General features: G+C 60.7%; 45 protein-coding genes and 2 tRNA genes (1 of these 47 running past the window's edge). 37 read left to right on the top strand and 10 right to left on the bottom strand.

Annotated elements, in window-relative coordinates:
* The 3 genes from truA to DWW51_RS02360 form a co-directional block, all read left to right on the top strand.
* A protein-coding gene (truA, locus tag DWW51_RS02370; protein ID WP_117773373.1) for a tRNA pseudouridine(38-40) synthase TruA crosses the window boundary here: on the top strand, window positions 1–745 show its 3' portion. The gene continues 80 nt to the left of window position 1, outside the view; only the last 745 of its 825 coding nucleotides appear in the window; its start codon lies off the left edge, out of view; the stop codon is at window positions 743–745.
* A gap of 203 nt (window positions 746–948) precedes the next feature.
* Window positions 949–1,947 carry a glycosyltransferase gene (locus DWW51_RS02365; protein ID WP_147344016.1) on the top strand — a complete coding sequence of 333 codons (999 nt, stop codon included), beginning with the start codon at window positions 949–951 and terminating at the stop codon, window positions 1,945–1,947.
* 132 nt (window positions 1,948–2,079) lie between these two features.
* A complete protein-coding gene (locus tag DWW51_RS02360; RefSeq protein WP_006235280.1) occupies window positions 2,080–2,517 on the top strand; it encodes an arginine repressor in 438 nt (145 codons plus the stop codon).
* A gap of 183 nt (window positions 2,518–2,700) precedes the next feature.
* On the opposite strand, the gene DWW51_RS02355 is transcribed toward DWW51_RS02360, so the two are convergent.
* A complete protein-coding gene (locus tag DWW51_RS02355) occupies window positions 2,701–4,899 on the bottom strand; it encodes a transglycosylase domain-containing protein (RefSeq protein WP_117773369.1) in 2,199 nt (732 codons plus the stop codon).
* Window positions 4,900–5,061: 162 nt separating this feature from the next.
* Between DWW51_RS02355 and DWW51_RS02350 the strand changes: the two genes are divergently transcribed.
* The 4 genes from DWW51_RS02350 to DWW51_RS02335 all read left to right on the top strand — a co-directional run bounded on the left by DWW51_RS02350 (window position 5,062) and on the right by DWW51_RS02335 (window position 11,394).
* Window positions 5,062–7,038, top strand: coding sequence for a U32 family peptidase (locus DWW51_RS02350; protein ID WP_158565399.1), 1,977 nt, complete (start codon window positions 5,062–5,064; stop codon window positions 7,036–7,038).
* 97 nt (window positions 7,039–7,135) lie between these two features.
* Window positions 7,136–8,347, top strand: coding sequence for a tyrosine--tRNA ligase (gene tyrS, locus DWW51_RS02345; RefSeq protein WP_035137437.1), 1,212 nt, complete (start codon window positions 7,136–7,138; stop codon window positions 8,345–8,347).
* Window positions 8,348–8,569: 222 nt separating this feature from the next.
* Window positions 8,570–10,390 carry an adenine deaminase gene (locus DWW51_RS02340; RefSeq protein ID WP_117773365.1) on the top strand — a complete coding sequence of 607 codons (1,821 nt, stop codon included), beginning with the start codon at window positions 8,570–8,572 and terminating at the stop codon, window positions 10,388–10,390.
* Between the two features lie 209 nt (window positions 10,391–10,599).
* On the top strand, window positions 10,600–11,394 hold the full coding sequence (locus tag DWW51_RS02335; protein WP_117773363.1) for a Cof-type HAD-IIB family hydrolase: 795 nt from the start codon (window positions 10,600–10,602) through the stop codon (window positions 11,392–11,394).
* 192 nt (window positions 11,395–11,586) lie between these two features.
* Here the strand turns inward: DWW51_RS02335 and DWW51_RS02330 are convergent, their stop codons facing one another.
* From DWW51_RS02330 to DWW51_RS02305, 6 genes are all read right to left on the bottom strand, one after another.
* Window positions 11,587–12,429 carry a Cof-type HAD-IIB family hydrolase gene (locus DWW51_RS02330; RefSeq protein ID WP_117773361.1) on the bottom strand — a complete coding sequence of 281 codons (843 nt, stop codon included), beginning with the start codon at window positions 12,427–12,429 and terminating at the stop codon, window positions 11,587–11,589.
* Window positions 12,430–12,516: 87 nt separating this feature from the next.
* Window positions 12,517–13,935 carry a citrate synthase gene (locus DWW51_RS02325; RefSeq protein WP_117773359.1) on the bottom strand — a complete coding sequence of 473 codons (1,419 nt, stop codon included), beginning with the start codon at window positions 13,933–13,935 and terminating at the stop codon, window positions 12,517–12,519.
* Between the two features lie 78 nt (window positions 13,936–14,013).
* The gene (locus tag DWW51_RS02320) at window positions 14,014–14,301 is read right to left on the bottom strand and encodes an ACT domain-containing protein (protein WP_117773357.1); all 288 of its coding nucleotides are present in this window, start codon (window positions 14,299–14,301) and stop codon (window positions 14,014–14,016) included.
* A 396-nt stretch (window positions 14,302–14,697) separates the two neighbouring features.
* Entirely contained in the window at window positions 14,698–15,405 is a 708-nt protein-coding gene (locus DWW51_RS02315) for a site-specific integrase (RefSeq protein ID WP_255360342.1), read from the bottom strand.
* 18 nt (window positions 15,406–15,423) lie between these two features.
* Window positions 15,424–15,675 carry a helix-turn-helix transcriptional regulator gene (locus DWW51_RS02310; protein WP_006235292.1) on the bottom strand — a complete coding sequence of 84 codons (252 nt, stop codon included), beginning with the start codon at window positions 15,673–15,675 and terminating at the stop codon, window positions 15,424–15,426.
* A 9-nt stretch (window positions 15,676–15,684) separates the two neighbouring features.
* Window positions 15,685–16,197 carry a DUF2975 domain-containing protein gene (locus tag DWW51_RS02305; RefSeq protein WP_006235293.1) on the bottom strand — a complete coding sequence of 171 codons (513 nt, stop codon included), beginning with the start codon at window positions 16,195–16,197 and terminating at the stop codon, window positions 15,685–15,687.
* A 552-nt stretch (window positions 16,198–16,749) separates the two neighbouring features.
* Here DWW51_RS02305 and DWW51_RS02295 point away from each other — a divergent pair.
* The 19 genes from DWW51_RS02295 (at window position 16,750) to DWW51_RS02205 (ending at window position 41,013) form a co-directional block, all read left to right on the top strand.
* Window positions 16,750–18,972, top strand: a complete 2,223-nt coding sequence (locus DWW51_RS02295; protein ID WP_117773355.1) for a hypothetical protein — start codon at window positions 16,750–16,752, stop codon at window positions 18,970–18,972.
* Window positions 18,973–18,977: 5 nt separating this feature from the next.
* Window positions 18,978–19,718: an ATP-binding cassette domain-containing protein gene (locus tag DWW51_RS02290; RefSeq protein WP_197032142.1), complete on the top strand. Its 741-nt coding sequence runs from the start codon at window positions 18,978–18,980 to the stop codon at window positions 19,716–19,718.
* A 153-nt stretch (window positions 19,719–19,871) separates the two neighbouring features.
* Complete coding sequence (locus tag DWW51_RS02285; RefSeq protein WP_117773351.1) at window positions 19,872–21,680, top strand: ABC transporter ATP-binding protein; 1,809 nt, start codon at window positions 19,872–19,874, stop codon at window positions 21,678–21,680.
* Window positions 21,681–21,867: 187 nt separating this feature from the next.
* Window positions 21,868–22,293: a 50S ribosomal protein L31 gene (gene rpmE / locus DWW51_RS02280; protein WP_006235303.1), complete on the top strand. Its 426-nt coding sequence runs from the start codon at window positions 21,868–21,870 to the stop codon at window positions 22,291–22,293.
* Window positions 22,294–22,600: 307 nt separating this feature from the next.
* Complete coding sequence (gene secA, locus DWW51_RS02275; RefSeq protein WP_117773349.1) at window positions 22,601–25,408, top strand: preprotein translocase subunit SecA; 2,808 nt, start codon at window positions 22,601–22,603, stop codon at window positions 25,406–25,408.
* Complete coding sequence (gene prfB, locus DWW51_RS02270) at window positions 25,408–26,556, top strand: peptide chain release factor 2 (RefSeq protein ID WP_117773347.1); 1,149 nt, start codon at window positions 25,408–25,410, stop codon at window positions 26,554–26,556. The genes secA and prfB overlap by 1 nt, the downstream gene beginning before the upstream one ends.
* A gap of 166 nt (window positions 26,557–26,722) precedes the next feature.
* Window positions 26,723–27,613: a YitT family protein gene (locus DWW51_RS02265; RefSeq protein WP_117746564.1), complete on the top strand. Its 891-nt coding sequence runs from the start codon at window positions 26,723–26,725 to the stop codon at window positions 27,611–27,613.
* Window positions 27,614–27,820: 207 nt separating this feature from the next.
* The gene (locus DWW51_RS02260) at window positions 27,821–28,651 is read left to right on the top strand and encodes a transketolase (RefSeq protein WP_117634793.1); all 831 of its coding nucleotides are present in this window, start codon (window positions 27,821–27,823) and stop codon (window positions 28,649–28,651) included.
* A 1-nt stretch (window position 28,652) separates the two neighbouring features.
* On the top strand, window positions 28,653–29,594 hold the full coding sequence (locus tag DWW51_RS02255; RefSeq protein ID WP_006235309.1) for a transketolase family protein: 942 nt from the start codon (window positions 28,653–28,655) through the stop codon (window positions 29,592–29,594).
* Between the two features lie 451 nt (window positions 29,595–30,045).
* Window positions 30,046–31,266 carry a cell division ATP-binding protein FtsE gene (gene ftsE, locus DWW51_RS02250; RefSeq protein WP_117773345.1) on the top strand — a complete coding sequence of 407 codons (1,221 nt, stop codon included), beginning with the start codon at window positions 30,046–30,048 and terminating at the stop codon, window positions 31,264–31,266.
* A complete protein-coding gene (gene ftsX / locus DWW51_RS02245) occupies window positions 31,253–32,173 on the top strand; it encodes a permease-like cell division protein FtsX (protein WP_099432018.1) in 921 nt (306 codons plus the stop codon). The genes ftsE and ftsX overlap by 14 nt, the downstream gene beginning before the upstream one ends.
* 135 nt (window positions 32,174–32,308) lie before the next feature.
* Window positions 32,309–34,444: a ribonuclease R family protein gene (locus tag DWW51_RS02240; RefSeq protein ID WP_117735979.1), complete on the top strand. Its 2,136-nt coding sequence runs from the start codon at window positions 32,309–32,311 to the stop codon at window positions 34,442–34,444.
* A 177-nt stretch (window positions 34,445–34,621) separates the two neighbouring features.
* Window positions 34,622–35,227 (top strand): recombinase family protein, encoded by a 606-nt coding sequence (locus tag DWW51_RS02235; RefSeq protein WP_117773343.1) that lies wholly within the window; start codon window positions 34,622–34,624, stop codon window positions 35,225–35,227.
* A 104-nt stretch (window positions 35,228–35,331) separates the two neighbouring features.
* Window positions 35,332–35,913, top strand: a complete 582-nt coding sequence (locus DWW51_RS02230) for a VanZ family protein (protein WP_164473284.1) — start codon at window positions 35,332–35,334, stop codon at window positions 35,911–35,913.
* 204 nt (window positions 35,914–36,117) lie between these two features.
* Window positions 36,118–36,969, top strand: a complete 852-nt coding sequence (locus DWW51_RS02225) for a MurR/RpiR family transcriptional regulator (protein WP_117773339.1) — start codon at window positions 36,118–36,120, stop codon at window positions 36,967–36,969.
* A gap of 10 nt (window positions 36,970–36,979) precedes the next feature.
* On the top strand, window positions 36,980–37,903 hold the full coding sequence (gene murQ / locus DWW51_RS02220) for an N-acetylmuramic acid 6-phosphate etherase (protein WP_117773494.1): 924 nt from the start codon (window positions 36,980–36,982) through the stop codon (window positions 37,901–37,903).
* Window positions 37,904–37,960: 57 nt separating this feature from the next.
* Window positions 37,961–39,391 (top strand): PTS transporter subunit EIIC, encoded by a 1,431-nt coding sequence (locus tag DWW51_RS02215; RefSeq protein ID WP_117773337.1) that lies wholly within the window; start codon window positions 37,961–37,963, stop codon window positions 39,389–39,391.
* Between the two features lie 117 nt (window positions 39,392–39,508).
* A complete protein-coding gene (locus DWW51_RS02210; RefSeq protein ID WP_117773335.1) occupies window positions 39,509–40,561 on the top strand; it encodes a MupG family TIM beta-alpha barrel fold protein in 1,053 nt (350 codons plus the stop codon).
* Window positions 40,562–40,653: 92 nt separating this feature from the next.
* On the top strand, window positions 40,654–41,013 hold the full coding sequence (locus DWW51_RS02205) for an arsenate reductase family protein (RefSeq protein WP_117773333.1): 360 nt from the start codon (window positions 40,654–40,656) through the stop codon (window positions 41,011–41,013).
* A gap of 72 nt (window positions 41,014–41,085) precedes the next feature.
* Here the strand turns inward: DWW51_RS02205 and DWW51_RS02200 are convergent, their stop codons facing one another.
* Entirely contained in the window at window positions 41,086–41,496 is a 411-nt protein-coding gene (locus tag DWW51_RS02200; protein WP_117773331.1) for a hypothetical protein, read from the bottom strand.
* Window positions 41,497–41,772: 276 nt separating this feature from the next.
* On the opposite strand from DWW51_RS02200, the gene DWW51_RS02195 reads away from it, so the two are divergent.
* The 6 genes from DWW51_RS02195 (at window position 41,773) to DWW51_RS02170 (ending at window position 44,358) form a co-directional block, all read left to right on the top strand.
* Window positions 41,773–41,846, top strand: a tRNA-Gln gene (locus tag DWW51_RS02195).
* A 17-nt stretch (window positions 41,847–41,863) separates the two neighbouring features.
* Window positions 41,864–41,940: transfer RNA gene (locus DWW51_RS02190), tRNA-Glu, on the top strand.
* Between the two features lie 97 nt (window positions 41,941–42,037).
* Window positions 42,038–42,955: a hypothetical protein gene (locus DWW51_RS02185; protein ID WP_117564212.1), complete on the top strand. Its 918-nt coding sequence runs from the start codon at window positions 42,038–42,040 to the stop codon at window positions 42,953–42,955.
* Window positions 42,945–43,415 (top strand): SsrA-binding protein SmpB, encoded by a 471-nt coding sequence (gene smpB / locus DWW51_RS02180; protein ID WP_006235325.1) that lies wholly within the window; start codon window positions 42,945–42,947, stop codon window positions 43,413–43,415. The genes DWW51_RS02185 and smpB overlap by 11 nt, the downstream gene beginning before the upstream one ends.
* A 206-nt stretch (window positions 43,416–43,621) precedes the next feature.
* Complete coding sequence (locus DWW51_RS02175; protein ID WP_055251877.1) at window positions 43,622–44,125, top strand: flavin reductase family protein; 504 nt, start codon at window positions 43,622–43,624, stop codon at window positions 44,123–44,125.
* An 89-nt stretch (window positions 44,126–44,214) separates the two neighbouring features.
* Window positions 44,215–44,358, top strand: a complete 144-nt coding sequence (locus tag DWW51_RS02170; protein WP_055251878.1) for a rubredoxin-like domain-containing protein — start codon at window positions 44,215–44,217, stop codon at window positions 44,356–44,358.
* Between the two features lie 227 nt (window positions 44,359–44,585).
* Here the strand turns inward: DWW51_RS02170 and DWW51_RS02165 are convergent, their stop codons facing one another.
* Together DWW51_RS02165 and gpmA are read right to left on the bottom strand one after the other, a co-directional pair.
* Complete coding sequence (locus DWW51_RS02165) at window positions 44,586–45,842, bottom strand: Nramp family divalent metal transporter (protein ID WP_117773329.1); 1,257 nt, start codon at window positions 45,840–45,842, stop codon at window positions 44,586–44,588.
* Between the two features lie 75 nt (window positions 45,843–45,917).
* Window positions 45,918–46,664 carry a 2,3-diphosphoglycerate-dependent phosphoglycerate mutase gene (gene gpmA, locus DWW51_RS02160; protein WP_197032148.1) on the bottom strand — a complete coding sequence of 249 codons (747 nt, stop codon included), beginning with the start codon at window positions 46,662–46,664 and terminating at the stop codon, window positions 45,918–45,920.
* Window positions 46,665–47,230: 566 nt separating this feature from the next.
* On the opposite strand from gpmA, the gene gltB reads away from it, so the two are divergent.
* The 5 genes from gltB to DWW51_RS02135 all read left to right on the top strand — a co-directional run bounded on the left by gltB (window position 47,231) and on the right by DWW51_RS02135 (window position 57,603).
* Window positions 47,231–51,964 (top strand): glutamate synthase large subunit, encoded by a 4,734-nt coding sequence (gene gltB / locus DWW51_RS02155; protein ID WP_117773325.1) that lies wholly within the window; start codon window positions 47,231–47,233, stop codon window positions 51,962–51,964.
* Between the two features lie 5 nt (window positions 51,965–51,969).
* Window positions 51,970–53,451 (top strand): glutamate synthase subunit beta, encoded by a 1,482-nt coding sequence (locus tag DWW51_RS02150; RefSeq protein ID WP_117773323.1) that lies wholly within the window; start codon window positions 51,970–51,972, stop codon window positions 53,449–53,451.
* Between the two features lie 424 nt (window positions 53,452–53,875).
* Window positions 53,876–54,583 (top strand): hypothetical protein, encoded by a 708-nt coding sequence (locus DWW51_RS02145; RefSeq protein WP_117773322.1) that lies wholly within the window; start codon window positions 53,876–53,878, stop codon window positions 54,581–54,583.
* 276 nt (window positions 54,584–54,859) lie between these two features.
* Window positions 54,860–55,936, top strand: coding sequence for a hypothetical protein (locus DWW51_RS02140; RefSeq protein ID WP_117773320.1), 1,077 nt, complete (start codon window positions 54,860–54,862; stop codon window positions 55,934–55,936).
* Window positions 55,937–56,232: 296 nt separating this feature from the next.
* A complete protein-coding gene (locus tag DWW51_RS02135; protein ID WP_231501548.1) occupies window positions 56,233–57,603 on the top strand; it encodes an amidohydrolase family protein in 1,371 nt (456 codons plus the stop codon).
* Window positions 57,604–57,671 lie beyond the last annotated feature (68 nt).

Here is a 57,671-nt window from a genome sequence, read left to right as displayed (position 1 = left end):
CTATAGCGGATTTGCCGAGCAGCCGGGCCAGACGACCGTTGCGGGCGAGTTACGCCGCGCTATCGAGACGCTGCTGCGCCGCCCGATCGATCTGACGTGTGCGGGTCGTACCGATGCCGGCGTGCATGCGGTGGCCCAGTACATTAGCGTGCCCGTAACGGACGCTGAGCTTGCTCTGACGCGCCGTAGGTGGCTGAGGGCTATGGATGCCCTCCTGCCCAAAGATATTGCCATAAACGAGGTCTACAAGGCCCGTAGGGGCTTTTCTGCCCGCTTTGACGCGCGGTCCCGTACGTATACGTACCGTATTGCCGATCGCGATGCGCGCCCCGTGCTCTCGCGCGGTGCGGTGTGGTGGCATCGCTATCCCCTCGACGTCGATGCGATGGCGGCCGCCTGCCCTGCGCTTTTGGGCGAGCAGGACTTTAAGAGCTTTTGCAAGGTTGCCTCGGCCGTTGGCAAGCCCACGCATCGCTGCGTGATGCGTGCCGAATTTGGCCATGAGGTTGCGTTTGGCGAGGACATCCTGACGTTCACCATCGAGGGCAATGCGTTTCTGCATTCGATGGTCCGTACGATCGTGGGCACGCTTGTCGAGATTGGCATGCATCGCCGTGAACCCGAGTGGATGCGCGAGGTTATCGATGCTTGCGACCGTACCGCTGCGGGCCCCACGGCTCCTGCCTGCGGCCTTACGTTTATGGGCGTGGATTACGATCCCGCCGAGCTTGTCGTGCTCGACTAGGGGAGGGCTCGACGTGTCGTGCGTCGACACCTGTCATCTGTGGGCTGCGCGTGTGCAACATCTGTTCTTGGCGTGCAATGCAACCGGTGTCTCATTGCTTTTATTGCCGGGGTGTACCATGAACCACGGTTTGATTCATTACTGTCGAGAGGACGGATAATTTGGTTCGACGTGGCTCGCATCCGCGACTTTCGGTGATCCTTGTGGTAGAAGGTTCGCCCAGCTATGCGATGCGTGCGCTCGAGAGTATCCAGAACCAAGACCTCTACGATTTGCAGATTGTCGTTGTCTGTCGCGATACTGCGCCCGGTGTGCGCCATTCGCTTCAAGTTGCTGCCGACAGGGACATCCATATTGATTTGATTGACGTCGAGGACGCGACGCGCGGCGCGTGTCTTCGTGCCGGTTTTGCTGCCTCGCGCGGCTCTCAAATCATCGCCATGAACGCCGATGAGTGGTTTGCTCCGCAATCCCTTTCCAAGATGGTCGATATCGCGTGCGATACTGCGGCAGACATAGTGTTCCCCACGGTGTCGCTCGACCGCTATGATGCACATCGAGAGCGCCATTCGCGTGTCTTGGATGCTGCCTCTATTGTCATTGAAGACAAGTCTTCGATGGTGGCCGGGCTGCCTCAGTTGATTTTAGGCGGCTTGGTTGCTCAAGTCTCTGGCGTGATGTATAGCCGTCCGCTGTTTGAGGCATGCCTTTTGTGCGACAAGGCGTTTCGCACAGTTGGGTTTATGGCATGCGCGCTCTCGCAGGCGCAGCGCGTCTCCGGATGCGGCGACGCTTGTTTCCACGCGGTGGCGCCTAAGCTTACAGATGCCTTTGATCCCACCATGTATGCCAGGGTATCCGATGACACCCGAGCACTCGACGAGCTTGCGGACTCACTCTCGGAAGCAGATAGCGGTGGCCGGCTCAAGCTGGCAAGCCAAAAGTTCTACTTTGCCGGACTGGTCGCCTGCATCGAGAATTTGTGTCTGAGCCCGCATGGGGTGTCGTCAATCGAGCGTTCCGCCCGCATGCGTGATATGCTCGAGGCGCCTCGAACCCGTCAGATGGTCGCCGCGCTCAAGGATAACCATCGGGGGCTCGGTCTGTTGTTTGGGCCGATCGCTAGCGCCAAGCCCGCGCGTTGCGTGATGTGTACGCATCTGGCAGCTTTTCTTAACCGGACGGGCGCAAAAACCGCCTAAACGGCTCATTACGAAACAAACTTGCATAGAATTGTTTCGAAATGCGTTCTTATACACAAAAGCCTTCAAATAGCGTTAAACTATTCAATCACTGATTGATTGTCTCCGCCATCTTTTGGAGTGAGGGTTTGTATGGCTAAAAAACGCAATGGGCGCCAGGATGCCATTAGAGATATTGTGCGCAATAAGGACGTCCGCACGCAGCGTGTGCTGGTCGATGAGCTCCGTGCTATGGGCTTTGATTGCACGCAGGCGACTGTCTCTCGCGATATTGCCGATATGGGGCTGCGTAAGCTCCCTGAGGGCATCTATGTTCTGGCAGAGGACCTGCACCTGCAGCGCATGGTTTCCGAGCTCGTAACGGGCGTTCTGCGTACCGATAATCTGGTTATGATCAAGGCTCAGCCTGGCACGGCTTCCGGCATCGCCGCCGCCGTTGATGCGGCAGAGTTGCCCGATGTGCTTGGCTCGCTTGCCGGCAACGATACGATTTTGGTTATTGCCCAGACGGCCGAGGACGGCGAGCGTCTCGAGGCGCTGATCAATAAGCTGAGCAATTCTCGCAAGTAGGCGTGCGGGTCGTGCGCTCGGCACTGCGTGCGCTTACATAGTGGCTTGTAAGGGGTGTCGACGTTGGTCGGTATCCCCTTTTTTTGTTTGCTGGTATAACGACCGCCCAGTCGCTTCAAACTAAAAGGCCCCGAGCAGTTCAATAAGCTGCTCGGGGCCTTGTTGGCTTTAGTCGCGTACTTCTTAGCCGACCGTATCGTCAGGCGTGGGCGAGGGGTCGGGAGTGGGAGTGGGCGTAGGCGTAGGCGTGCCGCCATCGCCGCCGGTCGAACCACCAGTGGAGCCGCCCGTCGAGCCACCGGTCGTACCGGTGCCGCCGGTGGTGTCGCCGCCCGTGGTCTCGGTGGTCGTGGTCGTCGTGGTAGTCGTTGTGGTGGTTTCCTCTTCCTCTTCGTCCTTGTCCTTGTCGTCGTTCTCCGACTTCTTGGTGTTATTGGTGCCGTAGAACTTCCAGACGCTGTTGTTCTTGTAGGTGGGCGCCGTTCCGGTCGCAAACTCCTCGCGCTCGGTACCGGTCAGAACGGTGTTCATAAACCGCTTAAAGACAGGCAGGTTGGTGCTGTCGCCCAGCAGGTCCGTGCCGTACTTTTGGATGGGGATCTCGCCCGCGGAATAGCCGGTCCACAGGGCGCACGCCAGCTGCGGGGTATAGCCGCAGAACCACAGGTTGGTGGTGTTGTCGGTGGTGCCCGTCTTGCCGGCATAGGGCTGGTTGACACTCAGGGCGCCGGCAGCACCCGTACCGCTGCCCTTCATGACGCCGGACAGAACATCGGTGACCGCGGCGGCCTCGCCCTCGGTAAGCACCTGTGAGGGATTGTCGGTGTGCTGGTACAGCACCGAACCGGTACGAGAATCAATCTCGGTGATGGCGATCGGCTGGCGATAGTAGCCGCCGTTGGCAAACGTCGCGTAGGCGGCGGCCATCTCGAGTGGCGAGATCGAGCCGGTGCCGAGCGTCATGACGGGAACGTCCTCGATGTTGTCCTTGGCGGGGTCGATGCCGAGCTTTTTGACGAGCGAGATGATCTTGCTGTTGCCGACGGCTTCCGCCACCTGGATGTAGCCGGTGTTGGAGGAGTATGCCGTCGCCTGCTTAAGCGTGATGCTGCCGTAGCTCTGGTTGGCGTAATTTTGGACCTCGGTCGTGGTGCCCTTGGCCTTGAGCGGCGAGTTGCAGTTGAGGGTGACGTTGGGGTTCATGCCGTTTTGGATGGCAGTTGCCAGCGTAAAGGCCTTAAAGGTGGAGCCGACGGGACGCTTGGCCGTGGCATGGTTTACGTGGTTCTCGTCGGCGTTGTAGTCGTAGCCGCCCACCATGCACTTGATGTAGCCGGTCTTGGGGTCGACGACGACCATGCCCATGTCCAGGCCGTCAAGCGAGAGCGTGTCGAGCTGCTCGCGGACGGCATTCTCTGCCACCTGCTGCATCGTGGGGTCGATGGTGGTCTTGACGGTCAGGCCGCCCTTAAAGAGCACGTCGGTCGAGAACTCCTGCTCCAGCAGCTGCTTGACGTAGGAGACAAAGTAGGGCTGCGAGTATACGTCGACGCCGCTGCCCGAGATTTCGGTCACATTGAGGGTGATGGGCTCGGCCTGTGCGGCATCGTGCTCCTCCTGGGTGATGTGGCCCAGGCGCAGCATGTTGTCGAGAACCTTGTTGCGGCGAGACAGTGCCAGATCGGGATTGACCGTGGGGTCGTACTGCGAAGGCGAGTTGGGAAGGCCGATGAGTAGCGCGGCCTCGCTCAGGGTGAGGTCGGCGGCGCTCTTGGACAGATAGGTCTCGGCTGCGGCCTCGATGCCGTAGGCGCCGTGGCCGTAATAGATGGTGTTGAGGTACATCATGAGGATCTCGTCTTTGGAGTACATGTCCTCCATCTTGATGGCGATGTAGGCCTCGCGCACCTTACGCTCAATGGTCGAGTCGAATTGCTCCTCCTGCAGGATGGTGTTGCGCACAAGCTGCTGGGTGATCGTCGAGGCGCCTTCGTGCCCACCGCCGAGGGTTGCCACCGCAGCACGCGCGATACCCCACAGGTCGATACCGCCGTGCTCGTAGAAGCGCTCGTCCTCGACGTCAACGGTGCCCTGCAGCACGTAGGGGGAGACCTCGTCCTTGGTGATAGACTTGCGGTTTTGCGTGTAGAAGCTCGCGATCTTGTTGCCGTTGCAGTCGACGATCTCGGTGGGCTCGCTCACCAGATACGCGTTGGCGTCGGTGTAGTCGGGCAGATCGGACAGCCAGCGGTTGACGTTGCCGACCATGCCGATGCCAAATGCCACGCCCGCAATCAGCAGAAAGCCCAAAAACGAGAGCAGGATTATGGGCAGAGCATGCGTCTTTGAACGGCTGCGTCCCTGTCGTTGGCGAGGACCCATATATTGACCTCCAGGTATGTCGTGCCGGACGGTGGATGTGCCGTCGGGGCAGGATGGACATAAGTTATTACACGATAAACCAAACGGGGCGCGCGAGGCCTCGTGTATGCTGGAAGACGGCATTTTTCAGAGTGAATGCATACCTTGGTAAGGAGTTTGCCGATGGCGATTCGGGCGATGGGGCCGAGCGGACAATACGAGACTGGATTGGATGCTGCCGGTGCGGCGCTGCCCGAGTTGCTGGCGCCGGCGGGCGGACTCGACCAGATGCTTGCGGCCATCGCCGCGGGCGCCGATGCCATCTATGCGGGGTTGGGCGGCTTTAACGCCCGTGTGGGCGCCCATGGCTTTACGGATGACGAGTTTGCGCGCGGCTGCGCCGTGGCGCATGCCCATGGCGTGCGTGTGTACGTGACGCTCAACGTGTTCGTGTTTGACGATGAGTTGTCCGACGCGGTGGCGTTGGGAGCTCATGCACTGGAGCTGGGCGCCGGTGCTCTGATTGTCGCCGATGCCGGGTTGGCCTGCGCGCTGCGCGCGGCGATTCCCGGGGTCGAGATTCACCTGTCCACGCAGGCGGGCGCTCATAGCGAGGGTGCCGTGCGGCTTGCCGCCGATGAGCTGGGGGTCGAGCGCGTGACGACGGCACGCGAGCTGACGGTCGACGAGATTGCGGCGCTATGTGCCACGGGCGTGCCCATCGAGGTATTCTGCCACGGTGCGATTTGCATCGGCTATTCGGGGGCGTGCGAGTTCTCGGCCTTGCGGCGTGGGCGCTCGGCGATGCGCGGCGACTGCACGCAGCCGTGCCGTCTGGCGTACGACCTAGTGGACGAGGCGGGGCAGAGTGTTGTTGCCGTCGAGGGAGACCGCCTGCTTTGTCCGCGTGACTATCTGGGTATCGCGCACCTGCCCGAGCTTGTTGCCGCCGGCGTGGCATCGCTCAAGATCGAGGGGCGCATGAAGAATCCCGATTACGTATTCAACGTGGTGAGGGTGTGGCGTCGGGCACTCGATATGCTGTGCGACGGCGCGTGGGACTCCGGTGCCGTGGAAGAGCTTGAACGCGAGCTGGGAAGGTCGTTTAACCGTGGGTTTACCGATGCTTACCTGCGGGGTCGTTCGGGTGCCGAGCTCATGAGCTTTGAGCGCGCGATCAACCAGGGCGTGCGCGTGGGCCACTTGGTGGCGGTGGGTCACGAAGAGGTGACGGTTGAGCTTGATGCCGCCGTGGCGGCGGGCGATACGCTCGAAATCCGATTTTACCCGGGTGCCGACGCGCGTCCCGATGTGCCCAAGCGCTGGCCACAGGTGCCTTGCCCCGTGGATGCCGCTGCGGGGGAGCGCATCGTCGTGCATTGCAAACGTAAGGTGGACGCGGGCTGCGAGGTCTATCTGATTCGCAGCGCCGGCGTGTTGGATCAGACGGCGGCGGTGTTGGAGCGCATGCGGGCCGAGGCGGATGCGATTGCGCCCGTTGCGCGTGCCGTTGAGGTGCTGCCCTTTGAGGGCGCTGCGGTGGATGGCGGTGCGTCGACGGAGTTGGTGGGGTCGGCGGGGCCGGCAAAGCGCGAGGATTTTGCTCGTATGGTCTTTGCCTGGGAGCTGATGGATGTGGGTCCGCGCGATGAGCGAGATCTGTCCGATACAACGGTGGTGCTCGACGAAGTGTGCCGCGCGGGCGACGCCGAGCGGACTCGGGCGCTTATGCAGCGTGCCGGGCGCGTCGTCTGCCGCAATCTGGGACAAGTGGCGATGGCCCGCGAGCTGGGCACAACGTTTGACGTGGCGGCGCCGGTGTTCTGTGCCAATCGGGCCACGCTTACCTGGCTGCGCGGACTCGGTGCGGGGCGGGTGTGCTTGTCGGCCGAGTTGCTCGGCAATGATGCGGAGCGTGTTGCCGAACTTGCCGCTTGCCCCGGTGTCTTGGGGCCTGTCGATGCCGACCGTCCCGAGCTCATGGTGTGCGAGCACTGCTTGCTGACTGCCGAGGGCGCCTGCGCCACGGATGCAACGGGGCAGGTCCGTTGCCGTGACTGCTCGCGCCGTCAGCAGGCGCGCTTTTTGGTCGAACGTGACGGCACGCGTTTGCCGGTCGTTATCGACGCGTGCGGCAGGACGAGGATTTTCCTGTCGTAGGTGCCGCGTCGCGCTGTTTTGGTTATTATTAGTGGGTTTATGAACTTCCAGCACCGCCGTATCCGGTGAGGGTGCTATAGCAAAAGGAGGATACCCAATGCTGTCTGTTGACGAGCAAATGCGTATCATCACCTCGGGTGCAGCGCAGATCGTCCCCGAGGCCGACCTTCGCAAGAAGCTTGAGAAGGGCGAGCCCCTCAACATCAAGCTCGGCGTCGATCCCACCAGCCCCGACCTGCACCTGGGCCATGCCGTGCCCCTGCGCAAGATGCGTCAGTTCCAGGACCTGGGCCACAACGTCACCCTTATCATCGGCAACGGCACTGCGCTGATCGGCGACCCCTCGGGCAAGAACTCCACCCGCCCGCAGCTTTCGCAGGAGCAGATCGAGGCCAACGCCGAGACCTACGTGAGCCAGGCCATGAAGATCCTGGACCCCGAGAAGACCACCATCGTGCACAACGGCGACTGGATCCTTTCGATGGACCTGGCCGGCCTGCTGCAGGTGTGCTCCAAGTTCACCGTCGCCCGCATCCTCGAGCGCGACGACTTTACCAAGCGCTACCAGTCCCAGACGCCGATTGCCCTGCACGAGTTCCTGTACCCTGTGATGCAGGCCTTCGACTCCGTGCAGATCAAGGCCGACGTCGAGATGGGCGGCACCGACCAGCTCTTTAACCTGCTCGCCGGCCGCGAGCTCATGGAGAAGATGGGCATGGAACCGCAGATCGCGCTCACCATGCCGCTGCTCGAGGGCACCGACGGCGTCCGTAAGATGTCCAAGTCCTACGGTAACTACATCGGCCTGACCGATGCTCCCAAGGATATGTTCGGCAAGACCATGTCCATCCCCGACGAGATGATTGGCAAGTACTATCGTCTGGCCAGTTCGCTCACCCCGGCCGAGGTCGACAAGATCGATGCCGCCCTGGCCGATGGCTCCGCCGACCCCTACGAGCTCAAGCGCGCTCTAGGCCGCGACCTGTGCGACACCTACCACGGTGCTGGCGCCGGCGACGAGGCTCAGGCCGAGTTCGACCGTGTGTTCAAGGAGGGCCAGCTTGCCGACTTCCCCGAGAAGCACGTTGAGCTGACCGTCAACGACGAGGGCCAGATTTACCTCGCTGGCCTGCTCAAGGACCTGGGCCTTTCGGCCAGCGCCGGTCAGGCCCGCCGCGACATCGACGGCGGCGGCGTCAAGATCAACGGCAAGGCTGTGGCTCCCAAGAGCTACAACATCGATCCGAGCGCCCTCAAGCTGGGCGACACCCTCTCCGTGGGCAAGCGCAAGGGCTTTAAGTTGGTCTAACGAGCGAGTTGACCTCACAAGTGCAATAAGGCCGCAGCCGGGAATCCCGACTGCGGCCTTTTTGGTTGCGACGATCCCTTGGGGACGGAGGGATCATTTGGCGGTGCCGTTAAGCGGAAGGGGTGTTAGCGGGACTTTCTTTTTGGCATACAATGGCTATTGGCTTGCTGCGGTGAAGGTCTGTCCGCTCCGCAGCTTTTTTCTACGGTTAAAGGAGTATGTATGTCCGTTGAGGTCATGAGGTCTGTGATCGATGCTGCCGAGGGGCGCGTGCCCGTCGACACGCTGTTTACCAATGCGCAGATCGTCGACGTGTATGGCCAGCGTGTGGCGCCCGGTAGCGTTGCCGTCAAGGACGGTGTGATCGTCGGCGTGCTCTACGATGGTCGCGACGATGCTGCTGGCACCTACGAGGCAACTGAGGTCATCGACTGCCAGGGTCGCTATCTCGCTCCCGGTTTTATTGACGGGCATTTGCATATCGAGTCCTCGAACATCCGTCCCGCCGAGTATGCTCGCATGGCCGCGACGCGCGGTACTACCACCGCCATTGCCGACAGCCACGAGATTGCCAATGTTGCCGGTCTCGACGGCTTGCGCTTTATGATCGAGGACGGCCGCCGCGCACCCATCTCCATCAAGTACATGATGCCTTCGTGCGTGCCCGCGCTGCCCGACGAGCAGGCCGGTGCCGTTATTTCGGCTGCCGATATGCAGGCGTTTTTTGCCGAGCATCCGGGCGATGTCTTTGGCCTGGGCGAAATGATGAACCTTCCGGGCGTTTTTATGGCCGATCCCGAGACCTGTGCTCGCATCGATGCCGCTAACCAGACGCCGTCCAAGCAAGTCGACGGTCATGCGCCGCTCGTTGCCGGCAAGGACCTCAATGCCTATGCCGCGGCGGGTATTATCGCCGACCACGAGTCGACGATTCCCGAGGAGGCGCTCGATAAACTGTCCCGCGGCATGTATGTGATGCTGCGCGAAGGTACGTGTAGCCACGACTTGGCCAACCTGTCGCCGATGCTGCTAGAGAATCCCGCGCGCGCCCGCCGCTGCTGCTTCGCGACCGACGACCGCGCCCCTTCCGATGCGCTTGCGACCGGCATGATCGACAATGCCTGCCGCGCGGCTATCGAGGCCGGCATCGACCCCGTGGTCGCTATCTCTATGGCGTCCCTCTCCACGGCCGAGGCGTTTGGCCTGGACCACGGTTGCCGCGACCCACACGAGCTGCGTGGTGCGATTGCCCCGGGCAAGCGTGCCGACCTGCTGGTGCTCAACGACCTGACGTTTGCCACGGCTCCGCATCGCGTGTATGCCGCCGGCGCGCTCGTGGCACAGGACGGCACTTTTGTGGGCGAGATTGCACCCGAGATGGCCGAGGTCGCGGCCCTTGCCGATGAGCTACGCGCCTCCGTTAAGCTGCCGAAGCTTTCGCTCGACGTATTCGACTATGCCTTTAAGCCGGGCGAGGCCGTGATTGACGTGGTGCCGGGCAAGGCCATCACGGGCATGGTTCGCCCCAAGAACACCGAGGGCCTGCGCCGCATTATGCTGATTGAGCGCCATGGCCGCGGCGTGTCGCTGCAGGCCGAGGGCGCCGACGGCGACGGCCCCGCTGGCCTGGGCCTGGTCGGCAAGCATATCGGTCGCGGCTGGGTGCGCGGCTTTACCATCACCGGTGGCGCCATTGCCTCCACGATCGGCCACGACTCGCACAACGTGTGCGTGGTGGGCGACAATGCGGCGGATATGATGGCTGCCGTTGAGGCCGTGGGCCAGGGCGGCCACGTGCTGGTGCGCAACGGCGAGGTCGTGGCGCGCATTCCGCTGGCGCTCGGCGGCCTGATGAGCGAGGGCGCTGCCGAAGACGTTGCGGCGCAGCACGACGACTTTATGGTCAAGGCGCGCGCCATGGGCATCGAGCCGCCGCTCGACCCCATCATGGGCATCATCTTCCTGCCCCTGCCGGTGATCCCGACGCTCCGCATCCGTCCCGAGGGCATGTTCGACGTCACAACCTTCACCTACGCCGACTAGTCATCAGGGACGTTCTTAAACGACTAGCCGTTGGGGACACTCTTTGGCGGGCTGCCTGACGTCGCGACCGTGGGGCCTCTGGCGCGCGTGAGCTATTTGCTAGGTCCATGTAACGTTTATAACTACGGGGTCTTATTCGAGCTCCCTTTGGGTACGGTGTTTTCAGATATACATCTGTTTTCACTACTAAGCCCGAAGGGAGCTTTTCTATGTTTAAACTGATTGCATCCGATATGGACGGCACACTGCTTGACGAAAACGGCCAGGTGCCTCCCGAGACCTACGAACTGATTCTGGCGCTACACGAGCATGGCGTGCATTTCGCCGCATCGTCAGGTCGTCGCTACGATCGCCTGTGCGAGTTCTTTGCGCCCGTTCGCGACAAGATGGACTTTGTCGCCGCTAACGGCGCCCAAGTCTACGCCGACGGTAAGATGGTAGACCGTGAGGTGTATTCCCACCTGGCGATTCGAAGGCTCGCCCAAGCCGTCAGGACGTTTCCCAATCTGCATCTTGCGCTCTTTGACCGAACCAAGTCCTTCCTGCTCGATGACGAGTGCAAGTTCGTGCGTGAGGTCGATAAGGACCTTCCCAATGCCGAGCGTATTTGGGAGCTGCCCGATCCCAGCGTAAATATCATCAAAGCGAGTATCTTTTGCGACGACAGTGCGGTTATGGACAGTGCGTACGTGCTACAGCGCGAACTTGGTCAGCTCTTTACTTTTGCGCCTTCGGGCAACGCGTGGATCGATGCCATGCAGCCTGGTGTATCGAAGGCCTCGGGTATCGCGCAGCTCGCGGAGCATTACGGCATTGATCGCGACGAGGTCATAGCGTTTGGCGACTCGATGAACGACTACGAGATCATTCGCTTTGTCGGCACGGGCTGCGCGATGGAAAACGCGCGCCCCGCGCTTAAGGCGGTGGCCGATCGCGTGGTGGGTTGTAACCGCGACCACGCCGTCCAGCAGGAGCTCCGCCACGTTCTGGAGAGCCTCGCCTAATCCGGCAGTTGGGGACGTTCCTTTTCTGCCGGCAGCTGGGGACAGTCCTTGCAGCTTTTTCGCGAAGAGTGTCCCCAACGACTACTGTGACTGGGGCAGCTAATTTGGGACGGGGCTATTTTAGCTACCCCACACAAGCGGGCAGCTAAAATAGCCCCGTCCCAAATTAGCTGCCCTGCCGGGTTGCTGCTGCTAGGCGAGGGCAGCCATGATGGTGCGGGCGACGCCGTCGTGGTCGTTGTCGAACTCGGTGATGGCGTCGGCGGCGTCGCGGTCCTCGGGCTCGGCGTTGATCATGGCCATGCCGTGGCCCGCTGCCTGCAGCATGGGGATGTCGTTGATGTTGTCGCCGAACGCCCAGGCGTCGACGAGACGCTCGCCCAGGTGCTCGCATAACCACGTGAGGGCCGTTCCCTTGGTGGCGCCCTCACCCATGACCTCGATATTCATGGCGTAAGAACGCGTGACCTCAATGCCTCCGAGCGTGTCGAGCTCAGCCGCGATGGCGTCGCGATCGGCCGGGTCGTGCCAGTACATGGCGATGCGTTCGAGCGTCTCGACCCCGTCGATCTTACTGTCGATATCCATGTCGATCGGTGTTCGTGTGCGCTTGAGCGAAGCCGCGATGTGGGGGTCACCGCCGCAGAACTCATCCAGGCGCCCGTAAAGCGAGCGGGGGAGGAAGCACTGCCCATCCGCGAAGATATCGAAGGTCACATCGTGGCCGGCGGCGATGCGATGGACGCGATGGGCAATGCCGCGATCGAGCGGACGGCTCAAAATGCGCGTGGCGCGCGAGGCATCGTTGGGCACATCGTCGTCGAGCTGCCAGACGCTGGCGCCATTGGCGCAGACCGCGTAGTGCACGGCAGGATGGGCGAGGATGGGCTCAAAGACGCCCGACAGCGGACGCCCCGTGCACGGTACAAACTCAATGCTGCGACGTGCGAGCTCGTCGAGCATCGCCCAGGTGGCGTCGCCCATCTGCTTGTCGCTCGTCAACAGTGTTCCATCCATATCGGAAAAAACAATCATTCGATGCAGCCCTTTCTACTGGCATAAAAAGCGTGGCCGAGGGCGGTGATGCCCTGGCCACGCTCGAGTTCTATAACGGTCCGCGTCCTAGCGGTCGGCGATCGGCTTGTACTCCAGCGGCTCGATCACCGGACGATAGGCCGGGCGAATAATACGGTGCGCGCAGAAGAGCTCTTCCATGCGGTGTGCCGACCAGCCGGCCATGCGGGCGACGGCGAATAACGGCGTAAAAAGCGTCTCGGGCACGCCGAGCATCTTGTAGATAAAGCCCGTGTACAGGTCGATGTTGGCGCAGATGGGCTTGGTCATGCCGTGGTCGCGCATGACCTGGGGTGCCAGGCGCTCGATGCGCTCGATGAGCGCGAACTCATCGCCCAGGTCCTTCTTGGCGGCAAGCGTGCGCGCGTAACGGCGGCAGACCTCGGCGCGCGGGTCGCTGAGCGTATAGACGGCGTGGCCCATACCGTAGATGAGGCCCGTGCCGTCGAAGGCCTGCTTGTCGAGGATCTTGCCCAGGTAGGCTGCGACCTCGTCCTCGTCCTCCCAGTTGGAGACATGCGCGCGGATGTCCTCGTGCATGGACACGACCTTGGCGTTGGCACCGCCGTGGCGCGGGCCCTTGAGCGAGCCGATAGCCGCGGCGTAGGCGGAATACGGGTCGGTGGCCGAAGACGACAGCACGCGGCAAGCGAAGGTGGAGTTGTTGCCGCCGCCGTGCTCGGCATGCAGCATGAGCATCACGTCGAGCAGCATGGCTTCGTCGCGGGTGAACGCCATGCCACCGCGCAAGACCTGTAGGATGGTCTCGGCGGTGGAGAGACCGGGCGTGGGGTGCGGCACGTGAACCTCGGAGCCGCGAAGCTTGGCGACCGAGGCCATGTGTGCGAAGGCGGCGATGCGCGGGAGACGTGCGAGCATGGAAATGGCGACGTCGATTTCGTGCTCGGGCGTGATCACGTCTGGTTCGGCATCGAAGGCGTAGAGCAACAGTACGGCGCGCTGGAGCACGTTCATGATGCTCGACGACACCGTGGTCATAGGGAACTCTTTAACGTACTCGTCACTCAGGTGTCTAAAGGCGCCCAGGCGCTCGCAAAAGCCGTCGAGCTCTTCCTTGTTGGGCAGCGAACCCGTGATAAGCAGATAGGCGACTTCCTCGTAGCCGTAGCGATTCTCGGCCTGGGCATTGTTGACCAGATCCTCGATGCTGTAGCCGCGAAGCGTGAGCTTGCCCTGATCGGGCACGACCTTTCCGTCGACCTTGTTGTAGCCGTGCACATCCGAGATACGAGTGAGGCCCGCGACCACGCCCGAGCCGTCGGCATTGCGCAGGCCGCGCTTGACATTGTGCTCTTCGAACAAGCCCTCGTCATAAGGGTCGGTCGGCAGGCCGTGGTAGAGGCTTTCGCTCTCAGACGAAATCTGGCGGCTTGCTTCGTAATCCAGAACCAGTCGGCTCAAGTGGTCATCGAAGCGGTAATAGATTTTCTTGGCGTCGTAGGCCATGTGCGCTCCTCTCCGGGCCGTGTGGGGGCGGCGTGCTTGAGTGCAGATGCGCCGGCCTGTTCCTGCACGGCCTGTTCGCTACAGGCGGTACATAAAGTTAAAGACGTCCTCGCGCTGGATGGACACGTTGACGCCCGAAAGCTCGCCGGCCTCGGCCAGGGCCTCCTGCAGCTCAGCGAAGTCGAGCTTGGACTCGGCGGTATCGGCCAGCATGGTCATGGTGAAGATGTCCTCGATAATGGACTGCGTGATGTCGCGGATGTCGACGTTGGCCTCGCCCAGGACACGGGTGACGCCGGAGACGATGCCGGGGCGGTTCTTGCCAAGGACGGTGATGACGATACGGGAGGACGAGATCTCGGCCATGGGAAACCCTTTCGCGTGATTGCGGCGCGCGCGGGGCGCTCCGCTACGGTACAGTGTTCATCATTGTACCTGTCTGGCGCAAAAAAGGCGCGCTCGCTGCGGCGTTACATGCCTGCAACATGAGCGTAAGGGGGAAGGCCGTACGGGGAAGAGCCGTCTGGCGCGTGTCCGGCTCGTGTTGGGTTGATTTCCGATCTCAGCCGAACACATTGAGCGGACAGGCCGTTCCCGCAGTCAGCCGAACGCCTCCGACGGCTGATTCCGAACTGGAAGCGGAGGGCATCCCCGCCCTTCGGTAGGGGATACCGCTCCGCGGCGCATGCCGCGGGCGGCGCCCCTATCGGACCACCGTGACCTCAGTTGGGATGGGCCCAGCACTGCCGCGTACTCGGTGAGCTAGAGCCAACTGTTCGTCTTCACGTCGCGTATGGCGATATTTCGGTCGTCCGGCTCGGTGATGCCGTAGCCGAACGCCTGGAGCGTCTCGATGGACTCCTGGATCCTCTGTTGGAACATGGGACCCGGATCGACCCTCGGCCCGAGGTGCCCGCGCCAAAGGCACGGCGTGGCGCGCAGCATGTTATGGATTTTGGAGATGGGCTCGATGTCGGCGTAGACGTTGAGCGTCGCCATGGCGTCCTTGTGGCCGAGGATCGATTGGAGCGCCTTGATATCGCCGCCTTGGCGGATCCACTGCGTTGCGAACGTGTGGCGAAGGCCGTGGAACGTGATCAGCTCGTCGTTGGTGCCCATGAGGCCGTTGGTCTCCGAGAACGTCTTGAACGCCCTGCGGATATAGCTTGTCGTCGCGAAGGTCGCGCCCGGCTCCGACAGGATGTAGCAGTCCCCGATCTCGACCGCCCCGGTAAGGCCGCGCAAGCGCAGCTTTCCGCAGTCGATCTCGTGGGTCTCCTTCAGGAAGGGGAGTAGGCCGACCGGGTCGATGGGGATACCCCTGGCGTCATGGGTCTTGGTGTCCTTGATGAACGAACCCATTCCCTTCGCGTACGCCACCGAGTGTCTGATCGAGATCAGGCCCGTCTCGAAATCCACATCGCACCACCGAAGGCCGCAGACCTCGCCGATTCGCATCCCCGTGTGCAGGGCGAGTACGACCGCCCTCTAATCCTCGGCGGACCAATCGAGTCCGAACTCCTTTCGGGCATCCTCTTCGCTCATGACTTCGAGAAGGTCTCCGGGTTGGCAACGAAGGGCGAGGCATAGCTGCTCGAGTGTGTTGAAGCGAATGCCGCGAATATGCCCTTTTTTAATACGGGACAGGTTCACGGGCGTGGTTCCAATCCTTTCGGCAAGTTCGTTCGAGGAAATCTTTCGCTCGGCCATGATCTTGTCGAGGCGAACAATTACGGGCATGGCGTTTCCTTACGCAATCTCGTCGGAGTCGAGGTACAGCTCTCGGGCGTACAAGAAGAGCTGGGAAAGCATGAACAGGACGATGCCGAGAACCAGAGAGGTCCAATCGAATGATGAAGCGATCTCTTGGGCGCCGACGGCCCCCTCGCCGCCAAACATCGAAACGGAGGTTTTGAGTGAGCCGGCGTAGAGGCTGGTGGCAGCTTGAACAACGAAGAGAATGCCGAGCACCTTCAAGCATGTCGCAGACCCTTTCTTGAAGGGGTCTCCGCTCTTGATCGTCCACACGAGAACGGCGCTGAGGATGGTCGTAGCGATACCGATGACGGCAGGGACCAATGTCGAGATCGCAAGGGCTGGATACGCGGGGGAGTCTGCAATTACAGGGTTGTCGAGCACTTCGATTGCTGGCTTTAAGGAGAACGCCACTTGTGCGATGGCGGTGGCGCAAAGGGTCGCAGAGGCTATCGCACATGCGATGCGGAAGGAATGAAGCCGGGGAGTGCGATTGTCGGAACTCATAATAACCTCCGAAGAATTTAAAAAACTCAGGTTACTTTTTAACAGTTTATGTTAAATTGACTTTGCAGGCAAGTAATCACAGCATGCTGCAACCGAAACCCCTCTAGATTGGAGAGGATTATGTTCAGTACTGTTAAGTCGTGTAAGCTCTTGGTTTTCCTCGGCCTCGCTCTTTGTCTGTTGCTGCCGGGAGCTCCCGCTTTTGCGGATACCCCGATGCCTCCTTCCCAGGAGAGCAGCCAGTGTGCCCTCGTTGAGCCCCTCGGGTATACGGACGACGTCGTCGATACCTACTGGAGCTACAGCTGTCCTCGCGGCGTAAGCGGGCACAGCATCTCGATGTTCAACATCTCTTACAAGACGATCTCCTACCGAAATGGCTATCGCCGATCCGCGCATCATAGGGAATCCCGCCTCGCTGCAATGTGCTCCTGTGGTGTTCTTGGCACAACTGATAAATGGCAATTTGTCTATAGCACCTACTAGATGCGAGGAAGGGCCGAGCATTTTGTTCGGCCCCTCTGTTCCGACTGGATGAGGTTAAGGTTGGCGATGAATATGCTCAAAATCTCGAAGGCGATCTTTAGGTCGCTTCTCTCCTCCAGGTCGCTCTGTGTTGTCGTTGTTGCGTTGATGGTTCTTTGTGCTCTGCCCGTCTTCAGGAGCGCGGCTGGCATCGACGGACGGGTCGAATACCTCGAGTCGGGAATAACCCGTGTTGAGCAGGAATTGTCAGCATCCTATGCGGATGCGCTTGTGAATGCGGGGGAGGACGGTGTCTATACCTCTTCATCAAGCATGCCCGCGCTTCTGTACCCTCTTGCCGCGGGACGTCTTATCTTGGCACCGCTCTCTCCCCTACTTCCGTTTCTGCAGATATCGGATGGAGAGTACACCTATTATGACGGATCGAAGGAGTACTTGCTATGGGTCGCAACGGCCGTTGCCGTCTCGTTCCTTGCCGCGCGTCTTAACAAACGTGAAAAGCTCATCATCCAGGCACCGATGGGCGAGCTGGGTAGACTTGTTGCATCGAGCGTATGGGCGAGTGTTTTTGCAATGCTTGCCGTCCTCGCCATCAATCTTCCAGGGATAATCGCCGCGCTTGTGAAGAATGGCCCGGGCTCGCCGTTCTATCCGATAGGCTACATTCAATATGCGACTCCGGTTATCAAACCGGCTTGGCTGGTGTTCGCGCAGACGGCCATCTTGCAATTCTTGGTGGCAGCGTTCATCTCGCTTGTCGTTCACCTTGCCGTGAAGATTGCCAATAACCCTACGCTTGGAATCGTGTTCGTATGTGCCCTGATGGGGGTGACGATGGTTCCCGGGTATTACGGAAGATCCATCGCTTTACGTGAGTTCGCCCTGTTGAATCCCCTTACGTATGCGAACACTGAGTTGACCGTCGGCGCCTATAGCCCGTACCCGACAACGCAGATAGTGAATCTGCCTGGACTTTGCTTCGAGCGTGGCGCGATTGCCCTCGTATGCGCAATCGGGATCGAGGTGCTGGCAATTAGCCTGCTTTGCGTTGCTGGAAAGAGCGGCTGCGCGTGCCCGATATCCCCGATTTGTCTTGAGAGAGGTTCCTTCACTGCATCGAGAACGGCAACTCGTTCGAGCGCTTGTGCCTCCGCCGTTGCATACGTAAGAACGATGGGGAAACTGCTCCTGCGTTCTCCTACCCTCGCCGTATGCGCGATTGCAATGTCGACGACGATGCTGGCCCCGGCTCTGGTCGAGATGTTTCCTGACGCTGATAACGTTTCCGCTGTTCGGTATAGGGATGGGGAGCTCCGTTCAATAGATCGGTATCTAGAGCAGAACGCTGCGAATATGGACGTCGAGGGCAAAGCGGCCCTGGAAGACATGCGGGATGCTCTTTCGGGTTTCGTGTACGCGCCTATGCCTGCGGAGGGGTTTCGAAGCCTTGCGACGTACGAGCGCGCTCGAGGTGAGCTGGGCGCGGCAGATGCGACTCTCCTGCAATCGATCGGAATCGAGCCGGAGACTCCTTCTCGTGCGGAGGCGCGCGCCCTTCTGCTTGAGTCGATCGCGAGCTTGCCGGAACCCAAGGTTTACGAGTTAAGTACGAAGATGCCCCCATTAATCCTCCTTTCGTATCTCCAGGCAGCGCTTCCCTCCTTATTTTTGCTGTTGCCCGTGGTTGTCACATCGCTCGCGTGCACCCACCTGCAGTGTCGTTCCCTTCTGGTTCTCCAGATCCCCGCAACAGCGCATGTGCGTTTTCTGACGGCTGTTGCGCTGGCTCTCCTGCTTGGCTTGGTGCTGCTTTTGGTGTCGATGGTTCCCGCTGTCGTTGTGTCCGTGATTAAGAACGGTGCGGGTGGATCGGAGTATCCCGTCGCTCTCATTCGGGCGGGAGCTTCGACAACGTCCATGGTGGGGGAGGCGGTGTTGTGCAGTATTCCGTTGCTGGTCATGGCATACGGCGTGATTTCCGTCGTCGCTGCGTTGACAGCAGCGATTAGCCGCAACCCCGTTGTCACCGGAATGGTTTGCGCGGTTCTCTTGGTGTTGGGTTCGTTGAGCGCTCATGTTGAAAGCGTGGGCATGGGCGTCGCGCTGCTGGCTCCATTCGCCTCGTTTGATCCCGCTTCCCAGGTGGGGACGATTGGGTTCCTTGGGCGAGGGACGAACGCGATGCCTTTTGGAGAGGTCGTCGGCGCATCGGGCGCTCTGCTGGTGGTCTTGGGCGCCGTATCTCCGTTGATGGTGCGCCTGAGTGTTCCAAAGATCGAAAGGGGATGATCTCGATGATTGACCTTCGAACGCTGACGATCTCTTATGGAAAGAAGGTGCTCGTAGATTCGGTGAACGCTGAGTTTGCCCCGGGTACGGTCTACGGTCTCGTCGCTCCGAACGGGCATGGAAAGACGACGTTGCTGCGTGCGATGGCAGGTTTGCCGGGTCCTCGCGTGGACGGGAGCATCGTTCTGGATGAGGTGCAGGGTACGGGTGCGAGAGAGGTCCGTTCTATGATCTTCTATGCACCTGGTGAGGGGACGCTGCTGTATCCCGGATTGCGTGCGGAAGATCACCTCAAGATGGTTTGCGATATGTGGCCGCACGCTCGCGATATCGAAGAGATAGTGGAACAAACGCAGATAGGCGAGTTCGCGAAGATGAGGATCCGCACTCTGAGCCAGGGCATGAAGCAGCAGCTTACCCTGGCGATTGCGTATGCGACGGGCGCGCGGTACCTTCTATTAGATGAGCCCATGAACGCGCTCGACCCCAGCAGGGTGGACTTGCATTCCGAGATTCTCAGGAAGCTGGCCGATTCTGGTACGTGCATCATCATGTCATCCCACATCTTGGATTCGGTCGATAGGCTGTGCGATGAGATTCTGTTTTTGAAGGATGGGAGGCTCATTAGAAGCATTCCGCAAGATGATGCTGCGCCGAAGTCTCCTGGATCCCATTTCGCAAAGCCTGCCGGACGCGCCGAGGGTGCGCTAAGCACGTATCGGCGACTCTACGAAAAGGGCGGGTAGAAATGCAAGTTAAAAATCTATGTGGTCAATATGATGCCGTTGAACCCGCGTATCGATACCGCTCAGCCATTCGCCTCGCCCCCATCGCACGCATCTTCATTCGGTCTGTTACTTTTAATCTAACGATTCTTTGAGGAATGCAGGTGCTTCTGAATGTACTGTCGACTTCTTCTCAAACTAATCCTAAGAGACAAGGCCGTATGGATTTCCACGCTCGTTCTTGCTGCAGCCTTTTCCGTCCCCATTGCGTTCAATTCACCCATCTACGGCCCCTTCTTTATGAAGCAGGGCATGCAGGGCTTTGTCGACGCATTCAATACGCGCGCGCCCCAGGCCAGCGGCACAGACCTATCGCCAGAGCAGCAAGATGACGCTGAGCTTGCAAGATACGCGAACGCCGCCCTCGCCGCTCAAACCGACGCCGCCTTTCTCGACTCTGCCGAGAGCTACTACGCGCTCATGGACGAGGGCTTCCAATCCGGGTCCATCGTGGGGGACCAGGAGACCAATGACGCAGAGCTCGCATATTGCCGCGCTCTGAGCAGCTCCGGCATCGCGGATATCCCGGCCTCCGCAAACGACCTGCCGTTCCTCTCCTTCCTGCCCTACGCCATTGCCCAGGCGCCGTCCTTCCTTCCCTTCATCCCCTTCCTTCTCTCGTCGATACTCGTGCTCGGCGCCACAAGGCCCGGGACCCTGGCGGCAAAGGCGCCCGTGCCCAAATTCCGGCGCCTTATCCAAACCGTGTTTTCGATAATTGGCGCGGGGACCGCGATGCTCCTCGCCGGCCTTGCGCCCGGGAGTATTTACGCCTTGGCCCTAAACGGCTTCGGGCAGATCGGGTACCCGATCGCCTTCTTCCATAACGGCGCGCTCACTACCACGACCGCGGGAGACGTCTTCACGACCATACTTCTCGCGCTGCTCGCGGGTGGAACCTTGATATCCGTTTGTTCCGTCGTCCTATCGACCGCAACGAGGCGCGTCTTCGCGGGCCCCCTTACCTCCGCGTTGCTTGTCGCGGCCCCGACATTCCCGTTATTGTCCGATTCGGCACTGGGGCATAATGCCGCGCTCGAGCTCCTGCCGCTGGCCGTGTTCTCGCCTATCGAGGCAACGGGTTACGTAGGATGCTTCCCAACAGAATTCATTGACTCCGGTTCAAGCGGTGCATCGATGCTTGCCGTGGCCCTGATATACGTCGCGGTCTTTTTTGCGGTCGGCGCCGTTGCGACACGTTCGCCCAAACAGTCTGAACCCGCGAAAAAGCGCCATGGGCTCGAGCTTCTGGACGTGAGCGTGGGATACGGAAGCACGACGATACTTTCAATCGGATCGCTTTTCTTGAGCCCGGGAACGGCGGCGGGCCTCATTGCTCCCAACGGCTCGGGGAAAACCACCTTTCTTGAAGCGCTGTCGGGCCAATTTCCCACCCGTATCCACTCGGGAAGCCTGGTGGCAGACGGAATCAGCCAACGTCAATCAGCCGAATTTGCAGAACTCGTCTACCTGAGCTCTTCAGGCGGCACGGATCTTTACCCCACGCTATCAGCCCTCGAGCACCTTGCTTTCGTTAGGGATGCGTGGAAATCGGCCGCCGACATCGACTCGCTCTGCAGCTCCCTCGGAATCTCCCCATATCTCGACAAGCCGGCCCGTAAACTCTCGACGGGAATGAAGCAGCAGGTAAAGCTTGCCATGGCGATAGCGACCGATTGCCCGTACCTCATCCTCGATGAACCGCTGAACGGCCTCGATCCGGGAAAGCGGAAAACCTCCTGCGACGCGATGCGCAGCGAGGTGGCGCGGGGACGCAGCGTGCTCATTTCAAGCCATCTGCTCGACGACCTGGCAGACCTCACCGACTCGTTCTACTTCATCGAGGCCGGCACGCTCGTGGAAAAGATCAAGTCGTCCTCGCAGACGCTCAAGCAGGAATACCTCGATACATACGAAGGATGAATGTGGGGGAGTGTTCGGATGATAGTTGATATTCAAGGGCCAGCTCGTGTCGTGCCGAAAAGACCGTGAACCTTTTGTGGGACATGCGGCGCCGTGGTACCATAGCCGAGTTTGTTGTCTTGGTCGGAAACCAAGACGCCTTATGCGCTGATCGGTAACCAGCGCCTGACCAATAAGGAGTCCTACCATGAAGCAGGGTATCCATCCCCAGTATGTCGAGTGCACGGTGACGTGCTCCTGCGGCAACACCTTCAAGACGCACGCTACCGTGTCCGAGATGAAGGTCGAGCTTTGCAACGAGTGCCACCCGTTCTACACCGGCCAGCAGAAGTTCGTCGACACCGGTGGACGCGTCCAGCGCTTCGCCGACAAGTTCGGTGGCGCCGCTGCCGCCCAGCTCAAGAAGGCTGAGGAGGCCAAGGCTGCCAAGGCCGCCAAGGCTGCTGAGGCCGAGGCCGCTCGCAAGGCCGCCGCTGAGGCTAAGGCTGCCGAGAAGGCCAAGCGTGCTGCTAAGTTTGCCGAGGAGGCTGCCAAGCAGGCCGCCGAGGCTCCCGCAGAGGCTCCCGTCGAGGAGGCCGCTGCCGAGGCCGAGACCACCGAGGCTGCTGAGTAAATAGCTCGCCGCGGAATCACTCGCATTCATGGCATGAGGGCCGTGCATCCATTTGGGTGCGCGGCCCTTTTCTTTTTATTGGTGCAAGCTAACCTGTCCCCGTGGCACCAAATGGCAGAGAGACGGCGTTTGCTCAGATAAAACCTGCCAAAATAAACCCGTTCCATTGCGGCAGGTTGGTCATAGTTATTACGTGGCGGTCGAGCTCGACCGTATAGGCCGCGCCTTGTTTGGCTAAAGTACAATCATCTGTGTTTAACTCGCCCGCAGCTGCACGGCGTGGGCGATGGCCAAAAAGGAAAACCACATGGGATTCATGTCAAAGCTGCTGTCCTTTGGATCCGATAAGGACCTTAAGCGCTACTACAAGATCGTCGACCAGATCAACGGTCTTGAGCCCCAGTTTGAGAAGATGACCGAGGAGGAACTCCGCGGCCAGACCGATAAGTTCCGCGAGCGTTACGCCAACGGCGAGTCGCTCGACGACATGCTCCCCGAGGCCTTTGCCACCGTGCGCGAGGCTTCCAAGCGCACCATGGGTATGCGCCACTTTGACGTGCAGCTCATTGGCGCCATGGCGCTGCACGAGGGCCACATCGCCGAGATGAAGACCGGCGAAGGTAAGACCCTCGTCTCCACGTTGGCCGGCTATCTCAACGCTATTGCCGGCAAGGGCGTGCACGTCGTCACTGTCAATGATTACCTTGCCAAGCGCGACTCCGAGTGGATGGGCCGCATCTATAAGTACCTGGGCATGACCGTCGGTCTGCTCCAGAACAACATGCCGCTCGAGCTCAAGCGCCCGGCCTACCAGGCCGACGTCACCTACGGCACCAACTCCGAGTTCGGTTTTGATTACCTGCGCGACAACATGGTCACTCGTCCCGAGCAGCGCGTGCAGCGCGGCCACAACTACGCCATCGTCGACGAGGTTGACTCCATCCTGATCGATGAGGCTCGCACCCCGCTGATCATCTCGGGCGCTGGCACCAAGTCCGCCAGTACCTACAAGGACTTCGCGCGTGCCGTGCGTGGCCTTGAGCGCGGCGAGGACGTGTCGCACGACATGCTTACCGCCACCGAGGACGTTGAACCCACGGGCGACTACGTCATGGACGAGGCCAAGCACACCATCGCCGCCACCGAGCGCGGTCTTAAGAAGATCGAGCGCCGCCTGGGTATCGATGACATCTATGCCGATCTCTCCGGCCAGCTGGTCAACCACCTGCAGCAGGCGCTGAAGGCCCAGTACATGTTCCACCGCGACAAGCAGTACGTGGTCACCAACGGCGAGGTCAAGATCGTCGACGAGTTCACCGGCCGCATTATGGAAGGCCGCCGTTACTCCGAGGGCCTGCACCAGGCCATCGAGGCCAAAGAGGGCGTGCTCGTACGCGAGGAGAACCAGACGCTGGCCACCATCACCTTGCAGAACTACTTCCGTCTGTATGACAAGCTCTCCGGCATGACCGGCACGGCACTCACCGAGGATGCCGAGTTCCGCGAGATCTACAAGCTGCCCGTCGAGGTCATCCCCTCCAACAAACCCGTTCAGCGTGTTGATCACGAGGACCTGGTGTACCGTACCATTCAGGCCAAGTACAACGCCGTCGCCGACGATGTCGAGCAGCGTCACGCCAAGGGCCAGCCGGTCCTGGTGGGCACCGTCTCCATCGAGAGCTCCGAGAAGCTGTCGGCCGCCCTTACCAAGCGCGGCATCGCGCACGAGGTCCTCAACGCCAAGCACCATGAGCGCGAGGCTCATATCGTTGCCCAGGCCGGACGCTACGGCGCCGTGACCATCGCTACCAACATGGCCGGTCGTGGTACCGACATCCTGTTGGGCGGCAACCCCGACGAGCTGGTGCGCGAGCGCCTTGAGTACGAGGGCCTGACCATGGAGGACGTGACGCCCGAGCAGCTTGAGCAGTTTAACGCCGAGGCCAAGGAGACCTGCAAGGCCGAGCGCGAGCGCGTGCTTGCCGCCGGCGGCCTGACCGTTATCGGCACCGAGCGCCACGAGTCCCGTCGTATCGACAACCAGCTGCGCGGCCGCTCCGGCCGTCAGGGCGATCCGGGCGAGACCCAGTTCTACCTGTCGCTCGAGGACGACCTCATGCGCCTGTTCGGCGGCGACAAGATGGACCGCGTCTCCAAGATGATGGTCACGGCCGACATGGGCGACGACATGCCCATCCAGCACAAGATCATCTCCAAGGCCGTCGAGAGCGCCCAGCACAAGGTCGAGAGCATCAACTTCTCCATGCGCAAGAGCGTCCTTGAGTACGACGACGTCATGAACAAGCAGCGCCAGGTCATTTACGCTGAGCGCAATAAGATTCTGGACGGCAAGGACCTGACCGACCACATCACCGAGGTCATGCACGACACCGTGTACCGCTGCGTTCAGGAGTTCTGCACCAAGGACAGTCACGATGGCGAGCGCGACCTGGAGGGCCTGCGCAAGTGGGTTGTGGAGCTCACCGGCCACATCGATACGCCGAAGTTCCCCGACGAGGATTATGAGGCTCTGGCTGCCGATGTCCTGGCTTACGTAGAGAAGTGCTACAACATGAAGGCCGAGCGCTTGGGCGAGGACCTGATGCGCGAGCTCAACACCCAGGTCATGCTGCGCGTCATCGATACCCGCTGGATGAACTACCTGCAGGAGATGGACTATCTCAAGACCGGCATCGGCCTGCGCGGCTTTGGCCAGCGCGACCCGCTGGTCGAGTACAAGACCGAGGCCTACGGCGCGTTCCAGATCCTCGTCGACACCATGTACGAGGATTACCTGCGCACGGTTCTGCGCATCGAGATCAAGGCTGCCCCGCGTGCCGTGGAGCACAAGGAGGAGCCCGCGCTCGAGCGTGCGCACTTCTCCGGTCCTGCCGAGGTCGATGGTGACAACGGCGACTCGGTGCTGCGCAAGCAGGCGCAGGTGCAGGCCCGCACGGCTGTCCAGGGTGGTCCGGCTGCCGTCAACAACGGTGGCAAGGTGACCACCTATCGCAAGTCCGAGAGCGACGATCCGTACGTCAACGTGGGCCGCAACGACCCGTGCCCCTGCGGTAGCGGCAAGAAGTTTAAGTACTGCCACGGCAGGAATCGTTAATGGCTGAGGCTTTAGAGGTAACGCCCGCCGAGCTGGACGCGTTTGCGGACCGGCTCGGCGAGGTCGAGTCGTATCTCCACTTGGACGAAAAGCGCACGCGCGTGACCGAGCTCGAGGCCAAAAGCGTGGCCCTCGGCTTTTGGGATGACGCCGACGCCGCCCGTGCCACCATGGAGGAAATCGCGCGCACCAAGGAAGATATCGCTGCCGTGGACAACGCGCGCGGCGAGCTTTCCGATGCCCGCGCCGCGCTGGAGCTTGCCGAGGAGATGGGGGATGACCCCGATGCCGCCGCCCTTCGCGAGGAGGCTACAGCCACGGCTGAGCGCCTGGCCCGTGCCATCGATGAGTTTGAGCTTTCGAGCTGGTTTACCGGTGAGTTCGATCACGGCGATGCCATTGTGACCATCAAGCCCGGACAGGGTGGTCTGGAGGCCCAGGACTGGACCTTCATGCTCTTTAAGATGTACATGAAGTACTGCCAGCGTCGCGGCTGGAAGGTCACGATTAACGACTGCCCCGCTGCTGAGGTCATCGGCATCGACCGCGCGACCTTTACCGTCGAGGGCAAGGACGCATTTGGCATGCTGCGCGCCGAGGCCGGCGTCCACCGCTTGGTTCGCATTAGCCCCACCGACGACAAGAAGCGCCGCCAGACCACGTTTGCCGGCGTCGAGGTCATCCCCGTGCTACCCGATGATATCGACATCGAGATCAGTCCCGATGACATCCGCGTGGACGTGTACCACGCGAGCGGCCCGGGCGGTCAGGGCGTTAACACCACCGACTCCGCCGTGCGCGTGACGCATTTCCCCAGCGGCATTGTGGTCACCTGCCAAAACGAGCGCAGCCAGATCCAGAACAAGGCCGCGTGCATGCAGATCCTCAAGGCTCGCCTGTACGAGATTGAGCTCGAGAAGCGCGCCGAGGCCCTGGATGAGATTCGCGGACCCAAAACCACGATTGGTTTTGGCAACCAGATCCGCAGCTACGTGCTCTACCCGTATCAGATGGTTAAGGACCTACGCACGGGCGTTGAGACCAGCAATGTCGAGGCCGTTCTTGACGATGGCGACCTGGACCCGTTTGTTATTGGCTACCATCGCTGGGCCACTGGCAACGCTGACGCGGAGATCCCATCTGCATAAACCGCCCGGTTTATGTGGAAATGGATAAAACCCTCCGAGCAGGGTGGTTTTGTATCCAAAGCAAACCCTGCGCAGGGGTGGTTTTTGTTCGGCGAATCGGTAGAATCGAATACAGCAAGAAGTTCGAAGCGCATCCGTTTGGGTGCGCTTTTTTGAGGGAGGTAGCATGGCATATCGTCTGGACATCAAGCGCATTCTATCGATGAACTTCTTTCACGACCTGCCCCAGATTATGTTGGGGTGCGCTCTGGCCGCTATTGCGACCGACCTGTTTTTGATTCCCAACGGCCTTGCTGCCGGTGGTGTTACGGGCCTTGCCACCATTATCCAGGCGGTCGGCGCATCGCGCGGCATATCGCTTCCCGTTGGTATTCAGACGATCGTGATGAACGCCTTGCTGTTGCTGGTCGTTATGCGCGAGGGCGGCATGTTCTACGTGGTGCAGACCGCGACGGGCTTTGTGCTGCTGGGCTTCTTTACCGATCTGTTCGCCCCGTTTGTAGCACCTCTGGCGGATGCGGACCTGATGCTCCCTGCCATGTGGGGCGGCATTATTACAGGCATCGGTTACGGCATGGTGCTGCGCGCCGGCGCCAACACCGGCGGCTCGGACACGATTGGCCAAATCATCTCGCGTAATACCTCGCTGCCCGTGGGCTCGACCGTCATGGCGATCGATGTTGCCGTATGCGCGCTGTCGGCTCCGGTCTTTTCAATCGAAAATGCACTATATGCAGGCCTTTCGATGGTCATTAGCGGCTACGTGATCGATGCCGTGGTCGATGGTGGCAACAAACGCCGTATGGTACTCATCATCTCGGACAAGTTCCCTGATATCGCTGCCGATATCATGTATGGCCTGGGTCGTGGTTGTACCAAGTTTAAGGCGACTGGCATGTATTCGGGTGCCGAGAAGCCGGTGATCATGGTCATCGTGAACCGTCGAGAGCTCAATACCCTCAAGACGATCGTGCGCGAGCGCGATCCTCACGCCATTGTGACGGTCGCCGACGTTACGGAAGCTTTCGGCGAGGGATTCAAGGACATTAGCGCGTAGGGCCGACCGCGTCCCATCCAAAAGACGTTCACATTGATAAACCGTTTCATCAGCGGTTCTGCCTGCTAAATTGTTCAAATAATGATAAAAACTCTGGTAAAGCCATCAGTTTCCAGCATAATGAATGACGTACGTGCATTGCGGCTGTGTTGGGATTACCTTCGGTGCCGTGCGCATTTTGTCTAATGAGGATGAAAGGAAGGCACAATGAGCGACGAAGAGCTCAAAAAGGTTGCCAACGAGGTAAGGAAGGGCATCGTCACCGGCGTGCACGCTGCCAAGTCCGGCCATCCGGGCGGTTCGCTCGGCGCTGCCGACATCATGACCTATCTGTACTTTGAGGAAATGAACGTCGACCCGGCCCATCCCCGCAAGGCCGACCGCGATCGCTTTGTGCTTTCCAAGGGCCACTGTGCACCTGGTCTGTACGCTGTGCTCGCCGAGCGTGGGTTCTTCCCCAAGGAGGATCTTGAGACGCTGCGCCACATCGGCAGCCACCTGCAGGGTCATCCCAACATGAACGACACTCCGGGCGTTGACATGTCCACCGGTTCGCTCGGCCAGGGCATCTCCGCCGCCGTGGGCATGGCCGTTGCCGCCAAGCACTGGGGCGATACTTATCGCACGTACGCCCTGCTGGGCGATGGCGAGAGCGAGGAGGGCCAGGTCTGGGAGGCCGCCATGTTTGCCGGCAACCAGCAGCTCGATAACCTCTGTGTGATCGTCGACCACAACGGCCTGCAGATCGACGGTCCCGTCGAGGAGGTCAACGACCCCATGCCGCTCGCCGACAAGTTCCGCGCCTTTAAGTTCCACGTGGTGGAGCTTGCCGACGGCAACGATTTCGATCAGATCCGCGCCGCCTTTGCCGAGGCTCGCGCCACCAAGGGCCAGCCGACCGCCATTATCGCCGAGACCCTGAAGGGCAAGGGCGTGTCCTTTATGGAGAACCAGGTTGGTTGGCACGGCAAGGCCCCCAATGATGAACAGTTTGAGCAGGCCATGGCAGAGCTCACGGCCGCCGGAGAGGAGCTCTAGGATGGCAGACGTCAAGAAAATCGCCACGCGCGTAAGCTACGGCGAGGCCCTCGTCGAGCTCGCCAACGAGCACGATGACTTTGTGGTCCTCGACGCCGACCTGGCCGCCGCCACGCAGACCGGTAAGTTTAAGGCCGCCTGCCCCGACCGTTTCTTCGATGTGGGTATCGCCGAGAGCAACCTGATGGGTGTTGCCGCCGGTATCGCAACCACCGGTCGCGTTGCCTTCGCGAGCACCTTTGCCATGTTCGCCGCCGGCCGCGCCTTTGAGCAGGTCCGTAACTCCATCGGCTACCCGCACCTCAACGTTAAGATCGGTGCCACGCACGCCGGTATCTCGGTGGGCGAGGACGGTGCTACGCATCAGTGCTGCGAGGATATCGCCCTGATGCGCGTCATCCCCGGCATGACCGTTATCGTTCCGGCCGACGATGTCGAGGCCCGCGCCGTGACGCGCGCCGCCTACGAGTGCGACGGCCCCGTGTACATGCGCTTTGCCCGTCTGGCCTCGCCGGTTATCAACGACCCCGAGACCTACAAGTTCGAGTTGGGTAAGGGCATTGTCATGCGCGAGGGCGCCGATGTGACCATCATCGCCTGCGGCCTGATGGTCGGCGAGGCTCTCGAGGCCGCCGAGCAGCTTGCTGCCGAGGGCATCGATGCCGAGGTCATCAACATGCACACCATCAAGCCCATCGATGCCGACCTGATCGTCAAGAGCGCCACCAAGACCGGCCACGTCGTGACCGTCGAGGAGCACTCTGTGATCGGTGGCCTGGGCAGCGCCGTTGCCGACGTCCTGTGCGAGCAGTGCCCGACGCCGCTCAAGAAGATCGGTGTCAACGACACCTTCGGCGAGTCCGGCCCGGGTGCCGAGCTCCTGCACAAGTACGGCCTGGACGCCGCCAACATCGTGGCGACCACCAAGGAGTTCTTGGCATAAGGCAAGACGAGGCAAAGTATCGTCTCAACAACCACATCCAAGCCAGAACAGGGGTATCCCCAAAGAGGGCGCCCCTGTTTTTGTTGAATTTAAATTAGAGTCCTGCCAAGCAAAGGTCCCATGGGGAAACGGGCCCATCCCAACAAAGTGCAATTCAGACCCTTCCAACTTTGTATGCGCAGCATCTCAAGTTGGTGCGTCGGCCCCATAGTAGCCGCAGGCCGGGCGCAGGGTTACCTCCCAAATCTTTCCGCAGCGCATGGCCGGCGTTTGTCCGCAGCTCCGCAGGAGCAGGACAAATGCCGGCCATGCGCGAGGACGATTTGGGAGGTAACCCTGCGCCCGGTCGGTGAGACCCAAACCCCGCCATGCTTCTTATGTGCAGCAAAGCTAATGCTGCTAAAATACAAAGCGCTCATGTAGTTTAAACGCACGACGATAAGGAGCACCAGTGGGTAACCACTTCCGTACCTCCGGTGCGGGCGATGATGCCCCCAAGACGCAGACAGGCGTCCAGGGCAGTCGTTTCGCCACTCCGGATTCAGAGGGCCAGCCTGTTGCTCAGGCCCCCGCTCAGCCGGCAGATCAGGCACAGCCGGCATCCGATCCCTTTGCCTACAATCCCACCAGCGATGTCGCGCTTTCCGGCACGGCGGGTTTTGAGCCCGTTCAGGCCGTGACCGCTCGCGTGGAGCAGCCTCAGGCTGGCGCCGCCACGCCGCAGCCTACCATGGCCGGCATTCCCGACCCCATGGCCCCTGCGACGCCGGTTCCTCAGCCTGCGCAGTCCGGTCTCTTTGCCGCTATTCCCGATCCCACGCAGCCTGCTGCCCCGGTGGTCGAGAGCGATCAGGCCGCCGAGGTCGCAAGCCTCGATAACGCGCTCAACAACCCCGATTTTACGTCGGTGTTTGCGCCCATCGATCCGCAAGCCAGCCGCAAGAAGATGGCCAAGCAGGCCGGTGTCGAGCCCGTCATCCTTATGGAGCATGTCACCAAGATCTATCCGGCACAGCCCAACAAGCCTGCACTCGACGACATCAACATCGAGATCTATCCGGGCGAGTTCGTCTTCCTGGTCGGTCATTCCGGCTCGGGTAAGACCACGCTGCTGTCGACGCTCAACCGCGACGTCAAGCCGACGAGCGGCCGCATCTTGGTTGCCGGTCAGGACCTCATGAAGATCAAGAACCGCAAGGTTCCGTTCCTGCGCCGTCAGATTGGCGCCGTGTTCCAGGACTTTAAGCTTCTGCCTCAAAAATCCGCCTACGAAAACGTGGCGTTTGCCCTGCAGTGCATCGGCAAGCCCAAGGGTGTCATTCGCAGCCAGGTTCCCGAGGTGCTGCGTCTGGTCGGCCTGGCCGATCAGATGGACTCGCTGCCCGATCAGCTTTCCGGTGGCGAGCAGCAGCGCGTTGCCGTTGCCCGCGCCATGGTCAACCGCCCGCCGCTGCTTATCTGCGACGAGCCCACGGGCAACCTCGACCCGGCGATCTCGCTGGGCATCATGAAGCTGCTCGAGCGTATTAACCGCACCGGCACCACCGTGATCGTCGCCACGCACGACCGCGAGATGGTCGATAGCATGCACCGTCGCGTGATCGCCCTCGAGGGCGGCCACGTTATCCGCGACCAGGAGAGGGGAGGTTACGGCAACTATGGCACCAACTAACGTGGGCTACTCCTTCAAAGAGGCAATCAGTCACTTCTTCCGTAACTGGACTACCTCGCTCGGCGCCGTCATCACGATCTTCCTTTCGCTGTTTATCATCGGCCTGTTCATCATGGGCTCCGCGATGCTGAACTCCGTGATCGGCACCGTCGAGGATCAGGTCGTCATCAACGCCTTTATTAGCGATGACGCCGATCAGGCCGATGTTCAGGCTTTTGAGGCTGAGCTCAAGACGTGGAGCAACGTCAAGTCCGTGACGTACAAGGACAAGGACGACGCGCTGGCCGAGTATACGAGCAAGATGTCGGGCAACGCCGACGCCACCATGAGCGCGCTCGATGGCCAGAACCCGCTGCCGGCTTCGTTTGCAATTGAGATGGACGATCCGTCCAAGGTCGAGAGCACGGCCCAGAAGCTCAAGAAGAACGCCGACTTCCAGAAGATCGCGGATGACGGCGACGTCAACGCGAGCGTGCTGTACGGCCAAGAGGAAGTGAGCCGCCTGTTCCAGGTGACCAACTACATCCGCATCGCCGCCGTGGTGCTCGTTGGCCTTTTGACCTTTATCGCATTCATCTTCATCAACAACACGATTCGCCTGTCCATCACGGCGCGTCGTCGTGAGATTGCGATTATGCGTCTGGTCGGCGCCAGCAACGGCTTCATTCGCGGCCCGTTTATCACCGAGGGCGTACTGCAGGCCATTTTGGGCTCGCTGCTTTCCATCGGCGTTCTGGAGCTGCTGCGCAATCTGATGATTCCGCGTTTGCAGGAGAGCATCGGCTGGATGTCGTTTGCCCTGCCGATGCAGTACTACCTGGTGACCTATGCTGCGCTGATTCTGGTCGGTGTGATTATCGGTCTCTTTGGTTCTGCCATAGCCATGCGCCGCTACCTGCGCGTGTAGGCATGCCTGGAATTCATCCCTTCCAACGGGTCGTCTCTTATGGGGCGGCCCGTTTTTTGATCTCTAGGGGACGGCAGGAAAGCGAATCATTTGGGTAGACTCTTTGGAGTTCGTCATCGATAGCAAGGAGGCGCCATGGGGCGCAATAACAAGCATAAGCGCGGTGCTCGCAATAAGCGTGGGCCGGTGCGCAGCGAACGCCGTCCGAGCCTGACCGGGCGCGTGCAGCTCCATGAGCATGGCGCCTATGTCATAACCGAGAGCGGCGACTACAAGGTTATGGGCCGCGGTAAGCGCGAGATCATGGACGGCGACACCGTTGCCGTGAGCATTAAGAACAGCCCGCACGGTGAGCGGCGCGCCGTGATCGAAGGCGTGGTTGAGCGCGCGGCCATAAGCGTGGTGGGTACGTACCAGACCGCTGGTCCGCTCGGTGTGATCGAGCCGCTCGATTCGCGCCTGAAGGCCGACTTCTTCATTCTGCCCGAGGATACCTCGGCGGATCGTCTGGGCGTCCACCCGGGTGATGCCGTTGTCGCGCGCATTTTGACCTACCCGACGCGCCTGGAATCGGGCACCGTGACGATCGAACGCCGCATTGGCGGAGATGACGCGCCCGATTTGGGCGTTCAATACGTGATGGCGCGTTACGGCTATACCGATAGCTATCCCGAGGCCGCGCTGGACGAGGCCGAGGGGCTTTCGCTCGATGTGTCCGCGGCGCTTAAGGACCCGCTCCGCCGCGATCTGCGCGACCGCTTTGTCATCACGATCGACCCGGTCGACGCGCGCGACTTTGACGATGCCATTTCGCTTGAGCGCACGCCCGAGGGTGGCTACAAGCTGGGTGTGCATATCGCTGACGTTTCTCACTATGTGGCTTGGGACGGGCATATCGATCTTGAGGCTCGCCATCGTACGACATCGGTGTATCTGGCCGATCGCGTGCTTCCCATGCTGCCCGAACGCCTGTCCTGTGACCTATGCTCTCTTCGCCCTGACGAGGACCGTCTTGCGTTTACCGTTGACATTGAGCTCGATGCGCAGGGTCGCGTGCGGCATTACGATCCGTACCCCAGCGTGATTCGCTCGCGTGTGCGTATGGACTATGACGGCGCCGAGGCGCTGCTGGTGCGTGCCGACGCTGTTGAGTATTCGGTGCTGGAAGGCGCCGCTGAGGATGTTGCGGCTGCTGAGGCCTCGCGCGAGGAGGCGCTTGAGCGCGGTCTTGCGTGCGAGGAAACTGCTCGCGGCTATAACGTCGACCTCGGCGATTTCCTTGTCGCCGCCAACGAACTCGCCGAACTTCGCCGTCGTATTCGTCGTGCCCGCGGCTCAGTCGATTTTGACACGGCCGAGATTCGCGCTCTATTGGATGAGGACGGAGTGCCCGTGCAGATTGTGGCGCGCGAGCGTTCGTGTGCCACGTCGCTTATCGAGGAAGCCATGCTACTCGCCAACGAGTGCGTTGCAGAGTGGCTGGCAGACCGTGATATCGAGGCCTGCTATCGCGTGCATGAGGATCCGAGCCCCGATAGCCTGCACGGTGCCGCCGTTGCGCTGGCGCAGCTAGGCATCATCGACGATCGCCGTGCTGCCGGTATCGCCCTGGGGAGTCCCGATGAGCTACAGGCTGCAGTTGATGCTGCCGCCGGTACGGCCAACGCACCGCTCGTCAACACGCTGCTTCTGCGCAGCATGCAGCGCGCACTGTACAAGCCGCGCAACGAGGGTCACTTTGCGCTCGCCGCGCCGTGCTACTGTCACTTTACGAGTCCCATCCGTCGCTACCCCGATCTGGTGGTGCACCGCGTGCTCAAACTGCAGTTGGCCTATGAACAGCTCGGCGGCAAGGACGCCCTGGTCCGTACGCCGCGGCTGATCGGCAAGGGGCGCGAGTCGCTGCCGCGCATTCTGCCGCAGATCTGCCGCGCATGCAGCGATGCGGAGCGTGCGGCCGATGCCGCCAGCCATGCGACGCAAAAGATCAAGATTGCCCAGTACTATGAGGACCGTCTGGGCGAGCGCTATGCCGGAACCGTCTCGTGGGTTAGCAGCATGGGCCTCTTTGTGCGCTTGGACCTGACGCAGGTCGAAGGCTTGGTTTCGATCAAGAGCCTGGGCAACGAGTGGTTCGAGTTCGACGAGGATGCGCTTACGCTGACGGGCGCCGACACGGGGACTCGCTATGAACTGGGCCAGCGCGTGATTATCGAGGTCTCGCGCGTCAATACCACGCGTGGGCACTTGGACTTTAAGCTTATCCATTAGCCAAATCTCGACTCATGGCGGGAGAGCGGAGGGCGGTCTTTCGGGGCCGCCCTCCGCATTTGGATCATGGCTACCTTGCCGTCTGCTCGGCCGCCCGCTTACCTGCTATTTGAGAGGTAAAACCTACCAAAATAAACCTGTCCCTTTTTGGCAGGTTTACAAGAAAGCGGGGATGAGATGGCGACGGTGTATGGTTATGCGCGGGTGAGTTCGCGCGATCAGAATCTTAATCGGCAGCTGGATGCGCTGGGCGCCTATGGCGTGGGCTCGGCGAATATTTATGCCGACCATGCGAGCGGCAAGGACTTCGATCGACCGCGCTATCGCGAGCTGCTGCACGTCCTGGGAGACGGGGACGTGCTGGTGGTGCTTTCTATCGACCGACTTGGTCGTAATTACTCCGAGATTCTTGAGGAATGGCGACGCATTACCAAGGAGCTCGGGGTTGCCATTGTGGTGTTGGACATGCCATTGCTTGACACGCGCGCCAGGGCAAGCGGCACGCCGGATGTGACCAATACCCTGATTGCCGATATTGTGCTGCAACTGCTGAGCTACGTGGCGCAGGTGGAGCGCGAGAATATCCATCGGCGCCAGGCGGAGGGAATTGCAGCGGCGCGGGCGCGAGGGGTTCGTTTCGGTCGACCTCGCAAGCCGTGCCCTCCTCAGTTTGATCTGGTACGCGATAGCTATGAGGCGGGCGATATTACCCGCAGCCAGGCAGCAAAGTGCCTGGGCGTGTGCGTGGGGACGTTCGATCGCTGGATGCGCGAGGCGGGGTAGGGGTTTGCGTCGCTTTGTCGCTTCCTGTTGCGATTCAAATTTTGATACGGTGGCGATGTCATTCGGGGCTACACTCGCTGATATTCAAAAAAGGAGGTAGGCCCTTGGCGCGCGTAAAACAAATAATCGGATGGACCGCGATCGTTCTGTTCGCTGCAACGCTGGCGGGCATCTGGGTGCTGACGGAGCAAAATGCGGTGGAGACGTCGTTGCTGAGCGAGTCCACCGCGCGTGTGGTGGAGGGTCAGGCTACGGGCGTACAGGCTGCCGATGTCGCGGGTGAAGCTCAGGCCGAGAACGGGATGACAGGGGGCACCGATTCGGCTGCTTCGAATGTCCGGTCTGGCCGACTTGCTTCCATTCGCATGTGGGTGGGCACGAACGTCCGTCGCGTTGCCCATACCGTAGAGTTTTTCTTCGTCGGATTGTTCGCCTCGGTGGTCGTGGTTTGCTTTTCCAGGCGTCCGTGGAGCGTATGCTCCCGTTGCGTGCCCGTGTTGCTCTTTTGCGCCGTCTGCTCCGTTGGCGATCAGGTACATAAGATCTTTGTTCCCGGCAGGCATTTCGACGTTATCGATTTAGGATTCGATGCTGCGGGCTATGTCACCGCCATGCTGTTGGTATTGCTGGTCTCCGCATGGGTGCACCACGAGACGCGCCCCATCGGCGCCCATGCGAGGCGCTAGCCGGTAACAAACCCGTTTCTGATCATGCGACCTTGTTGAATTATTTTGTGTCGCGCGTATTTCCGAGCGGTCGGATTTGAGGGGCGAGCGGTAGAACGCTCGTCCTTTGTGCGCCACGATGCGGCACAATGTACCGTAAAAGCTGTTTGTATCCGGTACGAATCGTTCGTTGGTCTTTAATTCTTCTCAACGGAGGTGTTTGAGATGGCAAACGGATTGCTTTTGCGGCTTCGCGAGCGTGAGCTCAGCGCGAGCCCGGCGGAACGCAATGTCATCGCATATGTGAGCGCTCATCCGCACGAGGTGGTCGGGCTGTCCGTCCGCGGTCTTGCCGATACCACGTTCTCCTCGCCCTCGAGCATTTTGCGCTTTTGCAAGCGTTTGGGTTTTGCGGGCTACAAGGAGTTCCAGCGCGAACTGATTGCCGAGCTGGCGCTCTTAGGTGACAAGAAAGACGTAGCCCTCGAGGACATCTCCATGGATGACAGCGTCGAACGTATCGTGGGGAAGGTGATGAAAAGCAACGTGCGCACGATCGAAGCGACGGCGCGAACGCTCGATTACACCGTCTTGGAGCGATGCGCGGCCTATCTTAAGCGGGCACGCGCAGTCAATCTGTTCGGTATCGGTGCCTCTCGTTTGGTCGCGCACGATCTGGCGCAAAAGCTCATGCGTGTCGACAAAGAGTGCCATCTGTACGACGACTGGCATGATCAGCTCTTGTGTGCCAAGAACATGCATGAGGGCGATATGGCAATCGCCTTTAGCTACTCGGGCTTGACGCAAGAGGTGCTGGACTGCACCGCCGAGGCCCAACGTCACAACTGTCCCGTTGTGGCCGTGACCAAAGTAGATGGATCATCCAAGCTTGCCACCATGGCCGATGCCGTGCTCGGCGTCGCTGCGAGTGAGCCCTTGGTCCGCAGCGGTGCCATGGCTTCGCGTATGGCCCAGCTTATGGTTGTCGATGCCCTGTACGCTGCTTACGTTGCCAGCGACTACGAACGGGCGACGCATGTCATTAAGCAAAACTACATCGAGAAACAGGAAAGATGAGGTGAATGAAATGCTCGATTTAACAAAATTCACGACCGAAAAGCGTAATCAAAGGTCTATGGACCTCGATACGATGACATCGCTGCAAATCGTTACGACGATGAACGATGAGGATCTTCGTGCCGTCCAGTCGGTCACAAAAGTGTTGCCCCAGGTTGCCACAGCAATCGACTGGGCTGCTGAGGCACTCGAGCGCGGCGGGCGCGTCTTTTACATGGGCGCAGGCACCAGCGGTCGTCTGGGCGTACTCGACGCTTCGGAGTGTCCGCCCACGTTTGGCGTGTCACCCGATCTGATTGTCGGGCTCATTGCCGGAGGCGAGACGGCGTTTATCAAGGCTGTCGAAGGTGCCGAAGACAGTGAGGAGCTCGGCGCGAGCGACCTGCGGGGGCGTGGACTCTCGGACAAGGATCTTGTCGTTGGCCTGGCGGCAAGCGGTCGTACTCCCTATGTGGTGGGCGGCCTTGTATACGCCAAGGCAACTGGGTGCAAGACGATCGCAATTGCCTGCAACCAAGGGTCGAAGATCGGGGAGAGCGCAGATCTTGCCATTGAACCCGTGCCCGGTCCCGAGGTACTGACCGGCTCAACGAGGCTCAAGGCGGGAACGGTTCAAAAGCTCATTCTCAACATGATTTCGACCGGTGCCATGGTCAAGATCGGCAAGGTATACCAAAACCTGATGGTCGATGTGCAGCAGACGAACGAGAAGTTGGTGGTGCGCGGCCAGAACATCGTGATGGAGGCGACCGGCTGCACGCGCGAGCGCGCTATTCAGGCGCTTGCAGATGCCGGCGGCCACGTAAAAACCGCTATTGTCTCGGTACTGCTGGACTGCGATGCCGAGCAGGCTGCGGTAGCTCTTGAGCGAGCGCGAGGCCATGTCCGTGCTGCGGTGAGTGGCCATGAGAAGAGCGATGCCGATGCCCAATAGGTGTGCGGCGTGAGCTGATATGACATCCAGACGAGATACCCAATACAAGGAGGAGTTATGACGAACAAAGAGCTGGCTCAAAAGCTGCTGGACCTTTTGGGCGGTAAAGACAACGTGCTCGCAAACGCGGCGTGCATGACGCGCCTGCGCGTGACCGTCAAAGACGCGGGCAACGTCGACACGGAGGGTATTAAGGCACTCGACGGCGTGATGGGCCTGGTCGAGGACGACACGATGCAGATCGTGCTGGGGCCGGGCAAGGTGAATAAGGTGCTCGAGGAGTTCTCCAAGCTCACTGGCCTTGCGAAAGGCGTTGCCGACGAGAGCGTGGTTGACGCTGCGGCCACAAACAAGGCCGCGCAGAAGGCCAAGTACGAGTCTAAGCCGGTTCAGGCCTTCCTCAAGAAGATTTCCAATGTCTTCGTCGCCCTGCTTCCCGGCATCATTGCGGCTGGCCTCATCAACGGTATCTGCAACGTCATCAACGTCTCGACGGCAGGCGCGCTTGCAGGCGAGTGGTGGTACCAGGGCATTCGTTCCATGGGCTGGGCCCTGTTTGCCTATCTGCCCATCTTGGTGGGCTATAACGCGGCACGTGAGTTTGGTGGCTCCGCTGCGCTGGGCGGCATCGCCGGCATGATGTGTATCGCCAACAGTGCCATGCCCCTGCTTGCGCCTGGCGCGGCCGATCCTGCCACTGCCATTCTGCTGCCGCTCACCAATGCGCAGTACAACCCCGCAGCGGGCGGCATGATCGCGGCTCTTATCGCCGGCGCATTTTTTGCCTGGATGGAGCGTCAGATTCGCAAGGTTATGCCCAACGCACTCGACACGTTCTTGTCCCCGCTGCTGGTGCTCATCATCGGCGCCTTTGCTCTGATGCTCGTCATCCAGCCGGTTGGCGCATGGCTGACGACTGCCATCTTTAGCGTTTTGACCTTTATCTTCGAGAAGCTGGGCGTCCTGGGCGGCTATATCCTGTCGGCAGGTTTCTTGCCACTGGTGTCTGTCGGCCTGCATCAGGCGCTCACGCCGATCCACGCTATGCTCAACGATCCCGACGGCGCTACCAAGGGCATCAATTACCTGCTTCCCATCCTTATGATGGCTGGCGGCGGTCAGGTCGGTGCCGGTCTGGCGCTGTACTTTAAGACCAAGAACGCCAAGCTCAAGAAGTACGTCGCCGAGTCCATTCCCGTTGGAATCCTGGGTGTGGGCGAGCCTCTGATGTATGCTGTTGCGCTGCCGCTCGTTCGCCCGTTTGTGACGGCCTGCCTGGGTGCCGGATTTGGCGGCGCGCTCGCGGCGCTGCTTCACATCGGCACGGTTTCTCAGGGCGTTTCCGGTCTGTTTGGCTTGCTGATCGTCGTTCCTGGCCAGCAGCTCGGCTACGTTGCCGCTATGCTGCTTGCCTATGCCGCCGGCTTTGTCCTGACGTGGTTCTTTGGCGTCGACGAGCAGAAGATCAACGAGTTCTTTGGCGAGTAGTTTGATATCGCGAGCCGTGTTGCTCAGAGCTCGCGGCGCGCAGCAGATTTCTTGATGCTATGGTTGTGCCGGCGGGGCTAACTGCTCCGCCGGCCTTTTTTAAAGGAGCGTTGAAGCGTGAAAACGGGTATTTCGATTTATCTTTCCAGCCCTCTGCAGGATATTGAGCGAACGATTGAGCGTGGCGCCGCGGCGGGTGCACGCTATGCGTTCACCTCGCTGCATATTCCCGAGGATGGGGGAGCGGCGTATGCCGATAAGGTCCGTCATGTACTGTCGCTGCTTTCCGCCCGCGGCATTGCGCTCATTGCCGATGTGGGACCGCGCACGTGCGATTTGCTCGGGCTTGAGCGCATCGAGGACCTGCGCGATCTGGGGTTGGAATACCTTCGTTTGGACTATGGCTTTAGCGCCCGGCGGGTCGCGGAGCTGTCCGGTGTATTTCGCATTGTGGTCAATGCATCGACGGTGAGTTCTGATGAAATCGCATCGTGGCGTGAGGCCGGTGCCGATGTGACTCGTTTTGCCGCCTGCCACAATTTTTACCCTAAGCCTTATACCGGTTTAGCTCTGGAGGACATTGCTCGGACGAATCTTCGTCTTGCGGCGCTTGGATTCGAAATCATGGCTTTTGTGCCGGGTGATGCCAACGTTCGCGGGCCGGTATTCGAGGGACTTCCGACGGTCGAGGCACATCGCGGTCGCGCGTCAAAGGTTGCCCTCAACATGCTTGAGCTCGCACATGGCGCCGATTGCGACATTGTGTTGGTCGGCGACCCCGATCTTTCCGATGCGGGCTGGGCGCAGTTTGCTCAAGTTTCCGCCGGATACGTGGACCTGCAATGCGAGCTTGAGTCCGGTTATGCCTATGTACGTGGGCAGATTCATCACGACCGGCCCGATTCGAGCGTCCTCATCTTTAGGTCTCAGGAGTCGCGCACGACGCTTAAGCCGGATTCCGTGCCGACGGATGCCGGAGCCGGCCTGCCGCGAAAGGCGGGGTCGATCGCTGTGAGCAATAGCGGATATGGGCGCTACGAAGGCGAGCTTGAGATTGCGCGGGTCGATCTTCCCGGTGACGAGCGCATGAACGTTGCGGGCCATATCACGCCCGAGGCAATGGAGCTGCTGCCGTTCATCAAACGCGGATTCGGGGTACGGTTCGTTTAGCGTGTGACCCGTGGGCTACAATTGGCCCATCATACGAAGGCGCCTCGTGTGGCGTGTGCCTGCGTTGGCCGATCTATATTCGGAGGATTCCCATGACCGTACTGTTTGTTGAATATCCCAAGTGCTCGACCTGTAAGAAGGCCAAGGCATGGCTGGACGAACATGGGGTAGAGTATATCGACCGCGATATCGTTTTGGACAATCCCACGGCTGATGAGCTTGCGACCTGGATTGCTCGTTCGGGGCTGCCGGTGCGGCGCTTCTTTAATTCGTCGGGCATGAAATATCGAGAGCTGGGTCTGAAGGCGCGTCTGGATGCGGGCATGACGGATCAGGAGTGCTACGAGCTGCTGGCGACCGACGGAATGCTGGTCAAGCGTCCGCTGCTGGTGGGCGACGACTTTGCGATTCCCGGCTTTAGGGAAGCGGCTTGGGCCGAGGCGTTGCTGTAGCGGCTGCGGAAAGTGCGACCCGTTTTGAGCGCTCGGGGCGGGACGTGTTTTCCATCGGCGGGCTCGCTCGGCTCAATCCTTGAGCTGTGCCCATTCGTGCGGATCGTAGACCTTTACGTGCTTGTTGGGCTTGCCGCTCCAGTACTCCTCGTCCATAAAGGGCAGATATGCCTGAACGCCGGGGCAGATAAAGGGAATCCGCTGCTGTTGCAGTCGCTCGCGCTGTCGCTGCTCCAGGTGCGCCTCGGATATGACGGTCGGCATGCCGGACAGCTCGACGAGGCTTGCCTGGATTCGCTTAAGGTCGGGGAGTCCCGCGTGCCATGACATCCGCATGATCAAAAAGGATACACGGCGGTAGTTTGCCTGCATCACCGTGATGGCGGGGCGCAGTGTGGGATGGATTTTGTCCCGTTCGGGCCAAAGGTTAGCAGTGATCTCGAGGCCCAGGGTCTCCCATAGGTAATCAAGCTCTTCGTCCATGGCGCCTCGATATCTACGTGATCATTGATACTTCGATTGTGTTGCCTGGTGCTATCGTTTTCACGGTAGAATCTGCCAACGGTTGACGGCTACCGCTCGCGGCGTTTTGCCCTTCGTGTACAGCGGTTGGCTTCACAGGTCCTTCACGGGTTGGACAAAATAAGGCCAATTTGACTGAATTTCAAAAAAGTCAAAATTGGGGCTTGCGTCACGGCGAGACTTCCCGTATATTTCTTTCTTGCGCAAAGGCACAGCCGAGCGCAGCGATGCAGTCATTGGGATGTCGTCTAATGGCAGGACAGCGGATTCTGGTTCCGTCAATGGGGGTTCGACTCCCTCCATCCCAGCCATTGCATTTGCTACATATGGCCCGTTCGTCTAGCGGTTTAGGACGCCGCCCTCTCAAGGCGGAGATCACCAGTTCGAATCTGGTACGGGCTACCAAAATTGAGCGCCCGGGCCTCGTAAGAGACCCGGGTTTTGTGTATTGACCGATATTTAAGGCGCGCGTTGAGTCTGCCGCCCGGACCGAGGAGTTGTCATGGACCTGCCTATCAGCTTGGAAGACATCACGTATGCCGAGAACTATCTGGCGCAGGGCGACCTGGCTACGGCGACGCCGCTGCTTGAGCGTCTGGTGGAGCTCGCCGAGGAGTATATCGACGCTGAGTGCAAGACGGAGGAGAAGCGCCAGTACTTTAGCTTCGACAGCAAGTTTGAGCGCCTGGCCTATCGCCGCGTGGAGAAGGATCCGCGCGAGCTGGTGCAGGTCGAGGTTCCCTTTGACCGCCTGTACTCCGACATGGCGTTTGCCTACATTCGCCAGCAGGATTATGTGAGTGCTCGGAATGCCCTGATGCAGGCCGTGCGTTGGGATCCCATGAACTGCAACTATCGCTTGGACTTGGCCGAGCTGTTCCGCGCGCTCGAGGACAAGCAGGAGTGGGCATCGCTCTCGTTCTCGGTGCTGGAGCGCGCGAGCGACGGTAAGTGCGCCGCACGCGCCTACACCAATTTGGGTCAGTACTTCTTGGAGCCCGAGACCGAGAACATTTCGGCTGCCGTGGGCTGCGCGCGTCTGGCGCTGCGCCTGGCGCCCAACGATGCGCATACGACGCGCCTGCTCAACAAGATCCATACCACCTATCCGGATGCCGCGGACGAGAGTGACGACCATGTGATGGGTGAGCTCGCCCTGCAGGGCGTGCCGACTTCGCCTTCGGCCGAGATTGCCATCTGCCTGATCATGTGTGCGACCGATGCTGCAAGCGACGGCGACAAGCAGGAGGCTACGCGCCTGACGGTGCGTGCTCGCGATTTGGTGGGCGAGGAGGCCTGCGCGGCGATTATCAAACTGGTGCGCGAGAGCGATGCCGAGCTTAATGCCGAGCGCAGGGCAAAGCGCGAGGCTGCGGGCTCAAACGCCGATGGCGCCAAGGAGGCCGGCGATGCCCAGTAAGCGCGAGCGCAAGCTCATTTCCAAGAATCGCTCGGCACATCACGAGTACTTTATCGATGAGACGTTTGAGTGCGGTATTGAGCTGAGCGGTACCGAGGTCAAGTCGATTCGCGAGCGCGCGTGCCAGATTACCGATACCTTCGCACTGATTCGTGGTGGGGAGTGCTGGCTCGTCGGCCTGCATATCCACCCTTATAGTCATGGTGGCGTGTGGAATCGCGATCCCGACCGTCGGCGCCGTCTGCTGCTGCACCGCAAGGAGATCGACTTTCTTGACGGCAAACTTCGCAACCGTGGTTATGCGCTGGTTCCGTTGGAGCTCTACTTTAATACCGACGGTCGCGTAAAACTGCTGCTGGGCCTGGGTCGCGGCAAGAAGCTCTACGACAAGCGCGAGGACATGGCCAAGCGTGATGTCCAACGCGAGATCGACCGCGCCCTCAAGGAACGCAACCGCTGACCGTCCTTCATAAGTTGCGGTGGAATACGGACTGGTTTGCCTGTTTGAGGGGCTATTCAGTCCCCATTTCACCGCAGCTGCGGGTGTCTCATCTTTCTTACTGTTCTGACACATATGTTTCAAAGGCGGCGTCCGTTATGGGCGCTGCCTTTTTTGTGGGTACATACATCCATGAGGTTCCAACCCGAGCTAGGGGAGTGATCGTTATGGACAAAACTGCGTTCTTCACCATGCCGAGCGGCCTGTACGTGGTGAGCGCCGCGGCAGACGGGCTGCGTGCCGGCTGCGTTATCAACACAGCGGTGCAGGTGACGTCCATGCCGCCGCGCATTTCGGTTGCAGTGAACAAGGATAACGTCACCTCGGGCGTCATCGCTTCGGCCAAAGCGTTCGCGCTGACCGTGATCGATCAGACCGCCGATATGCTCTACATCGGTAACTTTGGGTTCCGCACCAGCAGCGATTATGACAAGTTTGCCAAATACGAGACCCGCGAGACGGCTCTGGGCATGCCCTATGTGCCCGAGCACGCGGCGGCCCTGTTTAGCTGCCATTTGATCGACACTGTGGATGTTGGCACGCATCTGCTGTTTATCGGCGAGGTCGAGGATGCCGAGCGCTTGAGTGACGAGACGCCGCTCACCTACGATTACTACCATAAGGTCCTGAAGGGCAAGACGCCTCCGAAGGCGTCCTCGTATCAAGGCTAGAAATGTTTTAAAAATACTTGCATTATATTATTGAGAATCTATACTGATAAATGAAGTACATCACCAGTCGCGTTTGAGAGGAGAACATCATGGCTGAGGAGAAGAAGACGTATAAGTTCGTGTGCGTCGTTTGCGGTTACGAGGTTGAGGTCGATACGCCCGAGCTGCCCGAGGATTATGTGTGCCCGGTGTGCGGCGTCGGTCCCGATCAGTTTGAGCTCGTCGAGGAGTAGCTCGCAGACACACGGCGAAAGCCGAACATAGCTCTGTCCAAGGGCCTCGGTCGAATTCTCGGCCGGGGCCCTTTTCCTCCGCCCCTAAGGGATCACGGTTGCTGTTGGCCGATCCTGTCTGTTGTGAGTCCGGCCGACCTTTTGTCTCAATCTGTAACATCTAGACATCAAAAACTGGTCTATCTGTTGCAGATCGAGACGTTTGCCTGAGTAGGTGCCCCGCCCCATTACATCCCTGTCAACAACACGACATCGAGAATCGTCACGATGGCACCGATCCCTACGAGCAGCGCGTTGAGTGGACGCGAATTGGCGTATTTGCCCATGACGCGGGGTGAACTGGTGAGCCGTATGAGCACAAAGACCGTAATCGGTAGCTGAAGCGACAGCAGTGCCTGACTCCAGATGAGACCTTCAAAAGGATTTGGGACGACCAGGCACGCCGTCACTGCGCCGACGAAACAGGCCGCCACCCCGATCGAGGAATGTCGGTCGTGGATATCGTATTCCTCGTCGAACATGCCCGCAGTGATGGTCCCCGCCGCCATGCCCGCTGTCACGCTGCTCGATAGTCCCGCGAACAGCAGCGCTACCGCAAAGATGGTCGAGCTCGCCGGGCCCAGAATGGGGGAGAGCGTGGCCGCTGCGACGGCGAGGTCGTCTACGACCATGCCGTGCGCAAAGAAGGTCGTTGCGGCCAGGATGACCATGGCCGAGTTGATTGCCCAGCCCACGCCCATCGAAAAGAGCGTGTCGAAGAGCTCGTAGCGCAGACGCTCTTCGATAACCTGCTCGCCTTGGCCTTCGAAGTGCATGGATTGGATGACCTCGGAGTGCAGAAAAAGGTTGTGTGGCATAACGACCGCACCCAGGACACTCACGATAATCGCGGCAGAGCCAGTGGGCATACTGGGCGTGATCCAGCTTGCGGCGGCTTGCGGCCAGTCGACCTTGACTAGTGCAAGCTCGGCCAAAAACGAGAGTCCTACCACGCCTACGAAGGCGATGATCCAGCGTTCGGCTCGCTTGTAGGAGTTCGTCATGAGCATCGCCATCGATACTGCCGCCACGATGACGCAGCCCGCACGCACGGGCAGCCCAAAGAGCATTTGAAGGGCAATCGCGCCGCCCAGGACTTCGGCCATGGCGGTGGCGATGGTCGCGAGATAGGCGCTGCCGAGCACCGCGCGTCCCACGATGCGGGGGAGAAAGCGGGTCGTGGCCTCGGCAAGGCAGGCGCCCGTGGCGATGCCCAAGTGCGCCGCGTTGTGCTGCAGCACGATGAGCATAATCGTGGACAGCGTGACGATCCACAGCAGCGCGTAGCCAAACTGCGAGCCCGCGGCCATATTGGAGGCCCAGTTGCCCGGGTCGATAAAGCCGACGGTCACGAGCAGCCCGGGGCCGATATGCCGCGCAATGTCTAGGCCTCCGTGGCCACCGGTGCGTCGGGAGCCAAAGTGTTGTTTGAGATAGTTGAGCATGGTGCGCTCCTGCGTATGGGCGGCGTGACGTCGCATCTGGGCCGTGCGGCGCCACGCGTCGGATTTGGGTTGGGGCTACTTGTGCGCTTTGCCCTGATTGGCCACGGCGTCGATCTTGGCGGCGATGGTCGCCGGGTCGCCGATGTAGCGCTTGTCGAGGACATTGAAATCGGTATCGAAGGTGTAGACGAGCGGCACGCCGGTGGGGATGTTGACCTTGAGGATCTCCTCGGGCGTGAGGTGCTCGAGCTTCATGACGAGTGAGCGCAGGGAGTTGCCGTGTGCGGCGATGAGTACGCGCTTGCCGGCGAGCATCTGGGGGCGAATCTCGTCTTCGAAATAGGGCCAGGCGCGGGCGATCGTGTCCTTGAGGCACTCGGTATAGGGCAGCTGATCGGGCGCGACATCACGGTATTGCTCCTGGGTGTGGGGATCGCGCGCGTCGTCCGGCTCGAGTGCCGGCGGGCAGACATCGAAGGAGCGGCGCCAGATGAGCACCTGCTCGTCGCCGTGCTCCTCTGCGGCATCGGCCTTGTTGAGACCCTGCAACGCTCCGTAGTGGCGCTCGTTGAGCTTCCAGGATTTGATGACGGGCAGCCACTCGCGATCCATTTGGCCGAGCACGATGTTGAGGGTGTGGATCGCGCGCTTGAGGCGCGAAGTGTAGCAGACGTCAAAGTCGAAACCGGCTTCTTTGAGGGCGCGGCCGCCTGCCGCGGCTTCTTCGCGGCCCGTGTCGGTGAGCTCAACATCGGTCCAGCCGGTGAACAGGTTGAGCTTGTTCCACTCGGACTCTCCGTGACGGATAAGGACGAGTTGCATCGTCTGCTGGTCTGCTTGGTGCGCCATAGGGGCCTCCTTGATCTGGCACGGTGTGCGTGCCGTTTGCTTGACGCCGCAAAGGATACCCGTTTTAAGCTTAAAAGTTAACCAAGACTAACAAAATTGTTGTATTTGAATGGGATGGTGAAAGGGGGCTGCCGAAATGTCTCGATCTGTAACAACTAGGGATGGAAATTGGGCCTAGGTGTTACAGATCGAGACAGGAAGAAATGGTCCTATGGAAAATCTCGATCTGTAACAGTTAGCTGCAAAAACCGGCCCTTCATGTTACAGATTGAGACATTCGGAACCGTCTCTCGAAAACATCTCAATCTGTAACAGTTAGTCGTCGAAATTGGGTCTTACTGTTACAGATTGAGATGTTTGAAGAGGTGAGTTTGCAGGCCGAACTTGGGGCCTATGTTTTCGCCCTTGAGGTCGGCGGTGCCCACTCGTAAGGTGTGCGTTACGCGATTGTTTCGAAACGGGCGGGAAACACAACGGGCCGGCGATGCTCCTACTATGCCTATTCAACTGACTGTCTAAATATCTAGGGGAGGATCGCGATGCAGGCAGATTCCGCTCAGCAGCAGGGCCTTTATCGCCCCGAATTCGACCACGATGCATGTGGCATCGGCGCGCTTGCCGATATCAACGGTGAGCGCCATCACCAGATTCTGGACGACGCGCTGTCCATTCTGGTCAACTTGGAGCACCGCGGCGGTACGGGACTCGAGAAGAACACCGGCGACGGCGCCGGCATCCTGTTCCAGGTTCCGCATCACTTTTTCCGTAAAGAGGCCCAAAAGTGCGGCCAGATTCTGCCGGCAGAGGGCGACTATGGCGTGGCCATGCTGTTCTTCCCGCAGGACGACAAGGGCGTAGAGGATGCCCGTCGCGTGTTTGAGGAGGGCTGCGCCGAGGCCGGCGTGCCGCTGCTCTTTTGGCGCGAGGTGCCGGTCGACCCGCATGACCTGGGCGAGACGGCCCGCGCTTGCATGCCCATCATCTTGCAGGCCTTCCTGAGCCGCCCCGACGATACGCCGGCGGGTGACGCCTTCGAGCGCCGCCTGTACGTGTGCCGTCGCACTATCGAGAAGAAGGCCGATGCCGAGTTTGCCCTGCGCGACAAGATCTTCTACGTCTGCTCCATGAGCTCGCGCACTATCGTGTACAAGGGCATGCTGGTCGCCACGCAGATGCGCCGCTTCTTCATCGACCTCAACGACGCCGCCGTCAAAACGGCCGTGGCGCTCGTCCACTCGCGCTACTCCACCAACACCACGCCCAGCTGGGAGCGTGCGCACCCCAACCGCTTTATCATCCATAACGGCGAGATCAACACCCTCAAGGGCAACGTCAACTGGATTCGCGCCCGCGAACCCAACCTGTACAGCCCCGTGCTGCAGCACGATCTTGAGCGCGTGATGCCCATCATCAACCGCGAGGGTTCCGACTCCGCGATTCTGGACAACGTGCTCGAATTCTTGGTCATGAACGGTCGCCCGCTCACGCGTGCCGCGTCCATGTTGCTGCCCGAGCCGTGGGACCACAACGATAGCCTGAGTGAGGAGCGCCGCGCCTACGACGCTTACCAGTCCATGCTCATGGAGCCCTGGGACGGCCCGGCGGCCATCGCCTTTACCGACGGTCGCACGCTGGGCGCCGCCCTCGACCGCAACGGCTTGCGCCCCGCCCGCTACTACGTGACGCGCGATGGCCGCTTTATGCTGGCAAGCGAGGTGGGCACCATCGAGGTGAGCCCCGAGAACATCCTGACGAGCGGCTGCCTGGGACCGGGCCAGATGCTCGAGGTCGATTTTGCCCGCGGCCGCGTGATCTACAACGACGAGCTGCGCGCCCGCTATGCCAAGGAGAAGCCCTACCGCGACTGGATTGCCGAGGAGACACTGACCGTCGACGCGCTCGATGAGCCCGCCGCGCCCGCGCCCGCCGAGGATGCCGAGGTGCCCGCCGCCGTGCGCATGGCCAAGCTCGGCTATCACTGGGATGATGTTGACGAGGTCGTGCGCCCCATGGCCCAGCAGGGCAAGGCCCCGCTCGCCTCGATGGGTATCGATGCGCCGTTGGCCTGCCTGTCCAAGAAGACGCGTTCGTTCTTTGACTACTTCTATCAGCTGTTCGCCCAGGTCACGAACCCGCCCATCGACGCCCTTCGCGAGCATATGGTCACCTCGACCACGCTCTACCTGGGCAACCACGGCAACCTGCTCGAGGACTCCCGTACGGCCTGCCAGCTGGTGCGCCTGGAGCGTCCGCTGCTGAGCGAGGAGGAGTTTGACCGCATCTGTGCCATCGACCGCGTGGGCTTTAAGACCCGCCGTTTCCGTGCCGTCTACTGCCGCGATGCCGGCGAGGGCGCGCTGCAGGCTGCGCTCAAGCAGCTTGCAGAGGACGTTGAGGCTGCGGTCCGCGACGGCGTGAACATCGTGGTGTTGAGCGATCGTGCCGCTGCGGGCGAGGTGCCCGTGCCGTCGCTGCTCGCCGTGGGCTGTGTGCACAACCACCTGATTCGCGCTGGCGTGCGTACCTTTGCCGACATCGTGGTGGAGTGCGGCGATGCCGTGTCCCCGCACGACTTTGCGGCGCTGGTGGGCTACTCCGCAAGCGGCATCTATCCGTACAATGCGCATGCGTGCATCCGCGACTTGGCAGCACGCGGCGACCTGGACGTGACGGCCGAGCAGGGCATCGACAACTACAACAAGGCCGCGACGGCGGGTATCGTCTCCATCATGTCCAAGATGGGTATCTCCACGGTGCAGAGCTATCACTCCGCGCAGATTTTCGAGGCCGTCGGCTTTACTCCGGAGTTCGTCAACGCGTACTTCGCCGGCACGGTGAGCCGTGTGGGCGGTATGGGTGTCGAGGACGTTGAGCGCGAGCAAAACGAGCGCTATGACGCCGCGCTCGCCATCCTTAAAAGCCCGGCTCCCGATCAGCTGCCCACGCTGGGCCTGACCAAGTGGCGCCCGCTCGGCGGCGAGGAACACCTCATCGACCCCCAGGCCGTCTACCTGCTGCAGACCGCCTGCCGTGAGGACAGCTACGACACCTTTAAGGAGTACAGCGCCCGCCTGCACCGCACCGGCCGTGCCGTGCGTCTGCGCGACTTGCTCGACTTTGATGCCAGCGACCGCACGCCGGTTTCGCTCGACGAGGTCGAGCCCGCGCTCAACATCGTCCGCCGCTTTAACACCGGCGCCATGTCGTACGGCTCCATCAGCAAGGAAGCACACGAGTGCATGGCCATCGCCATGAACCGCCTGCACGGCCGTTCCAACTCCGGCGAGGGCGGTGAGGATCCGCGTCGCGAGACCCCGCTGGCTAACGGTGATTCCAAGAACTCCGCGATCAAGCAGGTGGCAAGTGCGCGCTTTGGCGTGACGAGCCGCTACCTGTGCAGCGCCTTCGAGATTCAGATCAAGATGGCCCAGGGCGCCAAGCCCGGCGAGGGTGGCCACCTGCCCGGCAAGAAGGTCTACCCCTGGATTGCCGAGGTCCGTCAGTCCACGCCCGGCATCGGCCTGATCTCGCCTCCGCCGCACCACGACATCTACTCCATCGAGGACCTGGCAGAGCTGATCTTTGACCTTAAGAATGCCAACCCCGGCGCGCGCGTGTCGGTCAAGCTGGTCAGCGAGGCCGGCGTCGGCACCATCGCAACCGGTGTGGCCAAGGGCGCTGCCGACAAGATCTTGATCAGCGGCCACAATGGCGGCTCGGGTGCCGCGGCGCGCGATTCCATTTGGCATGCCGGCCTGCCGCTGGAGCTCGGCCTTGCCGAGGCCCAGCAGACGCTGCTGCAAAACGGCCTGCGCTCGCGCGTGGTGCTCGAGGCCGACGGCAAGCTCATGGACGGCACCGATGTTGCCGTCGCCTGCCTGCTGGGCGCCGAGGAGTTTGGCTTTGCGACCATGCCGCTCATCTCGATGGGCTGCCTCATGCAGCGCGACTGCCAGCAGGATACCTGCCCCGCCGGCATCGCCACGCAAAACTGCCGCCTGCGTCGCGGCTTCCGCGGCAAGCCCGAGCACGTCGAGCACTTTATGCTCTTTGTTGTCGAGCAACTGCGCGAGGTCATGGCGAGCCTGGGCTTCCGCACCGTCGACGAGATGGTCGGCCATCCCGAGTGCTTGCGCCAGATTGAGGTCCCGGGCAACCGTAAGGCCAACCTGCTCGATCTGTCGCCCGTGCTGGCGAGCGCGACCTGCGAGTTCGGTGCCCATATCCCGGGTGCCGACGGTCGTCACTTCCTGCCGCAGATGGCCGCGGACAGCGAGCTCGACAAGACGCTCGACTCCACGCTGTTCGTGCCCTATACGGCCGATGCCCGTGCCCACTTGCGCCCGATTCGCTTCCGCGCCGATATCGCCAACGTCAACCGTTGCGTGGGCACCATCCTGGGTAACGCGGTGACCAAGGCACATCCCGAGGGCCTGCCCGCCGGCTCCATCACCATCGATTGCGATGGATCGGCCGGTCAGAGCTTTGGCGCCTTCCTGCCGCGCGGCATTACGCTCAACGTGTGCGGCGACGCCAACGACTACTTTGGCAAGGGCCTTTCGGGCGGCGAGGTGTCGGTGCGCCCCAACCCGCATGCGACCTATAAGTTCGACGAAAACATCATCGTGGGCAACGTTGCGTTCTTTGGCGCCACGAGCGGCCGTGGCTTCATCAACGGCCTGGCCGGCCAGCGCTTTGGCGTACGCAACTCCGGTGCCACCGTGGTGGTCGAGGGCTGCGGCAACCATGGCTGCGAGTACATGACGGGCGGTCTGGCGCTTATCCTGGGTGAGGTCGGGCAGAACTTCGCCGCCGGTATAACGGGCGGCGTGGCCTATGTCTTTGACCAGTACGGCACGCTCGATGCCCGCGTGAACCACGAGAGCGTTGAGCTCAAGGCCCCGACGGCCGGCGAGCTGGCACAGATTCGCGAGCTCATCCAAGAGCACGTGGACGCGACGCAGAGCCCGCGCGGCATCAAGCTGCTCTACAGCTTTGAGACGATGAGCAAGCACTTCGTGAAGGTCATTCCGACCGAGTACGAGCGTGTGCTGGCGATTGTCGCCGCCGCCGAGGCCGTCGGCAAGACGCATGCGCAGGCAGAGGAGCTGGCGTTTGACATCGTGACCGGTCGCGCGAGCGCTGCGGATGTCGCTCGCTTCGATGCTGCGGGCGGTGCTGCGGGCGGTGCTGCGGGCGGTGCTGCGGGCGGTGCTGCGGGCGCTGCGTCCGTGGCTGCCAGCCCTGTTGCTTCGACCAAGAAGGAGGCGTAAGTGCCATGGGTAAGCCCGGTGCTTTTCTTGATATCGATCGCGTGACCCACGAGCTGCGTCCCGTGGAGGAGCGCAGTCATGATTTTGATCCCCTGTATGTGGAGCTCGATGACGACGCACGTCGCGCCCAGGCGAGCCGCTGCATGATGTGCGGCGTGGCGTTTTGCCAGATGGGCGCGAGCTTTGGCAAGGCACGTCCGAGCGGCTGCCCGCTGCACAACTTGATTCCCGAGTGGAACGAGCTGGTGTACCGCGGCCGCTGGGATGAGGCTGCCGAGCGCCTGTCGCTCACCTCGCCCATGCCTGAGTTCACGAGCTGCGTGTGCCCGGCACTGTGCGAGGCCGCGTGCAACCTGGGCTCGGTCGACGGCCAACCCACGACGATTCACGATAACGAGCGTGCGATCAGCGACCATGAGTGGGCCAACGGCGGCCCACGTCGCTTTGAGCCGGCAGGGGAGGACGCGCCCTCGGTCGCCGTGGTTGGTTCCGGCCCGGCTGGCCTGGTGGCAGCATGGGAGCTTGCACGTCGCGGTGCCCGCGTGACGGTGTTTGAGCGCGACGACCGCCCCGGCGGCCTACTCATGTACGGCATTCCCAACATGAAGCTCGAGAAGTCTGTGGTCGAGCGTCGTGTGGCGCTCATGCGCGAGCTGGGTATTGTGTTCGAGCTGGGCGCCGACGTGAGCGATCCCAAGGTTACCGCCAGGCTCGACGACTTTGACGCCGCCGTGGTGGCTGCCGGCGCCCGTGCTCCGCGTGGACTTTCGGCTGCGAACATTGATGCCCCGGGCGTGGTGTATGCCGTGGACTACCTGACGGCTTCGACCGTCTCGGTGCTCGATGGCGGCAAGCCCGCGGTGAACGCGCGCGGCCTGGACGTCGTGGTCATTGGCGGTGGCGATACTGGAAACGACTGCGTGGGTACCGCCGTGCGTCAGGGCGCGCGCAGCGTGCGCCAGTTTGAGTTCTTGCCGGCTGCGCCCGATAAGCGCGCGGCAGGCAACCCCTGGCCGCAGTGGCCCAACGTTAAGAAGACCGATTACGGCCAGCAGGAGGCTATCGCTGCGATGGGTGGCGAGATGCGTGCCTGGGCCGTGGATACACTCGAGGTGCTGCTGGACAAGAAGGGTGCGGCTGCGGGTCTGCGCGTGGTCGATCTGGACTGGTCGGCGGGAAAGCCCGAGCGCATCGCGGGCTCCGAGCACGAGGTGCCAGCGCAGCTGGTGCTCATCGCCTGCGGCTTTACGGGTCCGGAGTACGGTGTGTTCGATGCGGTGAGCGTGCCTGTTGCCACCGCTGGTCGTCCGCTGCCGGTGATGGCTGCCGAGGGCTCGCATCTCGCGGCTCGCACGGAGGGCGTCGCCGCGGATGCCGCGCCGGTGTATGTGGCGGGTGATGCCCGCAACGGCAGCTCGCTCGTGGTGAGTGCCATGGCCGATGCCCTGGCCTGCGCAGCCGAAGTCGCCGAGGCACTGGAACTGTAAAGTAGTCACGGAGATATTCAACAATCGAATCGGCAAGGGCTGTCCCTAACTGCCGGCACAAAAGGAACGTCCCTAAGTGCCGACAGTTAGGGACGTTCCTTTTGTGCCGGCATTCGGGGACACTCCTTGCGGATTTGCGAGCAGTTTGCGCGTTTGTCGACGTGCGGGTGTTCATTTGTCGACTTCTTGGGCTGTGGTCACCTGTTGTTTCTGTGGTGGCTGCAGGCATCTGGCTCAAAAGGGCGGGTTGGCCGTCTATGTTTGCCTGCGGTTTTGTTGCGGTGCACATTTTCGGTCAAGCTTTTCGTCAAGTGTTTGGTCAGCATCTGGTTTGCAGTCGGAGGCCTATTTTGCCCGCGCTGGTCGTGGCTGCCCACCCTCCTCGTAAGCTCAAATTGAGGTCCATCAGTTTGAGGAGGATGCCATGACTGACCACGCTTTTGACCGAGCAGAGCTGGCTGAAGCCGTCGGCAACGATATTGCCGACATGGCTCACTTTTGGATGCTGCGGAAGTTTCAATTCCTGGAGCCGGCACGCGAACAGTTCGAGATTATCGTCGACCCGTGGCTCAGCTATTGCACTGAGCCTTCGCAAAACGAAATCATGGCCTACAACATGGCGTTTACCGATTGGCTGCTCTTCGAGCGCCCCTATCGCCATGGCAAAACGCTGCTCGAGCTATATGTTGACGAGCCGCCGGCATCGCTTTCGCCTGCCTCGCTCAAGCGGCTCGAGCGGGTACGCGACACGCAGTATTTCTCGCGCTTTGGCATTTTGGACAAGAATCCTGCGTCCGGCATGGTCGTGCTGAAGGACACGCGCACCGATCATCGCTTTGATGTCTACGACCCGCATATCGTGCAGAAGGAGCATTGGAACGACGGCGCGATTGCGGTGCGCCTCGCCTGCGTCGACGATGTCTGGCTTACGGCGGGACAGCTCTACCTGTATGACATCGCGCGCCTGAACGACACGGCGGTCGACGGACCGGGTGCGGTGCATCCCGAGGATCTGCAGGACGGCTTTGACACCTCGTGCATCAGCTTCTTCTTGCGTCTGGTCCGCGACATCATGGGCGCCCAGGGGCGGTACGTAAAGTCCCTCAACATCTACGAACAGGAATGGGGGTAGAGGATGGGCGGTTGTCGCCTGCCTTGCCTTCTGCCCTTTTGTCTCGATCTGTAACGTTTGGGGACAAAAACCAGTCTATCTGTTACAGATCGAGACGAATGCTTGGGCGCCGCTGGTTTGTCTAAATCTGTAACGTTTAGGGGCCTGGAGAACGTCTTACTGGTACAGATCGAGACGTTTGGCACCTGGCTGGGGGAATGTCTCAATCTGTAACATCTACAGTACAAAAATCGGTCTTCTTGTTACAGATCAAGACGTTTGTCGGTGGAGGCAACGGTGACGATGGTCCATTTGTCCGATGTGGTGGTGATGGAAGTGTCTAATACCGTTTTCAAGCACAAGCATACGACTCGCAACACGTTGGCGCGGAATAGGATGCTCGCGCGACTCACGGAGGCGACCGAGCAAGGTGCGCTGCTCGCAACGCATGACAATGCCGAGCTCATGTGGCTGCGGCGTCATGTTGGAACCGACGATATCGCGGAACCCGAGCCGTATTTGTTCTGCTTTCAACATGATTGGGGTGTGCTGACGCCGGCGGAGCGAACGCTGCGTACCATCAAAGGGCTTGCAGAGTTTCATCCCGATTGGGCGTTTTGGGGCTATGACGCGGCGCTTTTGTGGGGTCTGGAGGTGCCGAATGATCTGCTTGGGTCGCGTTTTCTTGTTAAGACGGGTTGTTCGGTGACGTTGAGCGGCGGGTGCAGGTTGTTGCGTCCGCAGATGGCGGGCGCACTCGAGCATGTTGATGGCGTGCGGGTGACGTCGTTTTGGCGCACGGTGGAGGATTGCCTACTGCGTGCGCCGTTCTCCTACGGGTTGGCGATTGCCGATTCTGCACTGCGGGCGAAAGGCGTATCACGTGGGGATTTGTGCGAGCGCCTCCGCGCCGATTGCGAGGGCAGGCGAGGGTATCGCAGGGCACAGGTGATTGCGTCGTATGCGGACGGGCTGTCTGAAAACGGCGGCGAGTCTCGGTTCCGAGCATTCTTTATTGCGTACGGCTTCCCGGTTCCGGAGCTGCAGGTGGAGTTTCGCGACCCGTTCGATCCGAGCCAGGTGTTTCGCGTCGACTATTTTTGGCGGCTCGAGGACGGGACGTGTGTCATCGGCGAGCTCGACGGAAAGGGGAAGTACACCTTGCAGAGCGGCGAGGGTCGGGAGTCGGTTGACCCATTCGTGGCAGAGCGTCAGCGGGAATCTCATCTGACAATGCTCGGGCATAAGGTGCTTCGGTTTACGTTTGATGAGCTCAAGAATCCGGGGAAGCTGATCGAGAAAATGAGGCTGGCGGGTATTCCTCGGCAGGTTGAATTGGCTGAGGAGTGGAGATGCCAGTGGTATGGGCGCTGAGAGGTTTTGTCTCGATCTGTAACGTTTAGAGGTTGTTTGAGCTCGTAATTGTTACAGATCGAGACAAGCCGGTGAAACGTCGACCGAATGTCTCGATCTGTAACATCAAGGGGCCTAATAACCCTGTACCTGTTACAGATCGAGACATTTCCCTGGTGTCGCTGGGGTGGGACTGCAACGTGTTCCGTCTCCCCACATCCCCTCTTTCTTCCGTTAACCGATGCGTCTGCAGTAATCCAGCGGGACTAGGTGATAATGAACAAATGTTCAAGTTAATCGTGAGGGAGGAGCTCGATATGGCATCTGCCGATCGTCCCACATTGTTTATCAATGCGACCGTTCTGGATGGTTCGGAGCATATGGAGCCGCAGCCCGATATGGCCGTGGTCGTCGAGCGTGGCATCATCACCTGGATGGGACCGAGCGCTGTGGCCCAAGCTCCAGCGGGGGCCGAGGTCATCGACCTGGCAGGGGCGTATCTCATGCCGGGCCTCATCAATATGCACGTGCATCTGTGCGGTTCGGGCAAGCCGGTCTCGGCGGGTGATGCGGGCGCGCTGATGAAGAAGCTCGACAATCCCGTGGGCCGCGCCATCGTTCGCCACATCCTCAAAGGCAGCGCCCAACAGCAGCTGGCAAGCGGCGTGACTACGGTGCGCGGTGCGGGTGACCCGCTGTTTGCCGACATCGCCGTGCGCGATGCTATCGATGCCGGCAAGTATCAGGGTCCGCGTCTGGTAGCGCCGGGAACGGGCGTTACAGTGCCGGGTGGCCACGGCGCGGGGCTGTTCGCGCAGGTCGCCAATACGCCCGACGAGGCGGCCGAACAGGTGCGCGACTTGTACGCTCGTGGTGCCGACGTCATCAAGTTGTTCGTGACGGGTGGCGTGTTCGACGCGACCGAAGTTGGCGAGCCGGGCGTGCTGCGCATGCCGATTGATGTTGCCGCGGCGGCGTGCAAGGCGGCGCACGAGGTGGGCCTGCCGGTTATGGCTCATGTCGAGAGCACCGAGGGCGTGAAGGCCGCGCTTGAGGCCGGGGTCGACACGATCGAGCACGGTGCCCCGATGACGCCCGAGATCCTGGAGCTGTACCGTGGCGCCGCGGGCACGCAGCTCGAGGGACGTGCGCCCAGCGTTACCTGCACTATCAGCCCGGCGCTGCCGTTTGTGTTGCTCGACCCGGATAAGACTCATTCGACTGACACGCAAAAGAAGAACGGCGACATCGTGTGCTCGGGCATTATTGAGAGCGCCCGTGCCGCACTGGAAGCTGACGTTAAGGTGGGCCTTGGCACGGACTCGAGCTGCCCGTTCGTGACGCAGTACGACATGTGGCGTGAGGTGGCCTATTTTGCCAAGTATGTCGGCGTGAGCAACGCCTTCGCGCTGCATACGGCTACACAGGCCAATGCCGAGCTGTTGGGTCTGGGCGGCGAGACCGGCACGATCGAGTGCGGCAAGGCTGCCGATATCTTGGTAACGCGCAAGAATCCGCTCGATGACCTGTGCGCTCTGCGTGAGCCGATACATGTGATGTGTCGCGGTGATCTGGTACGCAAGCTCAAGGTGAAACGTATTCCCGAGGTGGACGCCGAGCTCGACGCGATTATGGCCATGCCTGCCGAAGCGCTGGCCGAGGAGCTGGCTCGCGACGGTGTGGCGTAGATGTGACAAAGGTGCGGCTTATAGGACAAAATGTGTGTCTACTTTAGGGGCATCGGCGCAGGTCGATG

Source organism: Collinsella sp. AF15-51 (assembly GCF_003462845.1).
Taxonomy (GTDB): domain Bacteria; phylum Actinomycetota; class Coriobacteriia; order Coriobacteriales; family Coriobacteriaceae; genus Collinsella.
The sequence above is the reverse complement of the archived record's forward strand: the minus strand, read 5'-3'. Positions and strand labels throughout refer to the sequence as shown.

Bases quoted from the DNA above. Each gene is read 5' to 3' on its own strand.
- DWW51_RS02360 (WP_006235280.1), top strand. From the start codon at position 2,080: ATGGCTAAAAAACGCAATGGGCGCCAGGATGCCATTAGAGATATTGTG.
- DWW51_RS02355 (WP_117773369.1), bottom strand. From the start codon at position 4,899: ATGGGTCCTCGCCAACGACAGGGACGCAGCCGTTCAAAGACGCATGCT.
- DWW51_RS02350 (WP_158565399.1), top strand. From the start codon at position 5,062: ATGGCGATTCGGGCGATGGGGCCGAGCGGACAATACGAGACTGGATTG.
- tyrS (WP_035137437.1), top strand. From the start codon at position 7,136: ATGCTGTCTGTTGACGAGCAAATGCGTATCATCACCTCGGGTGCAGCG.
- DWW51_RS02340 (WP_117773365.1), top strand. From the start codon at position 8,570: ATGTCCGTTGAGGTCATGAGGTCTGTGATCGATGCTGCCGAGGGGCGC.
- DWW51_RS02335 (WP_117773363.1), top strand. From the start codon at position 10,600: ATGTTTAAACTGATTGCATCCGATATGGACGGCACACTGCTTGACGAA.
- DWW51_RS02330 (WP_117773361.1), bottom strand. From the start codon at position 12,429: ATGATTGTTTTTTCCGATATGGATGGAACACTGTTGACGAGCGACAAG.
- DWW51_RS02325 (WP_117773359.1), bottom strand. From the start codon at position 13,935: ATGGCCTACGACGCCAAGAAAATCTATTACCGCTTCGATGACCACTTG.
- DWW51_RS02320 (WP_117773357.1), bottom strand. From the start codon at position 14,301: ATGGCCGAGATCTCGTCCTCCCGTATCGTCATCACCGTCCTTGGCAAG.
- DWW51_RS02310 (WP_006235292.1), bottom strand. From the start codon at position 15,675: ATGCCCGTAATTGTTCGCCTCGACAAGATCATGGCCGAGCGAAAGATT.
- DWW51_RS02305 (WP_006235293.1), bottom strand. From the start codon at position 16,197: ATGAGTTCCGACAATCGCACTCCCCGGCTTCATTCCTTCCGCATCGCA.
- DWW51_RS02295 (WP_117773355.1), top strand. From the start codon at position 16,750: ATGAATATGCTCAAAATCTCGAAGGCGATCTTTAGGTCGCTTCTCTCC.
- DWW51_RS02290 (WP_197032142.1), top strand. From the start codon at position 18,978: ATGATTGACCTTCGAACGCTGACGATCTCTTATGGAAAGAAGGTGCTC.
- DWW51_RS02285 (WP_117773351.1), top strand. From the start codon at position 19,872: ATGTACTGTCGACTTCTTCTCAAACTAATCCTAAGAGACAAGGCCGTA.
- rpmE (WP_006235303.1), top strand. From the start codon at position 21,868: ATGAAGCAGGGTATCCATCCCCAGTATGTCGAGTGCACGGTGACGTGC.
- secA (WP_117773349.1), top strand. From the start codon at position 22,601: ATGGGATTCATGTCAAAGCTGCTGTCCTTTGGATCCGATAAGGACCTT.
- prfB (WP_117773347.1), top strand. From the start codon at position 25,408: ATGGCTGAGGCTTTAGAGGTAACGCCCGCCGAGCTGGACGCGTTTGCG.
- DWW51_RS02265 (WP_117746564.1), top strand. From the start codon at position 26,723: ATGGCATATCGTCTGGACATCAAGCGCATTCTATCGATGAACTTCTTT.
- DWW51_RS02260 (WP_117634793.1), top strand. From the start codon at position 27,821: ATGAGCGACGAAGAGCTCAAAAAGGTTGCCAACGAGGTAAGGAAGGGC.
- DWW51_RS02255 (WP_006235309.1), top strand. From the start codon at position 28,653: ATGGCAGACGTCAAGAAAATCGCCACGCGCGTAAGCTACGGCGAGGCC.
- ftsX (WP_099432018.1), top strand. From the start codon at position 31,253: ATGGCACCAACTAACGTGGGCTACTCCTTCAAAGAGGCAATCAGTCAC.
- DWW51_RS02240 (WP_117735979.1), top strand. From the start codon at position 32,309: ATGGGGCGCAATAACAAGCATAAGCGCGGTGCTCGCAATAAGCGTGGG.
- DWW51_RS02235 (WP_117773343.1), top strand. From the start codon at position 34,622: ATGGCGACGGTGTATGGTTATGCGCGGGTGAGTTCGCGCGATCAGAAT.
- DWW51_RS02225 (WP_117773339.1), top strand. From the start codon at position 36,118: ATGGCAAACGGATTGCTTTTGCGGCTTCGCGAGCGTGAGCTCAGCGCG.
- murQ (WP_117773494.1), top strand. From the start codon at position 36,980: ATGCTCGATTTAACAAAATTCACGACCGAAAAGCGTAATCAAAGGTCT.
- DWW51_RS02215 (WP_117773337.1), top strand. From the start codon at position 37,961: ATGACGAACAAAGAGCTGGCTCAAAAGCTGCTGGACCTTTTGGGCGGT.
- DWW51_RS02205 (WP_117773333.1), top strand. From the start codon at position 40,654: ATGACCGTACTGTTTGTTGAATATCCCAAGTGCTCGACCTGTAAGAAG.
- DWW51_RS02200 (WP_117773331.1), bottom strand. From the start codon at position 41,496: ATGGACGAAGAGCTTGATTACCTATGGGAGACCCTGGGCCTCGAGATC.
- DWW51_RS02185 (WP_117564212.1), top strand. From the start codon at position 42,038: ATGGACCTGCCTATCAGCTTGGAAGACATCACGTATGCCGAGAACTAT.
- smpB (WP_006235325.1), top strand. From the start codon at position 42,945: ATGCCCAGTAAGCGCGAGCGCAAGCTCATTTCCAAGAATCGCTCGGCA.
- DWW51_RS02175 (WP_055251877.1), top strand. From the start codon at position 43,622: ATGGACAAAACTGCGTTCTTCACCATGCCGAGCGGCCTGTACGTGGTG.
- DWW51_RS02170 (WP_055251878.1), top strand. From the start codon at position 44,215: ATGGCTGAGGAGAAGAAGACGTATAAGTTCGTGTGCGTCGTTTGCGGT.
- DWW51_RS02165 (WP_117773329.1), bottom strand. From the start codon at position 45,842: ATGCTCAACTATCTCAAACAACACTTTGGCTCCCGACGCACCGGTGGC.
- gpmA (WP_197032148.1), bottom strand. From the start codon at position 46,664: ATGCAACTCGTCCTTATCCGTCACGGAGAGTCCGAGTGGAACAAGCTC.
- gltB (WP_117773325.1), top strand. From the start codon at position 47,231: ATGCAGGCAGATTCCGCTCAGCAGCAGGGCCTTTATCGCCCCGAATTC.
- DWW51_RS02150 (WP_117773323.1), top strand. From the start codon at position 51,970: ATGGGTAAGCCCGGTGCTTTTCTTGATATCGATCGCGTGACCCACGAG.
- DWW51_RS02145 (WP_117773322.1), top strand. From the start codon at position 53,876: ATGACTGACCACGCTTTTGACCGAGCAGAGCTGGCTGAAGCCGTCGGC.
- DWW51_RS02135 (WP_231501548.1), top strand. From the start codon at position 56,233: ATGGCATCTGCCGATCGTCCCACATTGTTTATCAATGCGACCGTTCTG.